Below are 57,671 nucleotides of genomic sequence, written 5' to 3'. Positions count from 1 at the left end.
TATCAAACATTTTTTTAGAAAACACTTCAATTTTTAAAGAAAAATCTTTGATATAGCGTCTGGTTTTTTCCTGATTCAAAAGGACGAAATACAGGAACACCACCATAAATATTCTGGCAATAAGACTGGCTAATGCGGAACCTTTTACTCCCATTGGCGGAAGCCCGAACAAACCTTTAATGAAAACATAATTTAAAACAATATTGATAATATTCGCAATAATTGTGGCTTTTGTAACACCAATCGTATACGATAACCCTTCCGAAACTTCCCGAAGAGTCTGAAAAGCCATAAAAGGCACAATACTGATTGCCATAATGGTAAGGAAATCTACCGTATCCGGAATAATTTTTTCCGGCTGCCCCGAATGGTAAAGCAACGGCATTGCTAAAAGCAGAACTCCCATTAAAATAATTCCGACTGTCATATTGATGATAAAGCCATGACTGAAAACCGAGTTGATGGTTTTATGGTCATGCTTCGAATGAGCCTCCGAAACAAGCGGCGGAATAGCGAAGGAAAATCCTAAAGCAAGCACAAACATGGAGAAAAAAACAGCGTTTCCCAATGAAACAGAGGCAAGTGCATCAGCTCCCAGCAGTTTTCCCACAATAATATTGTCAAAAAGATTTACCGAAACCTGTCCAACCTGTGTAAGCATTACCGGAAGGGCCAGTGTAAGGCATTCTTTTGTATAGTTTTTATTTAAAAAGTTCATAATAGTTTGAGGTTCATATCGTTTTTAATCAAAAAAAATTGCAGTAACATTTGATACTGCAATTTTCATAATTTATTTGAAGTAATACTTACATTATTTCCTTACAAAACTTGCAACGTCGTCGGCAGAAACAGTGTTTCCTCCTAAAATGATCAGCCTTTCCACAACGTTTCTCAGCTCTCTGATATTTCCTGTCCAGGAAAGTGCTTTTAAAGCTTCGATAGCTTTATCATCAAATTTCTTAGGAGCAGTTCCGTGCTCATCAGAGATTATTCCGGCGAAATGTTCAACCAGAGATTTGATGTCTTCTTTTCTTTCATCCAATGGCGGTACATAGATTTCAATAACAGAAAGTCTGTGATAAAGGTCCTCACGGAATCTTCCGGCTTCAATTTCTTTCTGCATGTTTTTATTGGTAGCGGCAAGAACTCTTACATCAACCTTTATTTCCTTATCACTTCCTACAGGAGATACTTTGCTTTCCTGTAATGCTCTTAAAACTTTTGCCTGGGCAATAAGGCTCATATCACCGATCTCATCCAGGAAAATAGTTCCGCCGTTGGCCTGCTCGAATTTTCCCTGTTTATCTTTAATTGCTCCCGTAAAAGATCCTTTCACGTGCCCGAACAACTCAGATTCTATCAATTCGGAAGGAATCGCGGCACAGTTTACTTCTACCATAGGTCCTCTGGCTCTGTCGCTCTGGTTGTGGATAGCGTGAGCTACAAGCTCTTTTCCGGCTCCGTTTGGCCCCGTAATTAAAACCCTTGCATCAGATACGGCTACCTTCTCGATCATATCCTGAATCTTCTTTAAACCTGCAGATTCACCAATCATCTGATATTTTTTGCTTACCTTTCTTTTAAGCGTTTTGTTTTCTGTCTGAAGGTTTTTGTTTTCCTTCTTCAGGCTTTCTTTGGCTAAAGCATTTTTTACACTGGTAATCAGTCTGTTGATATCAATAGGTTTGGAGATGAAATCATATGCGCCGTCTTTAAGGCAGGAAACGGCAGAATCAATGTCTGCGTGTCCTGAAATCATAATGAAAGTGGATTCCGGCTTAAGGGTTAAACTCTGTTTCAAAAGTTCGGTTCCGGAAAGTTTAGGCATTTTAATATCTGAAATCACCAGTGCGAAATCTTCTTTTTCTACCTGTTTATAACCTTCAAGGCCGTCTTCAGCGATTACAAATTCATATTCTGTAAGTTCATCGGAAAGAATACTTTGGAGTACTCCGGAGATTGCTTTTTCGTCTTCTACAATAAGGATTTTTTGCATAGTTGCAAATTTAGATTTTTTTGATTGAATTATTAGCAAAAACTATACCTAATACACTAATTTGAATAATCTCTTCTGCCGAAAATTGCCGATCCCACACGCACCGAATTGGCTCCGCATTCAATGGCAATCGGGAAGTCGTCACTCATTCCCATTGATAATGTTTCTAAAGGCTGTTGTTGATTTAATTCATCAAAAAGCTTTTTAAGGTTTAAAAATTCCTTTTTTATCTGGTTTTCATCTTCAGTAAAAGTAGCCATTCCCATTAAACCGGTGATAAGAATATTTGGAAACTCTCCGCTGAGGTATTTCTGGTACAGAATTTTTGCTTCTTCTGTTTCCAAGCCGAACTTAGTTTCTTCTTCAGCAATTTTTACCTGAAGTAAAACTTTGATGGTACGGTTATGTTTTGCCGCTTCTTTATTGATTTCCCGGATCAGTTTTTCCGAGTCCACACTCTGGATGGTATCAATAAATTCAGCAATAAATTTTACTTTATTGGTTTGGAGATGTCCTATCAGATGCCATTGGATATCTTTTGGAAGAAGAGGATATTTTTCACTCAGCTCCTGTACTTTGTTTTCCCCGAAAATCCGTTGCCCAAGATCATAAACTTCCTGAATCGCAGAAACGGGATGGGTTTTTGAAACTGCCACCAATTCTACATGCTGAGGAAGCCTGCTTTTTACAGTGTTATAATTTTCCTGAATACTCATACCTGCAAATTTCTGAATTTTAAATTAAAATGTAATCAGATTGTCAATTTTAATTTAACCGCAAAAGACACAAAAGATTAGTTTGAAATTATTTAGATAAATAAAGATCACAAAAATAAAAATTAAAGATTTTTAAAAACTTATGAGATCTTATTATATCTTACTAATAAACAACTTTAAATATATTTTTAATCTTTTGGGTCTTTTGTGGTAATTAAAAATCAAATAAAGTTTAAAGAAATATTTCAGTTCAGTATTTCATTAATTCCCGGATATTCCGAGATTTTTCTGAAAACAAAACGGTTACTTTTCTGAAGTTTCTCAATAAAAAGATCAAGCTCGTTAATAGAATCTGCATCTGTTAAATACTGATCATGGGTAAGAAAAACCAGGTGCCTGGAAGTTTTTTCAAGATCGTTAAAAAAGATACTGTCTACTTTTTTCATCATGGCTTCATGATTTCCTTTTAAAGCCATTTTATTGGTTGGTTTCCATTCAAGGTCCCATCCGATGACTTTATAACCCGCTTTTTTCAGACTGTTTGCGGCTTCTGCGGAGCTTTTCAGGTCGGTAACGGTAATATTGTTCAGTCTCCAGATGTTTCTTCCGGGTGTTCTTGCAATTTTATCGTAGAGTTTCAGGCTGTCTTTAGCCGTATCAAAATCATGAACAACCGCTACCGGATTTTTATAAAAATCAGTGTATTTGTTATGAGCATGCGTAAAACTGTGATTGGCAAGTTCTATTAGCTTATCTTTTCTAAGAAGCTGAAGGTCCTGCTCTTGTTTTTTGCTGCCGTAAACATGTTTTCCTACGAGAAAAGCAGTGGCGCAGACATTTCTTTTGTGTAGAATTCTAAGAAGGTTTTCCGTTCCACGGTTGGGCCCGTCATCGAATGTGAGGTAGATTACTCTTTTGTCGGGCGGAACAATTTCATCAATTTTGGGGACAGCTTTTGCGACGGGATGGTCTTTCTGAATCATTTTTTCTGATTCTTTCTTGTCTTTTTTCTGATTACAGCTGTTACACAGAACTGAAGTTGCACTCATCAATGCAAACATCCCAAGAAAAGTCTTTTTTAGAGACTTTTCCGCAAAAGTTTTTGTCATAAAATTAAATGGAATTGAGTTGTTAAAATTTGTTAAAAATCCAAATAATTATTAACAAAAATTATACCTTTTTATAGGCTTATTTTGCTTTTTAATTTTATTTTAATAAATTATTTATGAAGTGTTTTTTTATTCCAGAATACTTTTTAAATATAGTCCGTTTTTGACAGCTGAAGTTCCCCAGGTATTATTGAAAAATATAAAGGTCTGATGTTGAGCTGTGTTAATTTTTTTCGCTAAATCTTCAAGGAATTCTTCACTGTACCCGGACTTGTAGAGCACAGGTTTACCATGAAGCCTGTAATAAAGAATAGCAGGATGATTAATGATGACATCTTCCGGCAGATTTCCGGGAAAACTTACACCTGACACGACAATATTATTTTCTTTAAGTATGTTAAAAACCTCTTCATTCCACCATGAATCATGGCGGAATTCAATAACATTTAAATAATTGAAATCAACATTTTGAAGAATTGTATCTAAATTTTCCGGAGTGTTTTTGAAAGATGGCGGAAACTGATACAGGAAACCGGACAATTTTTCTTTCAGATGAGATTCAATATGTTCACAAAAAGCAATGATTTCCTCTTTGCACTCTTTCATCCTTTTTTCATGAGAAATGGTTTTCGGAATTTTAATGAAAAATCTGAAATCATCAGGAGTTTCGTCCGTCCATTTGATCAATGTTTTTGCAGTCGGCTTTCTGTAAAAGGTGGAATTGATTTCAACACAGTTGAATTTCTGAGAATATAAGGTAAGAAAGTCTTTACTTCTGGCATCTTCCGGATACAGCGATCCCTTCCAGTCATTATTGTAAAAACCCGAACAGCCGATGTATAGATTTTCTTTTTTCATATTTTCCATAGGTGATTTTTAATTAAGATTTTCCCAAGTATCTGGCAAATCCGTGAAATCTCCGGAAGATTAAATTATTTATTCAGATCGACCGAATTTAATCGCAACGAATTTAAAATGACAGAAAGTGAACTTACACTCATAGCTGCCGCTGCGATCATTGGTGACAATAATATTCCGAAAAACGGATACAATAATCCTGCCGCAACCGGAACTCCCAAGACATTATAGATAAAGGCAAAAAACAGATTTTCTTTAATATTTTTCAGAAGTTTTTCACTGAGAATCCTTGATTTTGCCACTCCCGAGATATCACCCTTCAATAAAGTGATTTCGGCGCTTTCCATGGCAACGTCGGTTCCTGTTCCCATTGCAATCCCGATATTGGCCTGGGCAAGGGCAGGAGAGTCGTTGATCCCATCGCCGGTCATGGCAACAATTTTTCCCTGCTGTTGTAGTTTTTTTACTTCATTGAGTTTATCTTCAGGATGGCAATTGGCTTTAAAATGTTTGATTCCGAGTTCATCAGCAACGGCTTTTGCTGTGTGTTCATTATCTCCGGTCAGCATAATCACTTCAATTCCTTCATTTACCAGTTGCTGGATTGATCTTTTAGCATTTTCCTTTATTTTATCGGTAAAACTTATGAATCCCAATACGCTTTCGTTTTCTGCAACATAAGAAACGGTATGGGCCTTCGATTGCACTTCTGCCGCTTTTTGTTTCAGCTTTTCAGGAATGGAAATACGATGAGCAGAAAGAAGACTCTCATTTCCTACATACACTGTTTTTCCGTCAATTATTCCTTTCACTCCTTTACCGGAGATATTTTCAAATTTTTCAGTCTTTTCTGCTTTGATATTTTCTTCTTTTGCCTTTTTTATAACGGCACTGGACAAAGGATGTTCCGAATTTTGATTTAAAGAATAAGCTAATTTCAGGATTAAATTTCTGTCGGTGTTCATCGTCTCGATATGTTCTGCAGAAGGCTTTCCTTCGGTTAAGGTTCCTGTTTTGTCGGTAATTAAAACATTTACTTTATTCATTTGTTCAAGCGCTTCGGCATTTTTTATTAAAATTCCGTTTCTGGCACCTTTACCAATTCCTACCATCAGAGACATCGGTGTGGCAAGGCCCAAAGCACAGGGACAGGCAACAATTAAAACGGCGACAGCATTCACAAACGCAAAAAGACTTCTCTTTTCTTCAGGGCCGAAAAGCTGCCAAAGGATAAATGTGAGAACAGCTGCCAAAATAACTGCCGGAACAAATATTTTTGAAACCTTATCGGTAAGCTTCTGGATAGGAGCTTTGCTTCTGCTGGCTTCGTTAACCATCTTTATGATATGTGACAGCAATGTATCTTCGCCTACTTTTTCAGCTTCCATAATGAAAACCTGATTTCCGTTAATGGTTCCTGATGAAACTTTATCATTAATTTTTTTCTCCACAGGAAGCGGCTCGCCGGTGATCATGCTTTCATCAACATTGGAACTTCCTTCCGTAATTTTTCCGTCAACAGGTATTTTCTCGCCTGGTTTCACTTTAAGAAAGTCACCGATTTTAACCTGTGAAAGCAGTATTTTTTTTTCTTCCCCGTTGATGATAACATTGGCTTCGTCGGGAGAAAGGTTCATTAATTCCCGGATGGCATTTCCTGTTTTCCTGTGAGCTGCCGCTTCCATTAACTGACCTAAAATGACCAGCGTTAAAATTACACATACCGCTTCAAAATATAAAGGCGTTTCATGATGCTCTCCGCGGATTTGGTGAGGAATAATATCAGGGAAGAGCAATGCTATAATACTGAAAATAAAAGCTGCCGCAACACCAAGAGCGATCAGACTGAACATATTTAGGTTCCATGTTTTAAATGAAACCCAGCCTCTTTTCATTAAGAACCACCCCGAATAAAAGAGCACGGGAAGCGTTAGAATCAATTCAATGATTCCCTGAACCTCATGAGAAAACGGAAAGTTAATAAACATTCCTCCCATAGAGAGAATGAAAACAGGAAGCGTAAACACCAGTGAAATAATAAATTTTTTCTTTAAAATTTTGTAGGTTTCATCTTCACTATCGTCTTCTTTTTCCGGCATCCTCACCAGGTCCATTCCGCAAATCGGGCAGTCTCCGGGTTCATCACGGATAATTTCCGGGTGCATGGGACAAGTGTATTTTGCCGTCTTTTTTTCAGGATATTTTACGAGATCCATTCCGCAGACAGGGCAGCCTACATTTGAGTCGTAGACTTTATCGCCTTCACAAAACATGGGACAGTAATATTTTCCCGCCATAGCATCGGTTACTTTTGGCGGCTCGTGATGATGATCATATTGGTGTGAATGATGATGATTTTGGGTTCCTGAATTTTTAACCAACTCTTCAGTAATTTCTTCCAGATGCATATTGCAGACAGGGCAGTCTCCTTGTTCAGGATAAATTTTATCGCCTTCGCAAAACATGGGACAATAATATTCACCAATATGATCTTTGAAATTTTCCGGAAGATTTGAAGAAGAATATGCTGGTTTGTAATTGGGATCTTTTGCTAATTTATCTTCAACAGGAACGAGGTACATATTGCAGACAGGACATCTTTTTCCCTGCTGGAAGTACACTTTTTCGCCTTCACATTCCATTGGGCAATAATATACGGATGAAGGGGAAACACGATCCTGAGGATTTACAAAAACATTATTTTGTTTAGAGGGGATTTCCAAACGGTAATTTCCGGCTTCTTTAAGGGCGTCATTTAAAAAATTCAGATCTGCTTTCTTATCTGAAGTAATGGTTACCGTGCTGTTTTCAAGATTAACATCGGCTTTTATATCTTCCAGACTATTGAGTTTTTCAGAAATCTTTTTCTGACACCCGGAACAGGTCATTCCTAAAACTGTATATTGATATTGCATGATTCTTTATTTATCATACAAATTTCCAAAATTGTACCGGAAGGCTGTTATAGATTTAAGGATAATGTTTACAGAATTTTGTCTGACTTTGAGTGTAGGGTTGGAGAATTATAGAGTAGGAGTTGTAATATTGTAATGTTATATAAGTTTTGATTAAATATTTCACTGTCAGCAAAAGTAAATACTATAAAACTAAAACTCTAAAAACGCTCAAACTTGTTTAAATCTGATCCAGCGGTTTCCGGTTGTGGACTTTCAGTTTTTTAAATTCTGTGGGTGTAAAACCGGTGCTGTTCCGGAACTGAGACGATAGATGCTGAACGCTTTTATAGCCAAGTTTTCCTGCAATTTCTGTTAAGGTAAACTCATTGTAAAGAAGGAGTTCTTTTACTTTTTCAATTTTTTGAAGGATAAAAAACTGCTCCAGGGTAATATTTTCGTTTTGAGAAAAAGTCTTGGAGAGTGTGCTGTACTCTTTATTAAATGTATTGCTCAGAAAATCAGAGAGGAGAAAATCCTCATCAATATCTAGTTCGCTGATTTTTATAATGATGAGGTTTTTAATTTTTTCAATAATCTGGCGGGAAGAATCTTTAATCCTTTCAAAACCTGTTTTTTCCAGTAATTTTTCCAACTGCAAAAGTTTTTCTTCAGGAACATCAGGTGAAGTCTCCACTTCACCGAGACTTATACTTTTAACGTCGATATTTATTTCGTTAAAAATACCCGAAACCGCAGTGATGCATCTTTCACACACCATATTTTTTATATAGATCTTCATTCCGGGATCTGCTTGCTCAGCCTGTCTTTTACAAATTCTACTTTAGTTTTGCCGTGTGGCGCAGGATTTCCGTTTTCATCAAGATTTACCATAACAATTTTATCCACGGTAATAATGGTCTGATGGGTCATTTTATTCCTTACATCACACTTCAGGGTAAGAGAAGTTGATCCGAATCCAGAAACTTCAATTCCGATTTCAATAATGTCTCCCTGTTTGGCAGAACTTACAAAATTAATTTCTGAGATAAATTTGGTAACTACTTTTTTATTTTCAAGCTGAATTACTGCGTATAATGCTGCTTCTTCATCAATCCACTGCAATAATCTTCCACCGAATAAAGACTGGTTAGGATTGAGATCTTCGGGTTTTACCCATTTTCTGGTATGATAATTCATAATTGTTGATTTTTCCCTAGGCAAATTTAGTGTTTAAAACAGGCAAAATCCAACTGATTTACATTTAACATCTGAAAGAAAATTATTTATTTTCTCAATGAACTTCAGTTATGAAGAAAAATTTTATTACAAATTTAGCTTAGAGTCTTATCAAAAATTAATATTTTAATAAATATTCATAAATATTTGATGATGAATTAATACTTTTTAACAAAGGTATATTTTGATTGAAAATTTTATTAATTTTTTTTAAAAAAAGCTTTTGATATGAAATTATAAGTTGTATATTGCACCTGTCTTATATCTGGAATCAATATTTGTTCATTCTTTATGTTGTTTTTCTTTTATAAACCAAATCATTTTTAACATTTTTAATTTTTTAACTCAGATGAACATTTTTGTTTCAAACATCAACTACGCAACGAAAGACTACGAGTTGCAAGATCTATTCTCAGAATTTGGAGAAGTTTCTTCAGTAAAAATCATTACAGACAAAGAAACTGGCCGTTCAAGAGGTTTCGGTTTCATCGAAATGGAAGACGCTGAAGGTCAGCAGGCTGTTGAGGCTCTTAATCAGAAAGAATTCAACGGAAAAACACTTAATGTTTCAGAGGCAAAACCAAGAGAGGAAAAGCCAAGAAGAACTTTCAGTAACAACGCAGGCGGAGGTAACAGAGGCGGCGGAAGTTACGGAGGTGGTAACAGAAGTGGAGGTTACGGAGGTAACAACAGAAGCGGTGGCGGTTACGGCGGTGGAGACCGTGGCGGTAACGGCGGTGGAAAACGTTGGTAAAAAATATAAGCGGCTCTGAAAAGAGCCGCTTTTTTTATGTCGTTATGATATTGTAATTATATTATCAAAAATGTAAGGATATTGTCTTTCTCATATTTTTTCATGATTTTATTTGGTTAACTCACAGAATATTTGTAAGTTAACATAATTAAATTAATGATTATGAGAAGAAAATTACTTTTGGCATTATTCGCAATGCCATTTATTGCCAATGCGCAATTCACCCAGAATTTTGATGCTGGAACAACAATTCCGGCAGGTTGGACAGTCCTAAACGGCGGAGATACCAATACATGGTCTATTGTAGACTATACTGGAGGAAATATTACCGCTTACAGTGGTACAAATACAGCCTCGATAGGTTATGGTTCTTCAGCTCACGATGATTATTTGGTTACTCCTGCTATTACGGTAACTGCCGGTGTGAGTGACTTCCTTTCTTTTTATGCCAGGAGCCGTGATCCTCAGTATCCTGAAACAATCAGTGTAAGAATTTCAACCACAACGCCTACAGCGGCCGCTTTTACAAATACGTTAGCTGCTTCTGTAGCACCTGCAAGCGGGGCTAATTTTTACAGGTATACCTATAATCTTTCCGCATATGTAGGACAGACTATTTATATAGGTTTTCACTCTGCTACAACCGATATGTTCTTTTTTGATCTGGACGACATTTCCGTGGGAGCTATTCCGGCGTGTGATTCTCCTTCAGGTGTTACAGTAAACTCAGTATTATCAAATTCAGCAAATGTAAGCTGGACTGCATCTCCTACCTCAGGTGCTACGTATCAGATTGAATATGGTCCTACAGGATTTACTCAGGGCACAGGTACGGTCATTACTTCGTCAACTACTTCTGCTACTATTCCTAGTCTTACACCTTCAACAGGATATCAGTTTTATGTACGATCCAACTGCGGAGCAAACGGTTTCAGTGCGTGGACTGCTGTAAAATCTTTTACAACAACCTGTACTCCGGTTTCATCATTCCCTTATACGCAAAACTTTGATACAGCAACGATCCCTTCATGCTGGGCGAATGAAGCCGTTTCAGGAGGGGGAACTGCGACATGGAGTTACGTAACAGCAAACGGAAACAGTTCAATAACGCCTAAATCTGCTCCGAGAATGGCAGAATTCAGAACGACAACCGCGGGAAATAAAGCGAAGTTATTAATGCCTGTTTTAAATATTTCCGCACTTGCAACGCCTCAATTAAGATTCAGTCTTGCGAATGTAAACTGGTTTGGCGATGTGGATGAACTGAGAATTTACTATAAAGCAAATCCTTCCGATGCCTGGACACAGATAGGAAGCTCATACACAACGGAAAATGCAGCATGGCTTGATGTAACGATACCGCTTCCGAATAAGTCTGCAAATTATACCATTGCTTTTGAGGGAACTTCAAACTGGGCAAGAGGTATAGATGTAGATAATGTTTCTGTTGTAGATGGATCTTCACTGGCTGTAAATGATGTAACAAGAAATACGGAGGATGTTAAAATCTATCCTAATCCTGTAAAAGATGTGTTGAACATCAATTCTGATAAAAAGCTTAACAGTATTGAAATATTCTCACTTACAGGACAGCTTATCAGAACCATTGACAAAGATGCCAGAAAGGTAAATGTTTCAGACCTGAAAAAAGGTGTTTATTTATTAAGGGTGAAATCCGAAGGAAAAGATCAGTCTTTCAAAATAGTTAAAGACTAGAAAATATACATGGAATTAATAAGGCTGTCTCAGGGTTGAGGCAGCCTTTTTTTATGTTGAAAGTTTTATTCCTTTTCTTTCTTTTTTTTCTTCTTTTTATCCTTGCTTTTCTTTTTATCTTTTTTAGGATTGAGAATTTCATTGGCATATTCAAACGCAGGTTCTTTTTTCAATACGGGATCAATATCAATATTAAAATCTTTCAGATCATCTGCTGAAATCAACTGCTCTTGAACCATAAAGCTTACTATTTCTTTTCCGGAACTGCTGAAAAAATTATCGGAAAGCTGGATAAGTAAGAATTTTCTGTATTCTTCAGCCGGTACAATTGTCTGGTACCTGAATATTCTTCCTTCTTTTTCTGTTGAAAGATATCCTTTTTCCGTCAGTATTTTTAGATAAGTTGAAACTGTATTCTGATGTGGTTTCGGTTCCGGATGCTGTTCCATAATATCTTTCAGATAAAAAGACCCGAGCTTCCACAAAAGTCTCATTAAGTTTTCCTCAGCAGATGTAAGATGATTTATTTTCATATGAAATTCTTAATGTTGAAACTGAATGTTGCAATAAAGATAAATAAAAGATACCACAATGGCAATTCCGGCGCCCATGAATACTTCCCTCGGTGTATGCCTTTTCAAAATAACCCGCGTAACACCTACCAGCGCTGCTATACCCAGCCATATCAGTCCGGCACCTGTATCAATAGCGAAAAACAACGCTGCAACAAAAACGTTGAAAGCAGTGTGCATGGAACTTTTAATATAATAGTTACTGATCTGCATGGCAATAAGCAGAATCAGAATGAAAAGCATGACAAAATCAATATATCCGTTTTTAAAATAATTAAAAGCAAGATAAGAGATTACACAGGCAGCAATGAAAAAATATAAACTTTTGCGCTGATTTCGGTTAGAAACATCCATATTGGTATATCTTCCGGTTTTCACATTCCATACCAGCCAGATAATTACAGGGAGAATGATCATTAATACAATCGGAAGAAAATAGAGGAGGGAATCGTTTAAAGCATAATTTTTAATGCTCATGTAAATAAAAAAAATAATTAAAGATACCAGGGGATTAAAAAAGTCTGATATAATTCTTGAGATTTTATGAATAAATGAAGGCTGTTTTTCTTCCATAATTAAGTTTGACAATGTAAATATAATATTATAAGCAAAAAAACAATGGGCAGGTATACAATAAAAACAAAGTTTTTTTTATAATTTTGCTCAACTATTTCATAATAAATAAGCAAGAGCTCAACACATGAAAGAATTTTCTAAAGAGGTATACCTGAAGTGGTATGAAGATATGACAATGTGGAGAAGGTTTGAAGACAAATGCCGTTCTCTTTATCTAAAGCAAAAAATCAGAGGTTTTTTACATTTGTATAACGGTCAGGAAGCTATTCCCGCAGGATTTACCCATGCAATGGATTTAACCAAAGACAGTATGATCACTGCTTACAGATGCCACATCCATCCGATGGCGATGGGAGTAGATCCTAAAAGAATTATGGCCGAACTTTGCGGTAAAGCTACAGGTACGTCAGGAGGTATGGGTGGATCTATGCACATCTTCAGCAAAGAGCACAGGTTTTACGGAGGCCACGGTATTGTAGGTGGGCAGATTCCTTTAGGTGCCGGGATCGCTTTTGCAGATCAGTATTTTGACAGAAAAGCGGTAAATATCTGCTTCTTTGGAGACGGAGCGGCAAGACAGGGTTCATTACATGAAACGTTTAACATGGCGATGAACTGGAAACTTCCGGTAGTTTTTGTTGTGGAAAACAACCAGTATGCAATGGGAACTTCTGTAAAAAGAACCGCCAACCACGAGGATATTTATAAATTAGGGTTGGGTTACGAAATGCCTTGTCTTGCAGTAGATGCAATGGATCCTGAAAAAGTGGCTGAAGCTGCTTATGAAGCAATCGAGAGAGCAAGAAGAGGAGATGGCCCTACTTTTATCGAAGCAAGAACATACCGTTACAGAGGTCACTCTATGTCTGATGCGGAACCATACAGATCTAAAGAAGAAGTTGCGATTCACAAAAATGATGATCCTATTGAACTGATCAAACAAAGAATCCTGGCAAACAACTGGGCTACCGAAGAAGAATTGGAAGCAATGGATAACAAATCAAGAGATTTCGTGGAAGAGTGTATCGAATTTATGGAAAACTCACCATATCCGGATGCAGAAAAAATCTATGAGTATGTATACGCTCAACAAGATTACCCGTTCTTAGACAAATTAGAAAACTAAAAGATAATAAGTCAATTTGAAAGTTTGAAAATTTGAAAATGATTTATTATCACATCTTTTTTAATTTTCAAATAAACAAATTACCAAATTTTCAAATTAAAATAAATTATGGCAGAAGTAATTACAATGCCACGTCTTTCCGATACAATGACGGAAGGAAAAGTGGCTAAATGGCATAAAAAAGTAGGAGATAAAGTAAAGGAAGGAGATATTTTAGCAGAAATTGAAACTGATAAAGCCGTTCAGGATTTTGAATCTGAAGTAGAAGGAACCCTTTTATACGTTGGAGTAGAAGAAGGAGGCGCTGCTGCTGTAGATTCTGTTTTGGCAATTATCGGTAATGAAGGAGAAGATATTTCAGGATTAACTGGTGGTGAAGCTCCTAAATCCAATGATTCTGAAGAGAAAAAAGTGGACGAAGACCATAAAACAGAAAATAATGCAACCAGTATAGAACAGGCTGATGCTGAAGTTCCTGCAGGTGTGGAAGTGATTACAATGCCAAGACTTTCCGATACAATGACGGAAGGAAAAGTGGCTAAATGGCACAAAAACGTTGGCGATACCGTGAAAGAAGGCGATCTCCTTGCTGAAATCGAAACCGATAAAGCGGTTCAGGATTTTGAATCAGAATTCAACGGAGTATTATTAAAGCAAGGTGTTGAAGAAGGTGGTGCTGCTCCTGTTGATTCAGTTTTAGCGATTATCGGACCAGAAGGAACGGATGTTTCAGGAGTTGGTGCTCCTAAAGCAGCTTCTTCATCGTCAGAAAAGCCTGCTGAACAGAAAACGGAAGTTAAATCAGAAGAAAAAGCGTCTCCTGCTGCAGATTCTTCATCTACAGACAGAGTAGCGATCTCTCCTTTAGCAAAGAAAATGGCTCAGGATAAAGGTGTTGATATTAATAGCATTCAGGGTTCAGGAGAAAACGGAAGAATCGTTAAAAAAGATATTGAAAATTACCAGCCTTCTGCATCTAAACCGGCCGCTTCAGCTCCGGCTGCAAGTCCTGCCGCACAGGTGGCATTAAGCTTCGTTCAGGGTGAAGATACGGAAACCCCGAATTCACAGGTAAGAAACGTTATCGCAAAACGTCTTTCTGAAAGTAAATTCACGGCTCCTCACTATTATCTGATGGTTGAAATCAACATGGATAAGGCAATTGAGGCGAGAAAAGAAATCAACTCTTTACCGGATACCAAAATTTCTTTTAATGATATGATCATCAAAGCAACGGCTGTTGCGTTAAGAAAACATCCGCAGGTAAATTCAAGCTGGGCAGGTGATAAGATCATTCACAGAGGAAACATCAATGTAGGTGTAGCGGTTGCAATTCCGGACGGACTGGTTGTTCCTGTTCTTAAGAATACAGATCAGATGAACTATACCCAGATTTCTGCTGCAGTGAAAGATATGGCTGCAAGAGCGAAAAACAAAGGACTTAAAGCAAATGAAATGGAAGGTTCTACATTCTCTATTTCAAACCTTGGAATGTTCGGTATTGAAACATTTACAAGCATCATCAATCAGCCCAACTCTGCAATCCTTTCAGTAGGAGCAATTATTGAAAAACCGGTTGTGAAAAACGGACAGATCGTAGTTGGAAACATCATGAAGCTTTCATTAGCTTGTGATCACAGAGTGGTGGACGGTGCTACAGGAGCTCAGTTCTTACAGACTTTAAAAACGTATCTTGAAAATCCTTTAACTTTGTTACTGTAATTCAGGAAAAATTTTAAATAAATAGAAAGCTTACCAGTATTTTTGGTAAGCTTTTTTATTTTTAAGCTAATTTTAATGACTATCCGTAAATTTTAGAATGATGATTGCTATATTTGGCTTATGAAGTTGGGCAAAATAACATTAGACAAACAAAATATTTTTCTTTTATTACTGATCATAATGGTCGCAGCAGGAAAGCTATTTCCTTTCAGAGATGATTATAATCAGTATTTCAATTTATCAGGATTCATTGACTGGGGAATAGCAGCTATTTTTTTATTATACGGATTAAAGCTTAATATTAAAGAAATTGTAAAAGATATATCCAATTGGAAACTTCACCTTTTGGTACAGTGCGGGACTTTTATTCTTTTTCCTTTGCTGGTATTTCTGTTCTATGGATTTGCAAAAGATACTGCCTATTATACTACCTGGCTTTCCCTATTTTTTCTTGCGTGTCTTCCGTCCACCGTATCATCATCGGTTGTTATGGTTTCCATTGCTAAAGGAAATGTTACTTCGGCTATATTTAATGCATCAATTTCAGGAATTATAGGAATTGTAATGACGCCTTTGTTAATGAGTTTTTTCATTCAGCCCGGACAGGAAAATATGGATAATTCTGAGATTGTTCAGCAATTATTACTCAAAGTTTTATTACCAATTATTCTGGGTCTGCTTTTAAATCCATTATTGAAAAATTGGGTAACCAGATACAGTAAAATCATTGCAGAATTTGATAAAATGATTATTCTTTTGATTGTTTATGAAAGTTTTTCAGAAGCTTTTTCCCAAAATGTTTTTGCTTCCGTTTCGCCGGTTATTTTTATCATTATTGCGGTAAGCGTCATCACTTTGTTTTTTTCAGTGTATGAAATCCTGAAACTGATTTCTAAAAAACTTCATTTTAAAAGAGAAGATATCATAACGACAACATTCTGCGGATCAAAGAAATCATTGGTTCACGGAAGTCTTTTTGTGATGGTTCTCGGAATTGCCGAAGATGAGAAAGTATTATTCCTTTTACCGGTGATGATTTATCACAGTTTTCAGCTGTTTTATGTGAGCTGGCTAGCCAATAAGATTGAGAAAAAATCTCAGATGACTAAAATATAACATAATAAAATTCCTTCTTTATTGCTTTTCAGGATTCAAATCAAATCACTATTTTTGGATTATGATTAAAGCAAGAAATATCCATAAATCTTATGGGAATTTAGAAGTATTAAAAGGTGTTGATATTCATATCAAAATTGGTGAGGTTGTTTCAATTGTAGGAGAATCGGGAGCAGGAAAATCTACCCTTTTACAGATTTTGGGAACCCTGGATCAGCCTACAGCTTCATCGAAGTTTGATACAGAGATTACCATTGCCGGTGAATCTTTTATCAATATGAACGATAAACAGCTTTCTAAATTCAGAAACCAGAATATCGGTTTTGTATTTCAGTTTCATCAGCTGCTTCCCGAATTTACGGCATTGGAAAATGTACTTTTGCCGACAAAAATTGCCGGAGCCAACGAAAAGGAAGCCATGGAGAAGGCGTATGCTTTATTTGAAGATCTTAAAATAGAGCAGAGGCTGCATCATAAGCCCAATCAGCTTTCGGGAGGAGAAGCCCAGAGAGTGGCTGTTGCCAGAGCTTTGATCAATTCTCCGAAAATCATTTTTGCCGATGAACCTACAGGAAATCTTGATTCTAAAAATGCGGATGACCTTCACCGGTTATTTTTTGATCTGAGGGATAAATATAATCAGACTTTTGTAATTGTTACGCACAACCCGAACCTGGCAGAAATCACCGACAGGAAACTGGTTATGAAGGACGGGATGATTATTGAGTAAAAATTTCCGCAAATGATGAAACACTTTATTCTCTCCCTTTTGTTCCTCATTTCATGCTCAAAATTTGAATTTCAGGATTCAGATTCATCTGCTGTTCTGCCTGTATCAAGAATTTCGGAGATTAAAAAATTCATAAAGGGAAAAGATTACAACCAGGATCTTGCGATTTTTATTAATTTTAAAATTCATTCCGGAAAATACCGGTATTTTGTTTACGACCTTAAAAACAATAAAATTTTACAAAAAGCCATTGTTGCTCACGGGGACGGATCTGTAGTTAAAAATTCCTCTGCCCTGAAATTCAGTAATATTGACGCTTCACACCAGTCGTCTTTGGGAAAATACGAAATCAGGGAAAGTTATTCCGGAAAGTTCGGAAAAGCGTATCGACTGGACGGTCTTGATGATACCAACAGCAATGCAAGATCAAGAGCCATTGTGCTTCATTCTTATTATTGTATTCCCTACCGGGAGTCTTCTGACCCTGCATGCTTAAGCTTCGGCTGTCCCATGCTTTCCAAAAAAGCATTTAACGAAACTTCAAAATTTATTAATCAATCGGAAAAAACGATCATTTTATACGCTTTTTATTAAAACTAAATAATTCATGAAAAACATCTCTATCCTTGCCACATCACTTTTAATGGTGATCTCTTGTCAAAATAAAGAACTTCAAAAAGAAAATCTGTCGCTTAATCTTCCAAAAGGTTTTGAGCAGACCTTAATTTATGCATCTTCTACGGATGGCAATAATAACGGGGGAATGAATGAAGCTACCGAAGTAAAATTCCGGGTAGATTCTGTAGACAAAAACTCCAACTATTATATTACAGGAGAAATTATGAGAATGACTTTTAACCAGAAAATGTTTGGAGAAGAGATTCATTTTGATTCAAGAGAGGCTTCTAACAATGATGATGGAATGGGAGATGAAATTAAGCCGATGATTAACAATCCTTTTACATTTAAAATAGATAAATTCGGTAATATACTTGAAAAACAGAAGTTTACCAGAGAAGCTGCAGATGAAAGCAATTTAACCCAATACAATATTATTCCGTTTGCTTTTCCAAGAGAAACAGTAGAAGAGGGATTCACATGGAAGGTAGATACCTCCAATCCGGTTACAAAATCTATTATGCCGGTTACAAGCAGTTTTACGTATAAAGGCACCAAAGATCATAAGGTTGAATTTGCCATCAATTCAACAATGCAGGGTGTAGAAGGAATGATGAAAGATACTGATATTAAGGGTAAATATGTTTTCGACAGTAAGACAAAAGCTTTGATTTCTGCTGAAAGAAATATGCCGGTTCAGATTGGTGGCGGTAGTGCAACTTTTTCAATTACTCCAAAAATTGAAGGTTTTTAATTTATCTTTATGTCTATTAAATTTTTAGCTGAAGATGACAGGCCCCGGGAAAAATTTTTACTGAAAGGTAAAAGTTCACTTTCCGATTCCGAGTTGCTCGCGATCATCATGGGGAGCGGAAATAAGGATGAAACAGCGGTAGAACTGGCAAGAAGGATTCTGGGCTCGGTAGATAACAACTGGAATCAGCTCAGTCTTCTGTCTGTAAAAGATTTAATGAAATTTAAAGGAGTGGGAGAGGTAAAAGCTATTTCCATTGCTGCCGCTCTGGAAATCGGGAGAAGAAGGGCCGGACAGGAAGTGCCGGAAAAACCTGTAATCTCAAGCAGCAGAACTGCTTACGAAATTTTTAGAAATCACTTGTCGGATCTGAGAACAGAAGAATTCTGGGCCATTTTTCTTAACAGGAGCAATAAGGTCATTCATTTTACCCAATTGACACAGGGAGGAATTAATCAATCCATTGTAGACATCAGGGTTTTATTTAAAACGGCATTAGATCATTTTTCTACGGGAATTATCATTGCGCACAATCATCCTTCAGGAAGTTTGCAGCCAAGCCGTGAAGATATTGAGATCACCCGGAAGATAAAGACCGCAGGAGAAACAATGAATATCCAGCTTCTCGATCATCTTATCATCACACAGAATTCTTATTTTAGCTTTTCAGACGACGGATTATTATGATTAGAAGAGTTAAATATCATGAAATTGATTTTCAGAAATATACAATATGCTTGGAAAACTCTGAGCAGCGAAACTGGTATGCAAAAAAGGAAGTATTGGATGAACTCTCAGGAAATTGGGAGATCTTAGTATATGATGATTATAAAGCTGTTTTGCCGGTGCCGATGAAAAAAAAGTTCGGGATCAATTTTGTGATTATGCCGCTGTTCTGTCAGCAATTAGGGATTTTTTCAGAAAAAGATGATGTAAAAATAAACGACCGGTTTTTACAATTCCTGAAAAAAAATTATAAAGTATTTTTATATTCTTTTAATCATTGTAATTCATTTTCAGAAAATTTGAAAACCAAAAAGAACTATAAGATTCCGGTTTCGGATTATGTACTTTTACGAAGAAAAAAATATTTCAAAGGACGAAAATCAACCGCAAAATGTGCCCAACATCTTATTTATAAAGAGATTGAGTTCAATACAAATCACATTGCATTTATCGAAAAGCATTTTAAAGGTCTTAAAAAACAAACTGATGTTAAAAAATTCAGGGATTACATGAGTTTTCTTCATGATCATCATGCATTGAAGCTTTGTGCAGCCTACCTCGAGGAAAAGCTTATTAACGTTGCCGTTTTGGTAGATGAACATACACAGTTTTCTTTACTGGCTTTAATTAATGACGAAAACCATAAAACCGAAAACGGACCTTCTTTTTTAATTGATAAAATCCTGAATAATTATATTCATGAAAAAGAATTTAATTTTATGGGAAGCAACATTCGCGGGATCGAAATTTTTTTTAAGAGCTTTGGCGGAGAACTCCAAGAATATACATACCTGCAAAGTAAAATTTTAGAAAAACTCTCTTCATAATATTCAGTATATTTATTTCTTATTCAAAGAATTTATGATAACTATACCGATAAAAATTAAAGTCTTTTAAGGGGAATTTAAAAATTAATATGAGTGATTCGTTCTCTAAAAATTTAAGATAGAAAAGAATCGGAATACTTATATGATTTTCACGGTAAATTCAGAAAATATCATTAATTTTGCTACCTCAATTATGGCTAGTTTTTCAGGATATTTACCGTATGCATTTGCATTAATTATTGCAATACCTTTTCTGGTTTTGCTGAGACAATTCGTATTTACCTACATCAGGCTTAAAGAACAGGAAATCAAACTCCTTACCGTAAAGTCGAATACCGGCAACAAAGCACAGTCGTACGAGAGAATGACACTCTTCATGGAAAGACTGAAACCTTCCCATCTTATTCAGCGTTTTGATAAAGGTCTTGCTGTTCATGAGTTTATTTTCCTTACAGAAAAAGCCATTAACGAAGAATTTGACTATAATGCTTCCCAGCAGCTTTATATCACCAAAAACTCCTGGAAGAATATTGTTGATTCTAAAAATGCCATTATAGAACTTCTTCACAAAACCTATAGTGAAATCAGCGGAAATGCAACACTCGATGAGTTCAAGACTATTTTTATCATGAATTTTATAAACGGTGAAGACTATATTTCCGCCACAATAGAAGATCTTAGAAGAGAAATTTTAATAATAACATAATTAAAAATAAATTAAATTAAATAATGATTCCAAATTTTAAAGCACATCCATGGCATGGTATTTCTGCAGGAGAAGATGCGCCGAATGTCGTAAATGTTTTCGTGGAGATCGTTCCTTCTGATACCATTAAATATGAAGTTGATAAAGAAACAGGATTTTTAAAGGTAGACAGGCCACAGAAGTTTTCCAACATTATTCCGGCATTGTACGGTTTTGTTCCGAGAACGTATTGCGATGCTGAAGTAATGAATTTAGCCATCGAAAGAGGTGCGAATGATGTTACAATGGGAGATCACGATCCGCTTGATATCTGTGTTTTAAGTTCACACAATATTCATGCTGGAGGTCTTTTGATGGAAGCTATTCCAATCGGCGGATTTAAAATGATTGACGGAGGAGAGGCTGATGATAAAATCGTTGCTGTAATGATCGGTGACCACGCTTTCGGACATTTCAGAGATATTTCAGAATTGCCTGAAGCAGAAGTGAAACGATTAATGCACTATTTTTTAACGTATAAAAATCTACCGGACGAACCTGCAAAATGCAGAATCCAGGAAGTGTACGGAGCAGAACACGCTAAAAAAGTAATCAAAGCTTCTCAGGAAGATTACGCAAACAAATACGGAGGGTAAAATACTCTTATTGGCTATATAAAAAGCAGATTGGTGACAATCTGCTTTTTTGATATAAAAAATGTTTGCAATTACTTTTTCTGATAAACCGTGATCCCTTCTTTAATGGTTTCCAAAATTTTAATATCACGGATTTTGTCATGCTCAACAGTCAGTGGGTTCTGATCTAATATGACAAAATCTGCTGATTTTCCGGGTTTTATTGAACCTTTTCTTTCTTCCTCATGCAATTGGTAAGCCGCATTAATGGTTATTGCTTTTAAAGCTTCTATGGGTGGAATTCTCTCATCAGGACCAAGAATCATCCCCGAACGTGTTTTTCTGTTTACGGCAGCATAAACTGCAGTAATGAGGTCGGGAGGCGTTACCGGTGCATCGTGATGAATGGTAAACAAGATTCCTGCCTTTAAAGCCGAATTGGCCGGGCTTATAAAGGATGCTCTTTCCGGACCGAAGACACTTGAATAATGCCAGTCTCCCCACAAGTAGGCATGAGTAGAAAAATAAGAAGGAACCAGACCCAGATCTTTTATCTTTATGATATGATCAGGGCGGCTGTTCTGCACATGAATCAGAGTAACCCGTAAATCAGGATGATATATTTTTTCATCCTTTAATTTTTGAATGATCCTTAAAGCCTGATCAATGGCTGCATCTCCGTTTACATGAAGCTGTGCGGTAATATTATTCTGAAATAGGTTTTTAAGATCAGCATAAAGTACGTCATCGGAGAATATTGGAAAACCTTTATAATCGGCATTCTGTCCTTCAGGAGGTACAAGATATGGTTTGGTAAGCCATGCTGTTTTTCCCTGCGGAGATCCGTCATCCGAAAATTTAAAACCACCAAGCTTCAGGCGGTTTTTGTACTGCATATACATCGGTTGAAAAGAATTGAAACTGGATTTAGAATATTCATAGTCAGGAAAATAGACTACATCTACTTTAAACAATCCTTTCGATGCCGCTTCCTCAAGAAGGCTAACATTTTCTCCCATCGTCCTTCCGTCACAAATTGTGGTTTGTCCGTAACTGAGCCATTCTTCCTGTGCTTTCATAAGGTTATCAAGAGCAAGAGTCTTGGCATTAGCTGTGTTACCTATTTTTTGAGTTAAAGCAAGCAAAGATCCAAAGCTGGCATTTTCTTCTAATTTTCCATTAAGCTTTCCTGTATTTTTATCTCTTCCGTAATGACCGCCTTCAGGATCTTGTGAAGCTTCTGTGATACCCAAAAATTTAAGCATTGCACTGTTGGCAACACTGGCATGCCCCGAAGCATGAATAACAATAATAGGATTGGTCTTACTTACCGCATCCAGTTCTTCTTTAGTAGGATGCCTGTGTTCGGTCATTATAGCGTCATCATATCCGTTACCTATAATGGGCTGTTCTTCAGATATCTTATAGTTTTTGATGAAAGCTTTTATTACATTTTGTAAATCTTTAATAGAATTTACGGTACCATAAGGTGTTGGCGAAAGATCAATGTCCTGCATCATTCCTGCTCTGGATGTAAGATGACCATGAGCATCTATAAAGCCCGGCAGTAGCGTTTTGCCCTGTAAATCGACTTTCTTTGTATTTCGGTCTGTATATCGTTTAGCATCAGAATTTGATCCTACAAATTGAATCTTTCCGTTTTTGACGGTTACTGCTTCCGCCTGCGGAAGATCATTTTCCATCGTCACAACTGTACCGTCATAATACAGGATGTCTGCTTTCTGTTTTTGAGGAATGCTCTGGCAGTTATAAAAAAATAGCAGGAGAAGCATTTTATAGAATAAGTCTTTCATGATCATTAATTCATTTTTTGGTGATGTTTAAAATTACGAAATTATCTTTTCGATTAGTTCATAGATCATTAGAAAATTTTGTTATATTTATAAAGCTAATTACAAATTTTTAATATTAAAATAATAAACTATGGATCTGTTCTATTTAATTCCTGTTTTCGGTGTCGTTGCCTTACTGTATACTTTTATTCAAAGTAACTGGGTAAATAAGCAAAACGCAGGGAACGAAAAAATGAAAATAATCAGCGGACACATCGCTGACGGTGCAATGGCTTTTCTCAAGGCTGAGTACAAGATTTTGACTTATTTTGTTGTCATTGTAGGTATTCTACTGGCTGTCATGGGTTCCAGTAATGACAATTCTCACTGGAGCATTGGAGTTGCTTTCGTTGTAGGAGCTGTATTTTCGGCACTTGCAGGATTTATAGGAATGAAGATCGCTACAAAGGCCAATGTACGTACCGCAGAAGCGGCAAAAACTTCCCTTTCAAAAGCATTAAAAGTTTCCTTCACCGGAGGTTCCGTTATGGGAATGGGGGTCGCAGGTCTTGCTGTTCTTGGCTTGGGTGCTTTATTTTTAATCATCAAGCAGATTTTTGCTCCCAATGCACATGTGGATTCTCAGGAAATGGAAAGAACCATTGAGATCCTTACCGGTTTTTCTTTGGGTGCAGAGTCTATTGCTTTATTTGCAAGAGTAGGTGGAGGAATTTATACTAAAGCTGCAGATGTCGGGGCTGACCTTGTGGGAAAAGTGGAAGCTGGTATTCCGGAAGATGATCCTAGAAATCCGGCTACTATTGCCGATAACGTAGGAGATAATGTAGGAGACGTTGCAGGAATGGGCGCCGACCTTTTCGGTTCGTATGTCGCAACAGTTTTGGCAACAATGGTTTTAGGAAGAGAAACCGTTTCGGAGGATTCCTTCGGTGGTTTTGCGCCGATTCTTCTTCCGATGCTTATTGCCGGAACGGGAATTATTTTCTCTATCATAGGAACTTTATTTGTAAGAATAAATGATAATGAAGATTCATCCACATCAAATGTTCAGAATGCTTTAAATTTAGGAAACTGGGGAAGCATTGTTATTACTGCGATATCTTCTTATTTTCTGGTGAATTATATTTTGCCTGATGAAATGGTTTTACGGGGACATGAATTTACTAAAATGGGTGTTTTTGGAGCCATCATGGTAGGATTGGTTGTGGGAACATTAATGAGCATTATTACAGAATATTATACGGCAATGGGAAAAAGGCCTGTCTCCAGTATCGTAAGACAGTCTTCTACCGGTCATGCCACCAACATTATCGGAGGACTTTCCGTGGGCATGGAATCAACACTGTTACCGATTATTGTTCTGGCCGGCGGAATTTACGGTTCTTACCTTTGTGCCGGATTGTACGGAGTGGCTATTGCAGCAGCAGGAATGATGGCTACAACGGCTATGCAGCTTGCCATCGACGCTTTCGGACCGATTGCCGATAATGCAGGAGGGATTGCGGAAATGAGTGAACTGCCTAAAGAAGTCCGTGAAAAAACAGATATTCTGGATGCCGTAGGAAATACAACGGCTGCCACAGGAAAAGGTTTTGCCATCGCTTCAGCGGCTTTAACGGCGCTTGCATTATTTGCAGCATTTGTAGGAATTGCAGGAATCGACGGAATCGATATTTACAGAGCCGATGTTCTTGCCGGGTTATTTGTCGGAGGGATGATTCCGTTTATCTTCTCTTCTCTTGCGATTACCGCTGTAGGACAGGCAGCTATGGCGATGGTGGAAGAAGTAAGAAGGCAGTTCCGGGAAATTCCGGGAATTCTGGAAGGAAAAGCACAGCCTGAATACGAAAAATGCGTTGCTATTTCTACCGATGCATCTATTAAAAAAATGATGCTTCCCGGAGCAATTGCCATCGTTTCACCTTTATTGATAGGCTTTATTTTCGGACCTGAAGTGTTGGGCGGATTTTTAGCCGGGGCAACAGTTTGCGGTGTTTTGATGGGAATGTTTCAGAATAATGCCGGTGGTGCATGGGATAATGCCAAAAAATCCTTCGAAAAAGGAGTAAACATCAACGGACAAATGTATTACAAAGGTTCAGACCCTCATAAAGCTTCCGTAACAGGAGATACGGTAGGAGATCCATTTAAAGATACATCCGGACCTTCGATGAATATTTTAATTAAACTGATGTCCATTGTTTCGTTGGTTATTGCCCCTACATTGGCTGTTCTTCACAAAGATAAAATCGATGCCAACAGAAAGGCAAAAATTGAAAGCTTAACAGGTACAACGGTTGCTAATGCTGTTTCAGGAAATACAGCTGTAGCAGTGGTTCCTGCAGAAATAAAAGGATATCTTAATGAAAATGGTGATTTTGTATATGATACAGGAACATTAAAAGAGCTACAGTTAAAAGGCGGTAAAAAAATATCCATAGGAGAAAGCAGTCAACTTTACAAAATGTATGAGTTGGTAAATAATAAAGATCAGGCTGTTTTGGATCCTAATAAATGGTTTACTATAGAAAATCTTTATTTTGAAACAGGAGCAAGTGAATTAAGACCTGGTTCAGACGCACAGCTTTTAAATCTGGTGGAAATTCTTGATGCATATCCAACCATGAGAATAAAATTAGGTGGTTATACCGATAATTCAGGAAATGAAGAAAGCAATCTTAAACTTTCTAACCTGAGAGCACAAACCGCAAAATTGAAACTTCTGGAGCTGGGAATTGCCGGCGACAGGGTAGAAGCAGAAGGATACGGAGCACAGCATCCTGTTTGTGCAGCAAATGATACAGATGAATGTATGGCGAAAAACAGAAGAATAGATGTAAGGGTTTTAAGTCTTTAAACCGTATAATTTAAGAATATTAAGCACTGCAAAAGCGGTGCTTTTTTGTTATTAATAAATCACAAATCCGGAATTCTTAAGCCGCTTTGATAATATTAAAGGGTTTTTCTCAGATGCTCCAGTGCATTAGTGATAAGCTCATCATTTTTAGCAAAGCTGAAACGTAGATAATCCGAATTATTTTTTGAATTATAAAAAGCGGAAAGCGGAAGACAGGCTACTCCTTTATCCACAGTAAGCCATTTGGAAAACTCTACATCCGTCATTGTTGTGGAAACATTTCTGAAATTAACCACCTGAAAAACAGCGCCTTCAGCTATATGTTCAACAATAAAAGGTGTTTCTTTAATCAATTCATTAAAAATATCACGTTTCTTCTGCATCAGATTTTGATTGTGATAGGGATCAAAAATATCAAGATATTTTGCTATCGCATACTGGCAGGGCGAATTGGCACTGTAAGAAATATATTGCTGATGACATCTGAACTTTGCTGTAAGATTTTCGCATGATAAAAGATAACTTACTTTCCATCCTGTAGAATGAAACATTTTACCAAAAGAAAAAATACAAAAGCATCTTTTCTTAAGCTCGGGATGTAGAAAAGCACTGTAGTGTGAAGTTTCATCATAGCAATAAGTGTCATAGATTTCCTCTGAAATGAGATAAGTTTCTTGGTTTTTTATGAGTTCATACAGTTGATTCCAGTCTTTTTGAGACCATACTTTCCCGGTAGGATTTTGCGGAGAATTTACAATAATTGCTTTGGTTTTTTCGGAAATACAATCACCAAGTTTTTCCCAGTTGATAGTAAAATCATTCTCTAAGTTGTAATAAACAGGCGTTCCGTGATTCAGAACAATAGAAGGACCGTACGTGTAATAGGAAGGCTGTATAACAATCACTTCATCTCCTTGATTGATAATGCATTTCAGTGCTGTATATAAAGTAAAAGTTGCACATGGGGTAATGGTAACTTCATTTTGATTCAGAAAAATACTGTTGTTTCTTCTGGAGTTATAACGAATAATACTGTCAATCAACAGAGGATTTCCCGCAAGAGGCTCATAATGATGTGTAGAGAAGTCAGCTGCTTCTTTCAGAAAAGCTTTCAGCTTTGGATCAATATCAAAATCGGCCAGGCCCAAAGAAAGATCGAAGCTGTTGTTTTTCACAGCCAGTTCAGACATTTCAGAAAAAAAGGAGTAATGGGTAAATCCGTAAACTTTCTCCATATATTTTGCATTTATATCAAATATAAGAAAATTACCCTTTCGCAGGAATGTAAATTAATTTTGTTATTTTTAAGCAAATTATAATAAAAAATGAGAAAACTATTAGTTCCTGTATTTTCAGCAGTTCTACTGGTAAGTTGTGGAACTGCCAAAACCGCTTCCGATGTTTCTTCTTCTCAAAATTCAGCTGTAAAAGGTGATAAAGCTTTTGTATCTGCTTATAAGGAAATTAAAGCTGCAGATCTTAAGAAGAACTTATATGTGATTGCTTCCGATGAAATGGAAGGGCGTGATACAGGAAGTCCCGGACAGAAAAGAGCGGGCGAATATATGGTGAATTATTATAAAAACCTGGGAATTTCATTTCCAAAGGCTCTTGGTTCTTATTACCAGAAAGTTCCTTCTGATTTTATGAAAAAAAGAGGGGGTTCAAATCTTCCGGATTCTGAAAATATTCTTGCTTTTATTGAAGGATCTGAAAAGCCCGAAGAAATAGTTGTTGTTTCCGCGCATTATGATCATGTCGGCACAAAAAATGGCGTTGTGTATAATGGTGCAGATGATGACGGAAGCGGAACGGTAGCCGTTATGGAAATTGCAAAAGCTTTCCAGGCTGCAAAAAAATCAGGGAAAGGACCTAAAAGATCCGTATTATTTCTTCATGTTACCGGAGAAGAGCATGGCCTTTTCGGTTCTGAGTATTATACTGATAATCCGGTATTTCCGCTTGCCAATACGGTGGTTGATCTTAATATTGATATGATCGGCCGCGATGATCCTGAAAACAGAGGAAAACAGTATGTGTATGTGATCGGATCTGAAATGCTGAGTTCTCAGCTGAAGCTAATTAACGAAGAAGCCAATAAAAGAACGAATAACTTGGAACTGAATTATAAATATGATGATCCGAACGATCCCCAAAGATTATATTACCGCTCTGATCATTATAATTTTGCCAAAAATAATGTCCCGGTTGCTTTTTTCTTTGACGGAATTCATGAAGATTACCATAAACCAACCGATGATGTAGAAAAAATTGATTATGATCTGCTTGCAAAAAGAACACAGCTTGTCTTTGCTACTGCATGGGAAATTGCCAACAGACCTGATCGAATTATCGTTGATAAAAAATAAATAAACAAGTAAGGGCAGATTATTTAAATAATTTGCCTTTATTGTATTTAAAATATTAAAATATGAGTCAAAAACTAAAATCCATACGGCCTTTTGTCGGATCCGAAAATTTTGAGATCAGCAGAAAATTTTATAAAAATATTGGTTTCGAAGAAGTTATTTTAGAACCGAAGCTTTCACTTTTCCGATGGAACGAGACCGCATTCTATCTTCAGGACGCCTATGTAAAAGACTGGATTGATAATACCATGATCTTTATTGAAGTAGAGAATACGGATGAGTTTTGGAATTACCTTAGCTCCCTCAACCTTACGGATAAATATCCGGGAGTGAAATTATCTTCGGTGAAGACGATGCCTTGGGGAAAAGAATGCTTTTTAAATGATCCGTCTGGTATTTTGTGGCATTTCGGAGAATTTTTTTAATACTTAAAATTTGTCAGTTCAAACTGATAATGGTTAATTTATAAATGATTTACGCATTTGACACCTATTATTTCGGTGATAAAGCAAAAACGGTGTGTATTGCTTTTGAAAGTTGGGATTCTGAAATTGAAAATAAGATTTTTACAGAGACAACAGCAGTTACCGCCGATTATGAGAGCGGAGCATTCTACAAAAGAGAACTGCCATGTGTCTTAAGTCTTCTGAAAAAAATTACTCTGAAAGAGGGAGACCTGATTATAGTTGACGGATATGTAACACTGGACAATGAAGGAAAAACAGGATTGGGCGGTCATCTTTTTCAAACTCTGAGAGGTAAATTTCCGGTTATCGGAATTGCGAAAAACGGATTTAATTCACCTGATGATCAGAGAAGATCGGTGTACAGGGGAGACAGTAAAACGCCTCTTTTTTTGACAGCCATAGGAGCGGATGTTGATGAAATTAAATGTAAAGTAGAAGAAATGCACGGAAATTTCAGAATTCCCACTTTGCTTAAAAAGCTGGATCAGCTGACAAGAACTGAATAGTGAATAAATATAGTAAAACTGACAAATATCATCACTTTATTATTTTTAATTATTCTAAATAAATATAAATTTGTAAGGTTGACATTTATGAAATACTCATACTATCAATCATATCCATATCAATTTTTGTTTTATAAACCGGCAGTTTTACTGTCGGTTTATTTTATTATAGATTTGTGGTCTCACCAAGAATCGAACTTGGATCTAAAGTTTAGGAAACTTCTATTCTATCCGTTGAACTATGAGACCTTTCATCAAATGTATAAAATATTTTAATTAAATGAAAGAATCCGTTCTTTAGGAACGGATTCAGTAGATAAAACATCTCATTTTTTTAATTAGACAACAATAAAAAAGCATAGCCGACAATGCTATGCTTAAATTTTTATAAATTTAATTGCGATTTCAGAGTTGAAAAAAGCAAAATATGTTTCCACTTCAATTGTATTACATAGTAAATTTAGAAATAAAAATTCTTATAAACAATAATTAAATGTTAAAATTCACAGGTTATCCACAAAAAAATGTGGATAAGTCTGATTTATATTTTAACCAAAATTTTATCGGTAGCTTTTCTGCTTAAAACTTCCTGTTTTCCGTCAACTTCTACAGTGAAAGATTTATCAAAACTTTCAATTTTTAAGATCTTTATTTTTTTATTTAAAAGTAAATTTCTTTCAGTAAGATAGTTAAGAAAAGAATCGTCAGACAACGTCACAGAGGCAAATACAACGGTTTCTCCCACGTTACATGAACTTAATTTCTGAAGATCCTGTGCGATAATATTTCCATCTTTATCAGGAATAGGTTCTCCATGAGGATCAAATTTCGGATGATCCAGAATTTCATCCATTTTATCAAAGAAAAGGGTAGAATGGACATGTTCCAGCTGTTCCGCAATTTCATGCACATTTTCCCAGCCAAAGTTCATTTTTTTTACCAGAAACATTTCTGTAAGCCGGTGTTTTCTTACTACTAAAGCAGCCTCGCGCCATCCTTTTTCAGTAACGACAAGCGGTTTATAAGTTTCATAAATGACCCAGTTTTTTTCGGCAAACTTTTTCATCATATTGTTTACACTCGGCATTTTTACGGATAAAAATTTGCTGAGCTCATTAATCGTTACTTTATTTTCACTGTCGACAAGATGAAATAAAGCTTTCAGATAATTTTCTTCCGTGAGTGTTGTTTTCAAATGTTAGATGATTTTAATTACAAATCTAACAAAATTTTATGAAAATGTACGAGAGTTTCTTTTTAGTTTTTTAATTTTACATTATGAAATTTTCTTTTAAAAACGACTATTCCGAGGGCTGTCATCCCAATATTTTAAAAGCTTTATTATCTTATAATGATGATCAGCAGGCAGGCTACGGAGAGGACCAATATTCTTTGGAAGCAAAAAATCTTATACGTCAGAAAATACAGTCGAATTCAGATATTTATTTTGTATCAGGCGGAACGCAGGCCAACCTTATTGTAATTTCTTCCATTTTAAAACCTTATCATTGTGTTATTTCAGCAGCAACGGGGCACATTTTAAACAACGAAACCGGAGCCATCGAAGCTACCGGTCACAAAATTTTATGTATCGATAAAGAAGACGGAAAACTGACACCGGAAGATATTATCCCTGTATTGCAAAGTCACAAAAATATTCCGCATCAGGTCATGCCAAAGTTGGTTTATCTTTCAAATTCTACAGAATTGGGTACCGTTTACACCTTGGCTGAACTTGAAAAGCTTTCATCATTTTGCAAGGAAAATAATCTTTATATTTTTATGGATGGAGCAAGAATGGGACACGGGCTTACTGCTGAAATTACTGATCTTACCCTCGAAAAAGTGGCAGAATTTACTGATGCTTTTTATATTGGCGGAACCAAAAACGGAGCATTGATAGGAGAGGCCATCGTGATCAATAATAAAGAACTGCAGCAGGATTTTGCATTTAATATCAAACAAAAAGGTGCTTTGCTGGCAAAAGGAAGACTTCTTGGAATTCAGTTTCTGGAATTGATGAAAGATGATCTGTATTTCGAACTTGCGGCACACGCAAACCGGCAGGCGATGAAAATTAAAAATGCGATGAAGGAAAGGGGAGTGCGGTTTCTTTCCGATACCTATACCAACCAGATTTTTCCTATTTTAAGCAATAGCCTGATTGAAAGGCTGTCTGAAAAATTTGAGTTTTATGTCTGGAAAAAAATTGATGATGACTTTTCGGCAATCCGTCTCATTACCTCTTGGAATACCGCGGATGAACCGGTAGAAGAATTTATTGGAATTATTAAAAATGAACTATAAAAAAACAGCCTCGTTGAAGGCTGTTTTTTGTTGAATGTTGTATTTTTGATAGGATTTATCCCATAATTGGATAAGTCGTCCTTTCAGGACTTTTTTTAATGTTGTTTTGTTTGATAGGATTTTATCCTATCCTTGGGTAAGTCGTCCTTTCAGGACTCCCTTGCTGGAGTTTTTACTGTAAAGCTTTTGCTACAAGATTACAGTCTGCAATTTTTAGGACTCTTCCGCCGGCGTATTTGATTTTATTTTCATTAACATATTTTGTTCCTGTTTGAGGATCTCTGTCACCGATTCCTTCGCTCAGTCCGTCTTTGGTCTGGAGAAAAAAGATGTCATTTTTGTTTCCTGATTTGCCTTCTGAAGCAAATTCGTATGTCAGTTTCAGTGTATCTCCGGATTTAAATCCTGATAATTCACCTTTATTGCTGTCTTTTTCGCTGTTTTTAGATGCCATTTTTCCGGTAATTGTTCCCAGGTTGTCATCGATGCTTACAAAAACAGTGTCTTTTCCGGTAACACCCATGTAGCAAAATGATTTTGCCGTAAGTGTATCGATTGTTTTTTCTGCAGTAGCTGCGGTATCAGGCTGTGCTGTTTCGGCAGCGGGAGCTTCTGCTTTTTTGCTGCAGTTTACCAAGAAAACTGAGAATGCTCCTAATAAGATTACTTTTTTCATATCCCTTTTTATTTGAATTAATATTTATGCTAAAATAGCAATACTATTTTGTTTCAAAATTAAATTGGAATAAACAAATCAATTTATGGTCCAATATGGAAAAGAGAATTTTTATAACCACAAATGGCAAAAGAAATTTAAACACATCAGTCACATCAGATGTAAAGAAAAAATTGGGTATATTTTAGAAATCCGTGTAAATCCGCGGGAAATTTTAACCATAAAAATATTGAATTTTATTCTTTTGAGAATCATACTCTAAACTTTAAGGCAACCTCTGAATCCTCTCGCGGCATAATAAGATTCGGCACCGTTGTGATATAGAAAAACAGTATCGTATCTTCTGTCACAGAAAACGGCTCCGCCCATTTGTCTGATTTTTTCCGGAGTTCGGATCCAGCTTGAAGTTTTAAGATCAAATTTACCAAGTTCCTGGAGTTTACGGTATTGTGCTTCAGTTAAAATTTCTATACCCATTTCAGCGGCTTTGTCAAGAGCATTTCCTTCCGGTTTGTTGGCTTTTCGGGCATTCCACGCCTGATAGTCGTAGCAAAGGCTTCTGCGTTTCGGACTTTCGGGGGAACAGTCGAAGAATAAAATTTCACCGTTCGTCTCATCATTAAAGGTTACTACATCAGGTTCACCTTCTGTGATTTCCATTTCGTTCAAAGACCAGAGTTTGTCCGGGTTTTCAAGCAGTTTTTCTTCTATTTGGTTCCATTCCAGGTTTTTATGCCGGTTCATATTTTTTGAAAATCGTGTTCGTAAGGTTTCCAGCAGTGCTTCTTTCTGTTCTTTTGATAGGTTTTTTTTAGTCATAATGTTTTATTTTAGAATTCAAGTTATTGTTTAGTAAGAGATAAGATAACTTCCTCTAATCTATTGTGAGCCATATTGATTCCCTGGGCAAAAGGTAATTTTAGCATCTGATCTCTGATTTCCACCGATTTATAAATGCTCTGAATGGTAATTTTACTTTTATCATCTGAAATTTTTTCAAATGTTAAGAATTCCATCTGTGCTGGGAAAGAAGTATTTTCCATCTGGAATGTTCTGATAATTAAATGGTCCCAAATAATATCGTGGATGCTTCCATGTGCTTTGAAAATGATATCTCCGTTATTATTTCTGGTTTCAAACTGGTAACTGCCGTGTTTTCTGTTCTCTAATGTTAACACATTTGTTCCCATCCATTGACCGACAATTTCCGCATCTGTATATGCTTTAAAAAGAAGATTTAAAGGAATATCAAATTCTCGTGTAATGAAAATTTCCTGTTTGCCGTCTTCGGCAGTGATTTTTGTTTTGAGTTCCATAAATTATTTTGTTGTATAGTTTTTCATAATATTTTCAAGCGTATTGAACCGTTCATCCCACATTTTGCGGAACGGTTCGATAAAATCGGCAATTTCTTTCATTTTTTCAGCATTGAGATGATAAATGATTTCCCGGCCGTTTTGTTCAGGCTTAAGCAGTTCGCATTCCGAAAGGATCTGCAGGTGTTTGGAAACGGTCGGTCTTGCGGTATTGAAATTAGATGCAATAGCGCCGGCTGTCATAGACTGCGAAGCCAGCAGTATTAAGATTGATCGGCGTGTCGGATCTGCAATGGCCTGAAAAACATCACGTCTTAGGTTCATGTGTAGTTATTTGTCTACAAATATATGTGAAGTTATTTAACTACACAAATTATAATAAAAAGGGTATTTATCTTAAATTTTAAAAGTCCTATAATTTATATTATGTTAAATAGAATATATTTCAGATTTTTATAATGTATTCTAAATCATTAATTTGACGCTAAATATCAGTTTTGTTCTCAATTTAAAATTGTTCAGTAATTTTTAATATTAAAGCTATAAATTGTTTCTTAAAATATTTTTATTTATAGAACTGCATCTATTAAATAAGACAGCTATTTATCACAGCTGCCTTTTTATATTAAGAAAGATCTTCAATTACTGCATCTGCTGCATAATTTTTAACAGTGTCTGATGCAGCATCTCTGGCATAAGCCGCTGAATATATTTCACTTCTGGCCAATATTTGATAATTATCAGCAATCTGCGTAAAATACGGTTGATATTTTTTTGCTGTCATTAACATTTTAAAATTTGAATCCTTAAGACTTTCTTTGCTGATCTGTACTCCGTTTAAACAGCCTTCTTTTGAAGTATACGCCTCACTGGTTAATAAATTGTCCCCGTTCGGCGCTATTAAAACCCATCGGTATTTCCCGTCAAAAGATTTGCGGATAATGTACTTTGTCATGTAATAATTTATATAGTATTATTATGATTATCAAAATAAAATTAGACTAGAAAATGTTTATTCAGTATGGTTTATAACATGATATTGTATGTTATTCTACAACACCAATTCTTGCTTTTACAGGAATATTGTAGGTATTCAGGCTCGGTGTCTGTCCGTGAAAATCGAAATTGATATTAACTCCCGGACGGAAAATCAGACAATGTGTGGATCCTCCAAAATGAAATGTTCCGAGTGGATCGCCTTTTTTTACGTAATCTCCGGGTGCAACAGTAATTTCACAGCTGGAAACTTCCGCCATTCCGATGGCTACAAAACACATAAGTCCGATTTTTTCATTATCTGATTTAATGAAAATTAATGCACGGGTAGCCAGTTCAGCAATATATCCCTGAGAATCATTCGGTCCTGCAGGATCATACCCTTCAGCCGGAGCTTCGGAATAATATGTTCCCGGTACATTTTGGATAGCTACAATTGTCCCATCAACCGGGCTGTTCCAGCGATGATATGTTTTAGCACATAAAAACGCCTGGTAAACAGTACTGTTGTCACCGAATTCCTGGGCGAGTTCATGATTATCCATAATATCCAGAAGCGAATACGGCTGGCCTTTCATCCAGAATTTATCTTTCATCATAGCATTGGTAACGCAATTATACGGAGCCGATTCACAGGCATTTACAATTACATCCGAATTTTTATCTTCTTCACTCACTTCCCGAACACCAGGGTTAAATTCTCTTGTGAAAAAATCGTCCCAGCTTTTATACCCGAAATGTGGCTGATCCGGCTGGCATTGATAATTGTAAATAAAATTTTGAAGCGCATCATAAGGATCATTGCCCTGCCCTCTCAACGGGTCCATGCTGGCGATAGCTTCCAGTGCTTCCTGCGAAAACCATCCTACAGGAGCAGTATAATCCGGCTGTGGCTGGTATATAGGGCCGTCTACCAGAACATAGGTAGACTCCGGAGACTCGAGGAAATTTTTCCATTCATTCAGAATCACCTGCAGTTTTTGATTGACCAATGTATTGGTAAATGCGAGATAACCGCCTTCCGTACCCATTGCCCAATCCAGGATAGCATTGATGGGAAATCCTACCAACCCGATTTGGTCTTCAATCTTACTATAGCAAGGCCCTTCCTGAAGAATCTGATTCATGATCTGAAGCATGGTTTCAAAGTTTTTAACCTGATCATTATAACCCTGAGGAATCTGGTCATACATACTTGTAAAGCCCATATAAAGCACTGCGTCATTATAAATGGCATTTCTAAGATCTTCAATAGCGGGATTTAGCGGAAGCGGATATGCATTAACCTGTGCAATTTTCTTTTCAATCCACTTGTTCAGGAAATTCCTGTCGGATGGAAGCCATTTCCCCACCCTGTACTTTACGTGATTCATAATATGGTGTTTTTTAGAACCTTACTCGTATGGCTTTTCAGGATGCGCCCCGTTTAAATGGTTTCTGGTCTCCATGGTATTAGTTTAGGGTAAAATTACAGCGGAAACAGGTATGTGATCAACCGTAATTATACTCAAAATGAAATCTAAGTATTAATACGGAACGTGTATCGTTTATCTGAGGTGCAATACATAATAATAAGTCATTATCTTTGTATCAAATTTTTAAGATGTCTATAACCCATGAGTCTGAATTAATCGGAATGCAAAAAGTAAGTGAAGCCGTTGCTTTTACTTTAAAAGAGATGTGCGGGTTTGCAAAACCGGGTATGACCACGAAAGAGGTTGATGATTTCGGGGCTGCAGTTCTTAAAAGTTTTGGAGCCAGATCTGCTCCTGCCCTCACCTACGGATTTCCCGGCTGCGCCTGTATAAGTGTAGACAATGAATTTTGTCACGGTATTCCTTCTGAGCAGCGAGTGTTGAAAGAAGGAGACCTTATTAATATAGACGTTTCTGCAGAGCTCAACGGATTTTGGGCAGACAATGGAAATTCATTTGTTATCGGAAAAGATCTTAATAAGCATGCAACGCTGGTAAATGCTTCTAAAGAAATTCTGCATAAGGCGATAAACAATATTAAAGGAGGCGTTAAAATTTCTGATATCGGGCTGCTGATGGAAACTGAAGCCAAAAGACGAGGTTTTAAAGTAATTAAAAATCTGGGCGGCCACGGTGTTGGGAAAAGCCTCCACGAAGAACCGGATGAACTGATGAATTATAGAAACCGTTTTGATAACAGAAGGTTCAGAAAAAATACTGTTGTAGCAATTGAAACATTTATTTCAACATCTTCGAATATTGCTGTTGAACTCAAAGACGGCTGGACAATGGTTGGCAACAAAGGCGGTTACATGGCACAGCATGAGCACACTATTATCATTACGGACGGACAGCCGATCATCCTGACGGAAATGAATGAAATCTTTAATTAAAATTAAAACAGGACATTTCAATAAGAAGTGTCCTGTTTTAGTTGAATAATCGTGTATTTATTTATTTTTATATTCACTCATTTTGCTGAACTGGTGGTAAGAATCTTTGATATGTTTTAAATGTTCCGAAACAATATCCAGGCTGTTCTGGGTCAATTTCCCGCTGTCGATGGCATTCTGGTACGCTTCAATCGCTGCTTTTTCCCCGAATATCACATTTTCAATGGTAGATTCTTCTTTATTTCCTAAAGTAAAAGAGTTTTTAATATCAATCCACGTACGGTGCAGGGCTCCTGCCACTGAAGATGAATCGTCTGCCTCTTCCCCATCTTCATGAATAAGATCAATCAGTTCGTTCTTCATTACTTTGGAAAGTGAATGTAACTTGGCATATTCCGGTTTTACATCGGGATAATTTTCCCATACTTTCCCTTCCACTTTTGCAAAACCCTCAATTCTGTCATTGGTAATGTGCAACAGATCATTTAATACTGATGCTTCTTCTTTATTGTTCATAATACTGTAATTTGGTGTATCAGGAGGTGTACAAGAATTATACCTACTGCAAAAATTACAAAGCTTATTTTAATTTTAAACTAAAACCAAAAAATTGTACGTATTTTGTATAAATATCTCACAAAATTCAATATGAGTTCATTAGAAAAACCAAATATAAAAGCCGTATTTCTTGATATTGACGGTACATTGATCAGTTTTAAAACCAATACAATCCCGGAATCTACCCATAAAGCCATACAAGGCCTTCGCGAAAAAGGAATAAAAGTAATTGTTGCTACCGGGCGTTCCATTAACTCATTAGATCACATCAGGCATATTACTTTTGATGGATTTATTACCTTCAACGGAAGCTACTGCATCACTACGGAAGGAAAAGTAATGTATAAAAAATTCATAGATTCTTCTGATATAAAGAATCTTGTTCAGTATGCAGAAGATTTTCCTTTAAGTTATTCATTGATGTATGAAGATAAAGTGGAAATCAATGATGCCACACCGGAAGTTATAGGAATGTATGGCCATGTTAATCTTCCCGTCCCGCCTGTTCATGATAAAGAAAATATTGATACTGATCATGTGCTTCAGGCCAACATTTTCCTTGAAAAAAAGGATGAAAATACGTTTATGGAAAAGGTGATGCCAAATTCTTCAGCATCGAGATGGAGTCCTTTGTTTGCGGATGTAAATCATGGCGGAACCACAAAAAGTACCGGAATCAAACATTTTTGCGATTATTTTGGTATCGCTATCAGCGAAACCATGTCTTTTGGGGATGGCGGAAATGATATCGCGATGCTGAAATTCACGCAAATTGGCGTTGCCATGGGAAATGCCAATGATGATGTCAAGGAAATAGCAGATTATATAACTGAAGATGTTGACAATCATGGAATTGAATCTGCCCTGATTCATTTTGGAGTTCTCTGACCTAAAAATATTTTATAAGTATTTATACAACTTTTTAATTTTGTGGTATATATTTTTAACATATTCTTTATAAAAAGGCACAATATGTGTATATAGTTAACCGAATCACTTAAAATATTTAGTTATGAGAAGTATATTATGGTTAGTCGCAGTTATCTGTATAGTTGTGTGGCTTTTAGGAATGTTAGGTGTCGTACCTGGAATGGATACGGGTTATTTAGTTCACATATTGCTCGTTATTGCAATTATTGTAGTTCTTTACAATCTTATATCAGGAAGAAGACCCCTCGATTAGATTACAAAAAACGAAAAATAAAAAGCTGGAAATGGGAAGGTATAACTTCTTAATTTCCAGCTTTTTTAATTATGATAATCGGATTGTATTATTTGCCCGCAGGCTTTGCAGGGGCTGCACCTAATTTAGACTTCACAACAGGTGTGATATCTTCACCGCCATCCATATACGCAATATTGCTGTTGCCCTGTGAAGCTGCAATATCAAATACATAAGCAAGACCTTTTTCTTTTGCTACGGTAGCAATCATGGTGGCAACTTTCTTTTGAATAGGTGTGAACAGTTCAGTCTGTTTTTTTGAAATATCCTGTGCTGCTTTCACTCTTGCATCTTCTATATTTTTTCCTAAAGCTTCAAGCTCGGTTTGTGTGGCAGAAAGTTCTTTAATTAATACGGCTTTATTCGCTTCTGTCATTGTTTTTTCTTTTTCCTGGCCTGCTTTGAGTTTACTTTCATAGGTGCTGATCAGCTTTTCTATTTCAGTTTGCTTTGTTTTTGTAAAAGTATCGAGTGAAGCTTCTGCTGTTTTTGTTTCAGACAAATTATCAAAGATATCATCGGAATTTACATGCCCGATTTTCTGTTGAGCCTGCACAAAATTGGAGGTCAGGAAAAGTCCTGAAGCTAAGGAAAATGCTATTATTAACTTTTTCATTGTATATATTTAAATTATTTTCAAATGAACAGCAAATATAATTAAATATAACTATTTGATTAGTGATAATAAAAAAGTTTTAAATTTTTAATTAGGCTAAAATATTATTTCGTGATATTTTCAATAAAAAAGCCTCCTTGTAGGAGACTTTATATTTTTATCAACCGGGGACCTGTGCTTTTTCATAAATCAATCCCTCCGACCGCAGTTCCTGCCAAAAATCTGATGGGATATTTTTTTGAAGTGCACTCACATTATCTTCTACCTGCTCGGGTTTGCTTGCTCCGGGAATAATTGAGGCAAATTCGTCAGCGGCCAAAACAAAATGAAGGGCTGCATCTACAATATCGATATCGTACCTTTTGGCGATTGCTGAAATCCGGTCCCGTTTTTCGGTCATTCCTTTGGGAATAACATCCTTGTAATTATATCTTGGTCTTCCGGTAATAAACCCTGAGTTGTAGCCCGCTCCGGAAACAAGCCTTACACCTGCCTTTTTAACTGCCGGCAATAGCCGGTCTACCGCATCTTCATGTTCAAGAATAGAATACTGTGTCGCAGAAAGACAAATATCCGGATCCGCAGAATCAAGGCAGTCGAGAATAGGTTCTATTTTGTTAACACCCATTCCCCAGGCTTTAATAACACCCTCAGACCTCAGTTCAGATAATACTTTAAACGCTCCTTCCCTTGCCTGTTTCAAAAAATAGGGATATCGGTCACCCACCTGATCTTCGGAAAGGTCATGAACGTAGACAATATCAATATAATCAAGGCGCAATCGCTCCAGGCTTTCTTCGATAGACCTTTTGATGGCATCTGCAGTATAATTATGCTCAAAATCATAATTCAAAGGATCCTGCCACATTGTTGGAGGAACTTCATCTTCAGGAACTTCTACGAATAATCTTCCTACTTTGGTAGATAGAACAAATTCTTCCCTGTTCTGACCGTGAAGATAATTCCCGAATCGCCTTTCACTTTTTGTAAGCCCGTACCAGGGTGATGTATCGTAATAGCGTATTCCAAGATCCCATGCTTTTTGCAGTACTTCATAAGACTGCCCGTCCGTAAGGGGTTCAAAGGCAGTTCCTATTGCCACACCACCTAATCCTAACCTGTGTTTTTCCGTTAAAATGTCTGATTTCATATATGATACTATTTAATGATTGGTGAACTAAGAGATACAAACATCGTGCACTTGCTTTTTTAAACATTGTTTTTCTGATATTTTTGAATGATCATTTTGCTCAGATTTCAGCCTGTTAAAAATTTATTCGCATAAACCGGAAAGATGATCCAGATAATTTTCAGAAGTTATCCGGATAAAATTGAAAGGTTCAGCAGGATATTTTAAATAAAATATGTTTAAGTGCATGAAAATCAAATATATAATCGGGTTTTTGAAAGGCGTTTAAAATTAAGGTTAAAATATTCATTAATAGTATACAATAATCCTGTGTAAATGGATACCACAGACTAATTTTTTGGCTTTATTATTGGATTGTTTCAGGCACCATTTCAATATATATTTATGAAAAAACATATCGTTATCGTCGGAGGAGGATTCGCAGGAGTCAACCTTATTAAATCGTTGGTGAATGACAGCCGTTTCAGAATTACATTGGTTGATAAAAACAATTATCATTTCTTTCCGCCATTGATCTATCAGGTGGCAACTTCATTCATCGAAGCTTCCAATATAAGTTATCCTTTCAGAAAATTAATTTCAAATTATAAAAATGTGAATTTCCATATGGGAAGTCTCGTAAAAGTAGATCCTGAACATAATATTCTTGAAACCGACAGCGGTACTTTAAAATATGATTATCTTGTTTTGGCTTTGGGAACAGAATCCAATTTCTTCGGAATGGAAAATGTAAAACGATGTGCCTTACCCATGAAAACCATTGATGAAGCGTTATATCTGAGAAATCACATGCTCCTTACTCTCGAAGAAGCCGCAAGAAATAAGAATGTAAAGGAGGCACAGAAACTTCAGAACATAGTGATTGCAGGTGGCGGCCCAACCGGTGTGGAGCTTGCCGGAATGATCGCGGAAATGGGAACCTATATTGCAGAAAAAGAATATCCGGAAATAAAGCTGGGACTTTCCAATATTTTTCTGATTGATGCTTTACCTACTCTTCTTTCACCGATGAGCAAAATGGCTCAGGAAGCCGCATATGAAAGACTTAAAAAGCTGGGTGTAAAAATTATCCTTAATACGGCGGTTAAAGATTATAAAGATTGCAAAGTAATTCTCGGGGACGGACAGGTTATTGAGACCGAAACACTGATCTGGACTTCCGGGGTGGTTGGAAGAGAGGTTCCCGGTATTCCTGAAGAAAGTATCGGAAAAGGAAGAAGACTGCTGGTAGATGCTTATAATAAAGTGAACGGCACAGCCAATATTTTTGCTTTAGGCGACATAGCGTTGCAGCTTACGGAGGAAAAATATCCGAAAGGGCATCCTCAGCTGGCGCAGGTCGCTATTCAGCATGCTAAAAATTTAGGAAAGAATTTTAAAAGAATTGAAGATGAAAAAGTTTTAATACCTTTTGCCTATAATGATAAAGGAAGCATGGCTATTATTTCAAAATTTGATGCGGTAGTTGATTTGCCTAAATTTTCATTTAAAGGTTTTATAGCGTGGCTTACTTGGTTATTTATCCACATTATTCCATTGGTAAGCTTCAGCAGCAAAGTACGTCTGGCATTCAACTGGATGCGGCTTTTCATTACCAATAATCCTTCAATCCGTTTAATTTTAAGGCCGAAAAGAGACACCACAGGAAGGTCATAATTTTAATATTCATGATATATTTCATAAATTTACAGAGCTGTAAATATTCTTTTACAGTATAAAATCTCAAAAGTGAATATTCATCAGAAGAAAAAGTTTCTGAGCTTTTTAAAGTTCAAAAGAGACTTTCAAAAATACGGGCTTGAAAAAGCGCGCAGCTACGAACTCATTCTTCATTGGCTCAATAACAGATTAAGCAGGAACCAGTTTCTGGTGCTATCCGGAATTTTGGTTGGCTGTACCGCAGGTCTTGCCGGTGTTTTGCTGAAATCGCTGGTTCATGCGATCCACCATTTTATCACTACAAAAGTTCATTTTGAGTACCAGATTCTTTTTTATATAATATTTCCTTTTCTGGGAATTGTTTTAACGACAAGTATTGTTTTGACAATCTTTAAAGGTCAGGACAGAAAAGGAATTGGTGCAATTCTCTATGAAATTGCACAGAATTCAAGTATTGTTTCTTCCGTGAAAATGTATTCGCAGATCGTGCAAAGCGCTGTGACAGTCGGTTTGGGAGGTTCTGCCGGACTGGAGAGTCCTATTGCGGTTACCGGTGCAGCCATCGGATCAAACTTTGCACAGACCTACCGGCTCAGTTATAAAGAACGGACCCTTCTATTGGCAGCAGGTGCCACTGCCGGAATTGCTTCTGCTTTTAATGCTCCGATTGCAGGAATTATGTTTGCATTTGAGATTCTGCTGACAGGAGTTGTCTTTACGGATTTCATTCCGCTTGTAGTGGCTGCGGTTTGCGGCAGTTTGTTATCAAGAATCTTATTGCAGGAAGATGTTCTGTTCAGGTTTTATACACGCGAAGCATTTAATTATAAAAATGTTCCTTATTACCTGATTTTAGGAATTATAACCGGTTTATACGCAAGATATTTTGTGATCATCTCCCAAAAGGTCGAGCATTTTATTAAGAAGTTAAACATGTCGAGACTTCGTAAGGCGATGTTTGGCGGGGCGGTTCTTTCAATGTTATGTGTGCTTTTTCCTCCTTTATTCGGAGAAGGTTATGAAACAGTAAAAGCTTTTACCAACGGAGATATGCACAGGATTATAGAAAACAGCCTTTTCAGATATTTTGATATTGGTAATTTTACCATTATTGTATTTTTAATTCTCGTATTATTGTTAAAAGCATTTGCAACTTCATTTACGATTTTCAGCGGCGGAAACGGAGGGAATTTCGCTCCATCGCTTTTTGCCGGTGGTACTGTAGGCTATTTATTCGCATTAATCTGCCAGCAGATCGGACTTCCGGACGTGCCGGTAACAAATCTGGTTTTGGTGGGAATGGCCGGAGCAATGGCCGGCGTGATGTATGCTCCCCTTACAGCCATTTTTTTGATTGCGGAATCCAGCTTCGGGTATGATCTTTTTATCCCGCTGATGATTGCTTCCATCATTTCATATCTGATAGCAAAATGGTTTTCACCAATTTCCCCGGAACTGAAATCCCTGGCGGATCAGGGGAAAATTTTTACCAACAAACATGATAAAAATATTTTATTTTCATTAAAAACAGAGGATTTTATTGACCGCTATTCTGAGACGGTGAAAGAAAATGCACCGATTACGGAATTGTTTGAAAGGGTAAAAAACAGCAGTAAGAATATTTTCGCTGTCATCAATGATGATCAGACACTTCGCGGAATCCTTACACTGGATGATATTCGTCCCTATCTTTTTGCGAATGATAGCATTTCAGTATCACTCAGTCAGATCATGAAAGCTCCTCCTGCTGTCATTCATCCTGAAAATAAGCCCCTGGAGATTCTTCAGACTTTTGATGATGCCGGTGTCTGGAATTTGCCGGTTGTTGACTCTCAGAATAAGTTTATCGGTTTTATTTCAAAATCCACGATTTTAATGAGCTACAGACAGCTGTTAAAAGAATATTCGGAATAAATAAAATTAATTTAAACAATTAAAAGCCGTACAAAATTATTTCTGAACGGCTTTTCTATAAGTTAATGCTACTGACTTGCTTTATTTAATAGCTCAAGATCATCATTTTCCAGTTGAAGTTTTGGGGCAGCAAATAATGTTTCCAATTGAGATTCGCTGGTTGCACTTACAATCGGAGCGGTAATCAGAGGTTGGGCAAGCAGCCAGGATAGTGCTACCGTTGCCGGTTTTGTATTGTGTTTTGCACTAATTTCATCCAATGCTTTCAAGACTTCCATACCTTTGTTATTCAGATATTTTCTGGCTCCTTCTCCTCTCTTGCTTTTAGACAGATCATCTTCACTCCGGTATTTTCCCGTTAAAAATCCTGAAGCCAGCGACCAGTAAGGAAATACACTCAATCCGAATTCTTCAGCTAAAGGAGCATAATTTTTTTCAAAACCTTCTCTTTCCATTAAATTGTAATGCGGCTGTAGGGCAACATATTTCGGAAGGTTATTCTTCTCCGAAGCTTCAAAGGAGGCTCTTAGTCTCTCAGGTGAAATGTTGGAAGCAGCGATATACCGTACTTTTCCAGCTTTTATAATTTCATCATAAGCCTGAAGTGTTTCTTCTACGGGTGTGATTTTATCATCAAAATGGGTATAATATAAATCAATATGATCGGTTTGCAATCGTTGTAAGGATTCATCAACGGATTTCAAAATATGCTTTTTGCTGATATCAAATCCGTGTTCTTTTGTTTCTGACCCTACTTTTGTGGCAATCACCAGATCATTTCTTTTTCCTCGGCTTTTCATCCACTTTCCGATGATTTCCTCAGATTGTCCTCCTTTCCCATTTACCCACCAGGAATAAGTATCCGCTGTGTCTATGAAGTTAAAACCTTCACCTGTAAATTTGTTCAGAATATCAAAAGACTGTTTTTCATCCAGAGTCCATCCAAAAACATTTCCCCCGAAGTTTATGGGAGCGATCTGTAAATCTGTATTTTTAATTGTCCGTTTTTCCATATTAGTTAATGATTGGTTTACTGCTTTTAACAGAGAATTTCATACCAAAAAGCTGTTGAATTTCACGTTTAAATCAAAAAAAAGACCAGCCAATTGCTGATCTTTCTATATTTTTTTGTTGAAATATTTTTTAAATTTCGCCCATTACATACATGTTTTCCATAGTTGGCACCGCGCTTCCACCCTGTTTCTCGAGCGTAATGGCAAAAGCCTGTGCTTTCGGGATGTTGGCGAGTGCAGTTTTGCTGTCTTTTTCTTCGGTGTACATTCCTGCATTTACCGGTTTTCCGTCTTCAATCGCCCAGAGCTGATACTGCATTCCTTCCGGAGCTTTCGGAAGTTTGTCGGCGTTCAGATAAACAGCTTTTGTTTTCGTATCCCAGAAAACCATTGCTTTGGAATCCGTATGCTTCTCCACTCCTTTCAGCATGACCATCTTCATATCAGGATTGGAAATCATTTCCATTTTCTGATTCATTTTCTGCATAGCCAGTTGCTGGCTTTTCTTTTCAGTGGTCATTCTGGCGATTTCCTGTCTGGTTGCCGCCTGATCGTTCATCCAGAAAATATTACCCGCAACACTTACCAGGAATAAAACGGAAGCCGCAACAGCATATACTTTCCAGTTATTATTTCCCTGGATCCTTATTTCTTCCTGAGGTTTGGCTGCAGGAATATCTGCAGAGACTACAGGTAATGGCTCTTCGGTACTCTGTTCCTGCTGAATTTTGTTCCAGATCTTGGTACGGAGATCATTGGGGGGTGTTACAGCCTGTGCTGTGGCAAGATCTTCCAATGTCTTCTGCGCTTCTTCGAAAGCCGCTTTCACTTCAGCATTATTTTTCATCACACACTCCAAAATACCTGCTTCCTCAGGAGAAGCAAGACCTAGAATATAAGATTCTATAATTCCGGATGATATGTATTCTTTAGTGTTCAATTTATTGATAATCTTTTAACAAATCCTTTAATTTCATCAGGGCGTTCCTCATTTTTGTTTTTACTGTTCCCAGGGGGATTTTCAGTTTTTCGGATATTTCGTTCTGGGTGTATCCCTGATAATATGCCAGATCGATGAGTTCCTTCTTGTCGGTTTCCAACTTATCCAATACATTATTAAATCCGATAAAATCCGATGAATTGTTTGTAGTGGAAAGTTCCGCAGAATTATATACGAAATCCGGCAAGGGTTGGTTTTTGAGTTCGTTCTGAAAGCTTTTTGATTTTAAATAATCAATAGCAGTATTCCTGGCAATATTGATCATCCAGGTATAAAATCTTCCTTTTGATGAGTCGTACTGATGGATAGAATTCCAGATTTTTACAAAAACATCCTGAATGATTTCTTCGGTATAGTCTTTTGACTGAACGATTCGGAGGATAACACCATACAGTGCGCCGGAATAATGGTCATACAAATAATGAAAACCATTTTCGTTTCTGTCTTTTAGCGACACGATCAGCTGTTCTTCCGAATACTGTGTTTTAATAGCGAATATTTTTGTTTTCAAATGTAATAAAATAAAACAGATAATAAGCAATACTCACACCATCTTTTAAATGTATAATAAAATTAATCATATGTTTAATAATGTTTAAATATAATAAGATACTATTTGAAAGTTGATAATAATATTAAGGTATATGATTAATTTCAAAAAATAATATATTGATTGATAGAAACTTATAAATTATTTTACATTTTTTAAATCTAAATTAAAACCAGTCTCGTAAATGGTTTTAGATAAAGATATTTTCAAATACATATTAACTTAAAAATCAAAAAAAATGAACACTAAATCAAAAATCGCAGTTTTCGGAATGATGGTTTTATCATTCGCATTCAGTGGTAACGTTGCAGCACAGAGTATGAAAGAAAAAACCGTAATGGTTGGCGGAGCAGCTATGTACCCTTCTAAAAATATTATTGAGAATGCGGTAAACTCTAAAGACCATAAGACATTGGTGGCAGCCGTAAAAGCAGCAGGTCTTGTGGAGACGCTACAAGGAGAAGGTCCTTTCACTGTATTGGCTCCTACTGATGCAGCTTTCGCAAAACTACCGAAAGGAACAGTTGAAAATCTTGTAAAGCCGGAAAATAAGGCAATGCTTACAAAAATTCTTACCTATCACGTTTTACCAGGCAAATACAATGCTAAAGAAATCTGGGCCGCTGTAAAAGCAGGAAACGGTAAAAGCATGATGAAAACAGTAGAAGGCGAAGAGCTTACTTTCTGGGTTAAAGGGAAAGACCTGTATGTAAGAGATGCTAAAGGAAACGATGCAAAAGTTACGATAGCTGATGTTAATCAGTCAAACGGAGTGATTCACGTAATAGATACGGTTTTGATGCCGTAGTGGTGTTAGTTGTCAAACAGCATATTTGTTATGCTGTTTTTTTATTCTCTTATTTAAACAAACCGATAACACTTAAACCTATAATATTATGAAAAAAACGATTAATGTATCTAATCAGGGAGCGACCCTTGATACAGGCAGAAGAAATTTTTTAAAGCTGAGCGGCATAGGTCTGGCAATGGCTGGACTCACACTGATCGGTTGTGAAGACAACGAGGGTTACGACTTTATGCAGACCGATGTTTTTGACCTTGGAAAAGGCGATGTGGGTGTTCTGAACTATGCGTATGCTCTTGAGCAACTTGAAGCGGACTTTTATACAAAAGTGGTGAATAACTTTTATTCCGGAATTTCAAATGCAGAGAAAGAATTATTTACTGACCTCTATCATCATGAAGTGATACACCGTGATTTTTTTAAAGCGGCAATCAGTGGAGCTACCTCCAACGTTTTACCCACCCTGGAATTCCAGTACCCGAACGTAAATTTTAATGACAGAAACTCTGTATTGGCTACTGCAAAAGCATTGGAAGATACAGGTGTTGCTGCCTATAACGGTGCCGGAAAATATATCACAAATGCAGACTATCTGGTAATTGCCGGGAAAATTGTATCAGTAGAAGCAAGACATGCTTCAGCGATCAGAAATCTTATCAATCCCGGAACGGCAGCATTTTCTGGTGATGACATCATCGATAGCAACGGCCTTGATCTTGCAAAAGAGCCTAAAGATATCGTTATGGTAGCGGGAGGATTTATAAAAACGCCTTTCACATGGAAAGAACAGGGAATCGGTTAATTATTCACTTCAAAAAATTACATTATGAACATTCTTAAATTACTGGATAAACTTTCTGACGATAAATTTTTCAGCAAAGAAGCGTCAAGATTAGAAACTCTTACAAGCATTTCGGCATTCGGGAAAAAGGCTGCGGTTGCCGCTGTTCCGCTGGGATTGGGAACGCTTATGACTACCCCTGCAAAAGCGGCTGGCCTTACAGGAGGAAACACTTATAAAAATACTTTAACAGATGCACTGCAGCTGGCTTTGGTGCTGGAATATCTTGAAAATGAATATTATGCAATCGGGCTTTCTACTGCAGGCTTAATTTCCAATGCGGACAGACCCGTTTTTATGCAAATTTCCAAACATGAGTCTGCGCATGTAACTTTTCTTAAAAACACCTTAACTTCGCTAGGAGTTACGCCGGGTGCAAAGCCTACATTTGATTTTACGGCAGGTGGTGCTTTTGCTCCTTTTACCGATTACAGTCAGTTTTTAATATTAGCCCAGGCTTTTGAAGATACCGGAGTCCGTGCTTATAAAGGACAGGCTGGAAATGTGATGAGTAACAAAACGGTTTTGCAGGCAGCTTTACAAATCCACTCCGTAGAAGCAAGACATGCATCACAGGTAAGAAGAATGAGAGCAAATAAAGGCTGGATAGAATTAGCTGACGGCGGAAATATGCCTGCAGCAACAAATCCGGTGTATGATGGAGAACAGAATACAACCCAGGCCGGATACAATACGGCAACGGCTTTTGGAGCGGCGGCAGGTTCTGCGGCTTACGATGAAATATTAACTGGAAGTGATGCTCAGACAATTGCATCTTTGTTTATTGTTTAAAGCAAATTTCTTACTATTAGGTGTGGTCCCCTTTTCTTTTCGGGAGGGGGATTTTCATGTGAAATCTTTACAGAATATATCATAAAATTAATCAAGAAAAAACTCCTCTGTAGAGAGAAGTTTGTTTGCCTTTTAAAACTTGAAATATGAAGTATATTTCAGATTCAAAAATAATAAGTCACAAATAGCTATTGTATGACGGGGATCATAAATGAATTAATATCACCGATTCTTTGTAAATAGGATATAATTTATTTTGTAACTTTAATCTATGAAAACATTGGCAAATCCTTGTATTCCGAATAACAATATAAATAACGGAGAGGGAATAAAAAAAGCAGCAAAAATTTTTGCTGTGAGTGTTTTGGCACTGCTTGCACTTGGTTTTTGTACTACTTCACAAAGGCTTAATGCAGGATAAATAAGCAATATTCTGATACGGAATTTTTTTAAAATAAGTTGAATTAAGTTTTGACTTAGGTAAAATTTTACTATATTTGTGAATCGAAATAATTTTTTTTCATCATTTGTGTTTTTTTAGGCTCCGTTAGGAGCCTTTTTCTATGTAACACGTTTTCTGTTGCTGGCCGGCACCCATTTGTCCTTTTTACATTTTGGGCAATTTCCGGCGCTTCCTGTATGTTTTTCTTCTGTATATCCACAAAAAATACATGAATAATATCCTTCTTCTTTAATGTATTTTACAGCATCTTTTAGCGAATCCGGCATAATTGAGAGTCCATATTTCACTTTTTCATCTTCAAAATAGAAAACACTGATTTCGCCTGAAACTTCTTCAATAGCCTGATCAATCTGACCAAGCTGTGAAATGCCTTTTAATCTGAGTTCTGCAAAAAACTCGTCGCTTCCTAAATTTTCTTTTTTAAAATTATCAATGGAAAATTCACCATTTTCTATAAGGCATATTGATCTTCCTTCCAGTAAAGTCTCAAACTTTTTGCTCTTCCCGATAAGATAAGTTACCATTGTGTACATTAAAATAATCAGCACAAATACAAGAATTGAAGACACAATACCTACTTCTCTGTAAAACATAGGATCTCCAGCCGCAGAACCCAGACCGATAATCACTACCAGTTCAAAAAGGGAAAGCTGCTTGACTCCCCTCTTCCCGAGCACTCTAAGTCCGATAATTATTGTTATAAACATAATGATCGTCCTGAGAGCAATCTCAAGCAGAAAAGACCATTCCTCTGTTCCCAGAAATAGTTCTTTCCAGTCGAATTGTAATAGAAATATGGATTGCATAATGAATTGATTTGCTCTGAAAATTCAAATAATGCGCCAAGTCTGTATCTGATTTTCTTGTCTGAGTTTAAAATTGATCCAAAACTTCAGTGATTTGATGATAAATAAGCTCCAATTCTTCAGCAGTAATACAATATGGCGGAACCAGATACATTACATTTCCCAAAGGACGCAGGATAATTCCCCTTTTCAGAAATTCTTTATACAATATTTTACCCATATTGTTAAAATAGGAAGTCTGCTGGCCGCTGATGATTTCCCATGCCAGGATTGTTCCTGTCTGCCGTACTTTCTCAACCTTTGAATGTTGTTCCAATGTTTTTACAAACCCGGAATGTTTTTCAGTTATAACAGCAATACGGTGCAATGTTTCTGGTTTCAATAGAAGTTCCATGCTGGCAATAGCCGCTGTACAGGCTAGCGGATTGGCAGTAAAAGAATGTCCGTGAAACAATGTTTTGTATTGATCTTCTGATAAAAAAGCATCAAAAATCTCCTGTGAACAGGTGGTGATACCCATTGGCATCGTACCGCCTGTCAGACCTTTGGAAAAGCACATAATATCAGGCTGTTCAGAAAGATGGTTGGCAGCAAATAATTTTCCCGTTCTTCCGAAACCGGTGAATACCTCATCCTGAATCATCAGAATTTTCTGTTCTCTGCAGAATTTCATTAATTCCGAAAGATCTTCTGCTTTATGCATTAACATTCCTGCAGCACCCTGGACAAGTGGTTCGTAAATGAAACAGGCAACTTCATCTGAAATATTTTTGATGAACGCTTTTAAACTGTCGAGGTTTTGCGAGGTCGGAGCATCTATAAAAACAACTTCAATAAGCATTTCACCGAAAGGCTTTGTCCAGGCACTTCTTCCGCTGACTGACATCGCTCCGAAAGTATCTCCATGGTAAGCATTATTCAGAGCCAGAATCTTTGTTTTTTTATGATTTTGATTATGAGCATATTGAATACACATTTTTAAAGCTACTTCAACCGCCGTAGAACCGTTATCGGAATAAAAAACTTTCTTTTGGTTTTCAGGGAGAAGTTCCAGTAAATTTTCTGACAGCTGTATGGCAGGTTCATGGGTGAAACCCGCAAAAATAACCTGTTCCAAAGTATTCAGCTGTTCCGAAACTCTTTGTGCAATATAAGGATGTGCATGCCCGTGAAGGGTAACCCACCACGAAGAAACCGCATCGATATATTTATTTCCTTTTTCATCAAAAAGATAAATTCCCTCTCCTTTTACAATCGGAATGATATCATTGGCTGTCTTCATCTGTGTATAAGGATGCCAGTTGACGGCATTATCGCGTTCAGATAAATTCATAAATAATATTTAAAATTAACAAATTGACCATTTATATTTCACGTTCTAACACATTGTTTTTTCTTTTGCCATGGGTTTTAATCCTAATGTTTTCAAAAGCTGCAAATCTTCTGAAACTCCCGGATTCGGGGTTACCAAAAGAGTTTCTCTTTCTCCGGTAAAAATGGAATTCGCTCCTGCCATAAAGCACCAACCCTGTTCAAAATCAGTCATTTCAATTCTTCCTGCACTAAGGCGAACCATAGAAGAAGGCATGATAATTCTTGCTGTGGCAATCATCCTTACCATTTCCCAGGTATCGGTTTTTTCGTTATTTTCAAGAGGAGTTCCCTTCACTCTTGCCAGTGCGTTGATGGGAACTGATTCCGGATGTTTTGGCATTGTTGCTAAGGTTAAAAGCATGGAAATCCTGTCGCCATGTGTTTCTCCCAGTCCGATAATTCCACCTGAACATACCGTAATACCAGCCTTTCTCACATTATTGATTGTATTAATTCTGTTGTCAAAAGTTCTGGTTGAGATAATTTCTTCATAATATTGTTCTGATGTGTCCAGATTGTGATTGTAAGCATACAGGCCTGCTTCCTGGAGGCGGACCGCCTGTTCTTCTGTAAGCATTCCCAAAGTACAGCAGACTTCCATTCCGAGTTCATTAACACCTTTCACCATGTCAATAACACGGTCAAAATCACGATTGTTGCGTACTTCTCTCCATGCCGCCGCCATACAGAACCTTGAAGAGCCTCCTTCTTTTGCCTTTTTGGCGTGTTCAATAACAGTTTCTGTCGGTAATAAGGCCTGTATTTTAATATTGGTATGATACCTTGCAGCCTGTCCGCAATAAGAACAGTCTTCAGGGCATCCGCCGGTTTTTATGGAAAGTAAAGTAGACATCTGAACTTCTTCAGGATTATGCCATTCGCGATGTACAGTAGCGGCTTTGTAGATAAGCTCAAGAAGCGGGAGATTATAAATTTGTTCTATTTCTTCCCTGGTCCAGTCATTTCTTAAAATTGTGTGTTCTTTCATGATATTTCTAATTGTTTTGCAGCAGTTTCTATATTTTCAATTGTTATTTCTTCTAAATGAGGAATTTTGATGATGGCTGTTTCCGGATGAATATTTTTAAGAATAATCTTTTCGGTATCTACGGGAAAATTTCCGTTTAGAATAATATATTTTAGCTTAATCTTTCTTTGTTCTAAAGCCATGATCGATAATAAAGTGTGATTAATGCATCCCAGATAATTTTTTACTACCAGCACAGTGGGGATATTCAGCTTTTGAATCAGATCAATGATAAAATGTTCGCCATTTAATGGAACCATGAGACCGCCTGCTCCTTCGACGATTAAATTATTGCTTGTTTCTGGAAGTTTAAAACTGTTCAGATCAATGGTAATTTCTTCTTCTTTTGCCGATTGATGAGGTGAAGCCGCCAACTTCAGACGGTATGTTTCGGGATGGCAAATTGTATCTTCACCGGTCCAGCTCTTTATTTTCATGCTGTCAGAAAAATCAAGATCACCGGATTGTACGGGTTTCCAATATTCTGCATTAAAATATTTTGTTACAATTGCAGAACAGACGGTCTTTCCTACTTCCGTGCCGATTCCGGTGATGAATAATAATTGTTGTTCTGAATTTTCGTTTTTTGGAAGTACTGTTTTATGATCCATAATTTCTTCAGGTAAATTCATTAATAAGTTCTGTAAGCTTTACGATTTCTTCTTCTGTATTAAAGCTATGGAGGCAGATTCTAAGTCTTTCAGCACCTTCTTTTACAGTGGGACTGAAAATGGGATAGGTTAAAAACCCGTTATCGCATAAAGTTTGTGATAATAGTTTTAATTGATTGTTATCAGGTATTATAACGGACTGGATCGGACTGTTTTCATCGGAAGAACTCTTCACATTCCATTTCCGGAAAGTGCTGATGTTTTTTTGCAGCTGAACGGATGCTGCTTTATTTTCATTTAAAAATTCATATCCTTTAGAAATGCTTATCCATAAAAAATCATGAGCAGCCGTCGTGTAAATAAATGGCGAGGCAAAATTGATGAGGTATGATTTTATTATGTCGTTCGTTAATACTGCGGCTCCGTGTGTTCCCAATGCTTTTCCGTACGTCACTACGGTAGCAAGGACTTTTTCCTGAATACTTAAACGGTGAACAAGGCCATATCCAAAAACTCCGAAAGCATGAGCTTCATCCACAATAAGTCCAGCCTGATACTTCTTTGCAAGTTCTGCAATCTCCTGAAGGGGGCAAAAATCTCCGTCCATCGAATACAAACTTTCAACAGCAATATAAATATTACCCTGTTGTCTTTTCAGAATATCTTCAAGATGTCCGCAGTCGTTATGCCTGAATTTTATTTTTTTAGCATTTGACATTTTACAGCCATCATGTACTGAACGGTGAATTTTTTCATCCACAATAATGGTGTCATGGCGGGTTGGAAGTGAAGCAAACAAAGCAAGATTGGCATTGTATCCCGAAGAAAACAGAAGCGCAGCCTCATATTGATGTTCTTTAGCAATAAATTCTTCCGTTTCCGTAACAACATCAGTATTCCCGCTGATCAGTCTTGAACCAGTACTACCTTTTAGTAAATCAGGGTTTTTCTGAACCGTTTTTAAAAGTAGATTCCGGAAATTTTTATTTTTTGCAAATCCCAGATAATCATTGGAATAAAAATCCACACCCTCATTTCTGGCTCGTAATGTTCTTAAGATTCCTGTTTGTTTTCTTTTTTCTAAAGCTTCCTCCAACGGTAAAAAGTGATTAAGCATGTTCTGTTTTCAAAACTTCCTGTGAAATGCTGTTGATCCACTGTTGGTATAGATCATTTTCTATTGTTAAAATATGTTCTGCATGAATTTTCCACTGCTCGCAAAAATGATCCAGCTGAATGATCATTTCTTCCAGATGGCCTTCTTCTTCAAGAATGATAGATTTAACCATAATCTTTGAGCTGTATTTCGTAAGGATTTCCTGATAAACCGGATATAGTTCATCAGCACGAACTTCAATTGCATACGTTACAAAAAGATAGGCGGCATACTTCAACTGTTCCTTAGTCAACGAAAATTCATTCTGTAAATATTTACAAGTTTTTACGTCAAGATTGTTAAGGTATTGCCTGGTAGAAGCAGATGCAAGCAAATATTCTTTTTTGTAATTTTCACAAAATGATGAAGTAATTTTAGTGATCTGTTTTTTTAGATAATACGCATGGCGGTGTTCTTCTGCGGCATGTTTCAGCTGAATAAGATTTACTTCAGAAGGATGTTCGCTGGCAGAAATTTTTCTGGCTCCCGCATTTTCCATATACGATAAGGTGTTGAGCCATTTAGCATGGTATTCATCATTATTAACAATTCTTTCAAGAAGATTATAAAGCGTCATTTTATTGTTTTGCTTCAAAAGTAGTATATTGCCGGATGGTTATATGGTACCAGTTTTAAGATAATGAGTAGTCCGGTTTTAATTCCTTATCAAAGTTTTATAGCAATAAACAGATCATCTGATGTTTCTGTTTATATTCAGATTTCCAATCAGCTGATCAATGCTATTCAGCGGGGATTTCTTCCATACGGAACCAAGCTTCCGGGAACAAGAACGCTAAGTAATCTTCTGGAGGTCCACCGAAATACAATTATTTCCGTTTATGATGAGCTGCTTGCTCAGGGCTGGATAGAAAGCTTCCCCAATAAAGGGACATTTGTGATAGGAAAAGAACAGAATAGTTCGACAATACAACCTGTCAGACAAAATCAACTTGAAAATTATCCTAAACAAACCGGATTCTCTTTTAAAACTTCCAATATTCTGGATAATCCTTTTGAACATTCTGAATGCGACTATATTTTTAATGATGGAATTCCTGATATCCGACTTACGCAGGTAGATCAGTATTCCGGGATTTACAGTTCTATTTTAAAGAGAAAAGCACACAAGATCGGACAATACAATTCTGATGGAAGTGAATTTTTTAAACAACATCTTTCGCAATATTTAAATTTATCAAGAGGGTTGGCAATCTCAAAAAATAATCTCCTTATTACAAGAAGCACCGAAATGAGCATGTATATTGTTTCCGAGATACTATTGTCTCAGGGAGATACGGTTTTGGTGGGGGAATTGAGCTACTTCTCTGTCAATATGATCTTTCAACGGACCGGCGTTAATATCCGGACAGTTTCTATTGATGAAGAGGGGATCAATGTGGAAGAAGTCCGGAAGATTTGTGAAAAACAAAAAATCAGGATGTTGTATCTTACACCTCATCACCATTACCCTACTACGGTTACATTGAGTGCCAAACGAAGGCTTGAGCTTTTAAATCTTTCTCAGGAGTACGGTTTTATAATCCTGGAAGATGATTATGATTATGATTTTCATTATGATAAAAGTCCTATTCTTCCGTTGGCAAGCGCAGATACAGCAGGAATGGTTGTTTACATTGGCTCATTCGGGAAACTTTTGGCTCCGGGATTTCGTACAGGTTTTATTGTAGCTCCGGAAAATGTGATGACCGAAATGAGAAAATATCTCGGTATCATCGACAGGCAGGGCGATATTTTAATGGAACATGTTCTTGGGGAAATGATTGCCGAAGGAGAAATTAACCGTTATCTCAAAAAGTCCCTGAAAATCTATAAAGAACGGAGGGATCATTTTGCTGCTTTGCTTAAACATCATCTGGATGAATATATTGATTTTAAAATACCTTCCGGCGGACTGGCTTTCTGGGCAGAATGGAAAAACCCGCTAAATCTCATGCTGCTATCAAAAAAATGTGCCCAAAATAATCTGTTTATTCCTAAAACCCTGCTTTATCAGAACCGCAATCTCACGGCAATGCGTCTCGGTTTCGGAAATTTCAGTACTAATGAGATGGAAAAAGCGGTTGAAATTCTTTCAGTGAATACAAAAAGTATGTTAATAGAAGATAAAAGTAAGTACATCTGATTTTGGTTGGATTTTTGAATATAGGTTTCTAAATCTTTACACCATTGAAATTAATTACATTTACAAACAAAGGGATTTATTGTCCGCAGGGTAAATTCTATATTGATCCGTGGAGACCTGTTGATCTTGCGGTAATCACACACGGACATGCAGACCACGCAAGATGGGGAATGAAAAAATACCTTTGTCATCACTTCACAAAGCCGATTTTATATAAAAGGATCAGTGAAGATATAGAATGCCAGAGTGTAGAATATGGTGAAGTGATCAATATCAATGGCGTAAAAGTTTCTCTTCATCCTGCCGGTCATATCATCGGTTCCGCACAGATCAGATTGGAATATAAAGGATACGTAAGTGTGATTTCCGGAGATTATAAAGTTCAGGATGACGGATTGAGTACTCCGTTTGAATTGGTACGGTGTAATGAATTTGTTACCGAAAGTACTTTCGGACTTCCCATTTATAATTGGCTGGAGATAGATGATCTGAATAAAAAACTTCAAAGCTGGGTTCTCAGGAATAAAGAAAATCAGAAAACCTCCGTATTTATCGGTTATTCTTTGGGGAAAGCCCAGCGAATTATGAAAGCGGTTGAAGGACTGGGAAAAATACACGTTCATTATTCCATAGGAAAATTGAATGAAGCTTTTGAAACCGTAGGAATTGATCTTCCTGATTATGAAATTCCTGATTTCAGGGAAAGTGTAAAGCATCTTCAGGATGAAATCGTCATTGTACCGCCTGCTTTATTGGATTCGAATGTCATTAAAAAAATTCCGAATGCGGCAACAGCAATCTGTTCCGGATGGATGCAGGTGCGCGGAGCCAGAAGATGGCGAAGTGCGGATGCAGGTTTCGCAATGAGTGATCACGCCGACTGGAAAGGACTTTTGCAGGCTATAAAAGCTACCGAAGCTGAACTT

The 57,671-nt window shown here is 36.9% G+C and carries 59 protein-coding genes and 1 tRNA gene (2 of these 60 only partly in view); 28 read left to right on the top strand and 32 right to left on the bottom strand.

From position 1 onward, the window contains the following. The 8 genes from U9K52_RS10685 to U9K52_RS10650 form a co-directional block, all read right to left on the bottom strand. A protein-coding gene (locus tag U9K52_RS10685; protein WP_322926428.1) for an MATE family efflux transporter crosses the window boundary here: on the bottom strand, window positions 1–718 show its 5' portion. It extends 665 nt beyond the left edge of the window; 718 of the gene's 1,383 nt are visible here — the first part of the coding sequence; its start codon is at window positions 716–718; its stop codon lies beyond the left edge, outside the window. Window positions 719–811: 93 nt separating this feature from the next. Continuing rightward, a complete protein-coding gene (locus U9K52_RS10680) occupies window positions 812–1,996 on the bottom strand; it encodes a sigma-54-dependent transcriptional regulator (protein WP_248393565.1) in 1,185 nt (394 codons plus the stop codon). Window positions 1,997–2,052: 56 nt separating this feature from the next. After that, on the bottom strand, window positions 2,053–2,712 hold the full coding sequence (locus U9K52_RS10675) for a YggS family pyridoxal phosphate-dependent enzyme (RefSeq protein WP_263603023.1): 660 nt from the start codon (window positions 2,710–2,712) through the stop codon (window positions 2,053–2,055). A 245-nt stretch (window positions 2,713–2,957) separates the two neighbouring features. After that, complete coding sequence (locus tag U9K52_RS10670; protein WP_248393563.1) at window positions 2,958–3,821, bottom strand: polysaccharide deacetylase family protein; 864 nt, start codon at window positions 3,819–3,821, stop codon at window positions 2,958–2,960. Between the two features lie 129 nt (window positions 3,822–3,950). Further along, on the bottom strand, window positions 3,951–4,688 hold the full coding sequence (locus tag U9K52_RS10665) for a DUF72 domain-containing protein (RefSeq protein WP_263603024.1): 738 nt from the start codon (window positions 4,686–4,688) through the stop codon (window positions 3,951–3,953). A 65-nt stretch (window positions 4,689–4,753) separates the two neighbouring features. Beyond that, a complete protein-coding gene (locus U9K52_RS10660; RefSeq protein ID WP_322926424.1) occupies window positions 4,754–7,594 on the bottom strand; it encodes a heavy metal translocating P-type ATPase in 2,841 nt (946 codons plus the stop codon). A 220-nt stretch (window positions 7,595–7,814) separates the two neighbouring features. Further along, the gene (locus U9K52_RS10655) at window positions 7,815–8,375 is read right to left on the bottom strand and encodes a helix-turn-helix domain-containing protein (protein ID WP_263603026.1); all 561 of its coding nucleotides are present in this window, start codon (window positions 8,373–8,375) and stop codon (window positions 7,815–7,817) included. Beyond that, window positions 8,372–8,773, bottom strand: a complete 402-nt coding sequence (locus U9K52_RS10650) for an acyl-CoA thioesterase (protein ID WP_248393559.1) — start codon at window positions 8,771–8,773, stop codon at window positions 8,372–8,374. The genes U9K52_RS10655 and U9K52_RS10650 overlap by 4 nt, the downstream gene beginning before the upstream one ends. Before the next feature lie 388 nt (window positions 8,774–9,161). Here U9K52_RS10650 and U9K52_RS10645 point away from each other — a divergent pair, with 388 nt between their 5' ends. Next, window positions 9,162–9,566, top strand: a complete 405-nt coding sequence (locus tag U9K52_RS10645; RefSeq protein ID WP_072882544.1) for an RNA recognition motif domain-containing protein — start codon at window positions 9,162–9,164, stop codon at window positions 9,564–9,566. Window positions 9,567–9,728: 162 nt separating this feature from the next. Then, entirely contained in the window at window positions 9,729–11,282 is a 1,554-nt protein-coding gene (locus tag U9K52_RS10640; RefSeq protein ID WP_312176185.1) for a T9SS-dependent choice-of-anchor J family protein, read from the top strand. A 65-nt stretch (window positions 11,283–11,347) separates the two neighbouring features. On the opposite strand, the gene U9K52_RS10635 is transcribed toward U9K52_RS10640, so the two are convergent. After that, on the bottom strand, window positions 11,348–11,815 hold the full coding sequence (locus U9K52_RS10635) for a BlaI/MecI/CopY family transcriptional regulator (RefSeq protein WP_248393557.1): 468 nt from the start codon (window positions 11,813–11,815) through the stop codon (window positions 11,348–11,350). A 9-nt stretch (window positions 11,816–11,824) separates the two neighbouring features. Beyond that, the gene (locus tag U9K52_RS10630; RefSeq protein WP_248393556.1) at window positions 11,825–12,427 is read right to left on the bottom strand and encodes a phosphatase PAP2 family protein; all 603 of its coding nucleotides are present in this window, start codon (window positions 12,425–12,427) and stop codon (window positions 11,825–11,827) included. Between the two features lie 127 nt (window positions 12,428–12,554). On the opposite strand from U9K52_RS10630, the gene pdhA reads away from it, so the two are divergent. From pdhA to U9K52_RS10580, 10 genes are all read left to right on the top strand, one after another. Next, window positions 12,555–13,556 carry a pyruvate dehydrogenase (acetyl-transferring) E1 component subunit alpha gene (gene pdhA / locus U9K52_RS10625; RefSeq protein ID WP_263603029.1) on the top strand — a complete coding sequence of 334 codons (1,002 nt, stop codon included), beginning with the start codon at window positions 12,555–12,557 and terminating at the stop codon, window positions 13,554–13,556. Between the two features lie 108 nt (window positions 13,557–13,664). Continuing rightward, window positions 13,665–15,278 (top strand): 2-oxo acid dehydrogenase subunit E2, encoded by a 1,614-nt coding sequence (locus U9K52_RS10620; protein ID WP_322926414.1) that lies wholly within the window; start codon window positions 13,665–13,667, stop codon window positions 15,276–15,278. A gap of 120 nt (window positions 15,279–15,398) precedes the next feature. Beyond that, window positions 15,399–16,394, top strand: coding sequence for a bile acid:sodium symporter (locus U9K52_RS10615; RefSeq protein ID WP_263603031.1), 996 nt, complete (start codon window positions 15,399–15,401; stop codon window positions 16,392–16,394). Window positions 16,395–16,455: 61 nt separating this feature from the next. Next, the gene (locus U9K52_RS10610; protein WP_263603032.1) at window positions 16,456–17,124 is read left to right on the top strand and encodes an ABC transporter ATP-binding protein; all 669 of its coding nucleotides are present in this window, start codon (window positions 16,456–16,458) and stop codon (window positions 17,122–17,124) included. Between the two features lie 12 nt (window positions 17,125–17,136). After that, window positions 17,137–17,718, top strand: coding sequence for a murein L,D-transpeptidase catalytic domain-containing protein (locus U9K52_RS10605; protein ID WP_322926412.1), 582 nt, complete (start codon window positions 17,137–17,139; stop codon window positions 17,716–17,718). A 13-nt stretch (window positions 17,719–17,731) separates the two neighbouring features. Next, complete coding sequence (locus U9K52_RS10600) at window positions 17,732–18,496, top strand: DUF6263 family protein (RefSeq protein ID WP_312176202.1); 765 nt, start codon at window positions 17,732–17,734, stop codon at window positions 18,494–18,496. Between the two features lie 9 nt (window positions 18,497–18,505). Then, window positions 18,506–19,183, top strand: coding sequence for a RadC family protein (gene radC / locus U9K52_RS10595; protein ID WP_248393549.1), 678 nt, complete (start codon window positions 18,506–18,508; stop codon window positions 19,181–19,183). Further along, window positions 19,180–20,049 carry a hypothetical protein gene (locus U9K52_RS10590; protein ID WP_322926409.1) on the top strand — a complete coding sequence of 290 codons (870 nt, stop codon included), beginning with the start codon at window positions 19,180–19,182 and terminating at the stop codon, window positions 20,047–20,049. Before radC ends, U9K52_RS10590 begins: the two co-directional genes overlap by 4 nt. A 193-nt stretch (window positions 20,050–20,242) precedes the next feature. Next, entirely contained in the window at window positions 20,243–20,755 is a 513-nt protein-coding gene (locus U9K52_RS10585; RefSeq protein ID WP_312176211.1) for a hypothetical protein, read from the top strand. Window positions 20,756–20,778: 23 nt separating this feature from the next. After that, window positions 20,779–21,390, top strand: coding sequence for an inorganic pyrophosphatase (locus U9K52_RS10580; RefSeq protein ID WP_248393547.1), 612 nt, complete (start codon window positions 20,779–20,781; stop codon window positions 21,388–21,390). Between the two features lie 71 nt (window positions 21,391–21,461). Here the strand turns inward: U9K52_RS10580 and U9K52_RS10575 are convergent, their stop codons facing one another. After that, window positions 21,462–23,183 (bottom strand): amidohydrolase, encoded by a 1,722-nt coding sequence (locus U9K52_RS10575; RefSeq protein ID WP_322926406.1) that lies wholly within the window; start codon window positions 23,181–23,183, stop codon window positions 21,462–21,464. Between the two features lie 130 nt (window positions 23,184–23,313). On the opposite strand from U9K52_RS10575, the gene U9K52_RS10570 reads away from it, so the two are divergent. Next, on the top strand, window positions 23,314–26,040 hold the full coding sequence (locus tag U9K52_RS10570) for a sodium-translocating pyrophosphatase (RefSeq protein ID WP_263603037.1): 2,727 nt from the start codon (window positions 23,314–23,316) through the stop codon (window positions 26,038–26,040). Between the two features lie 95 nt (window positions 26,041–26,135). On the opposite strand, the gene U9K52_RS10565 is transcribed toward U9K52_RS10570, so the two are convergent. Then, window positions 26,136–27,275, bottom strand: a complete 1,140-nt coding sequence (locus tag U9K52_RS10565) for an aminotransferase class I/II-fold pyridoxal phosphate-dependent enzyme (protein WP_322926402.1) — start codon at window positions 27,273–27,275, stop codon at window positions 26,136–26,138. Between the two features lie 90 nt (window positions 27,276–27,365). On the opposite strand from U9K52_RS10565, the gene U9K52_RS10560 reads away from it, so the two are divergent. The 3 genes from U9K52_RS10560 (at window position 27,366) to U9K52_RS10550 (ending at window position 29,382) form a co-directional block, all read left to right on the top strand. Beyond that, window positions 27,366–28,409 (top strand): M28 family metallopeptidase, encoded by a 1,044-nt coding sequence (locus tag U9K52_RS10560; RefSeq protein WP_322926400.1) that lies wholly within the window; start codon window positions 27,366–27,368, stop codon window positions 28,407–28,409. Between the two features lie 62 nt (window positions 28,410–28,471). After that, a complete protein-coding gene (locus U9K52_RS10555; RefSeq protein WP_263603040.1) occupies window positions 28,472–28,834 on the top strand; it encodes a glyoxalase in 363 nt (120 codons plus the stop codon). Window positions 28,835–28,878: 44 nt separating this feature from the next. Further along, the gene (locus U9K52_RS10550; protein ID WP_248393542.1) at window positions 28,879–29,382 is read left to right on the top strand and encodes an endonuclease V; all 504 of its coding nucleotides are present in this window, start codon (window positions 28,879–28,881) and stop codon (window positions 29,380–29,382) included. 177 nt (window positions 29,383–29,559) lie between these two features. On the opposite strand, the gene U9K52_RS10545 is transcribed toward U9K52_RS10550, so the two are convergent. Continuing rightward, window positions 29,560–29,631, bottom strand: a tRNA-Arg gene (locus tag U9K52_RS10545). 292 nt (window positions 29,632–29,923) lie between these two features. Next, on the bottom strand, window positions 29,924–30,577 hold the full coding sequence (locus U9K52_RS10540) for a metal-dependent transcriptional regulator (RefSeq protein WP_248393541.1): 654 nt from the start codon (window positions 30,575–30,577) through the stop codon (window positions 29,924–29,926). An 83-nt stretch (window positions 30,578–30,660) separates the two neighbouring features. On the opposite strand from U9K52_RS10540, the gene U9K52_RS10535 reads away from it, so the two are divergent. Further along, a complete protein-coding gene (locus U9K52_RS10535) occupies window positions 30,661–31,689 on the top strand; it encodes a threonine aldolase family protein (protein WP_322926396.1) in 1,029 nt (342 codons plus the stop codon). 172 nt (window positions 31,690–31,861) lie between these two features. Here the strand turns inward: U9K52_RS10535 and U9K52_RS10530 are convergent, their stop codons facing one another. From U9K52_RS10530 to U9K52_RS10505, 6 genes are all read right to left on the bottom strand, one after another. Further along, on the bottom strand, window positions 31,862–32,365 hold the full coding sequence (locus U9K52_RS10530) for a hypothetical protein (RefSeq protein WP_322926394.1): 504 nt from the start codon (window positions 32,363–32,365) through the stop codon (window positions 31,862–31,864). Window positions 32,366–32,623: 258 nt separating this feature from the next. Continuing rightward, a complete protein-coding gene (locus U9K52_RS10525) occupies window positions 32,624–33,184 on the bottom strand; it encodes a DUF4256 domain-containing protein (RefSeq protein ID WP_322926393.1) in 561 nt (186 codons plus the stop codon). 23 nt (window positions 33,185–33,207) lie between these two features. After that, window positions 33,208–33,681, bottom strand: coding sequence for an SRPBCC domain-containing protein (locus tag U9K52_RS10520; protein WP_322926392.1), 474 nt, complete (start codon window positions 33,679–33,681; stop codon window positions 33,208–33,210). 3 nt (window positions 33,682–33,684) lie between these two features. After that, the gene (locus U9K52_RS10515) at window positions 33,685–34,005 is read right to left on the bottom strand and encodes an ArsR/SmtB family transcription factor (RefSeq protein ID WP_248393536.1); all 321 of its coding nucleotides are present in this window, start codon (window positions 34,003–34,005) and stop codon (window positions 33,685–33,687) included. A gap of 301 nt (window positions 34,006–34,306) precedes the next feature. Continuing rightward, window positions 34,307–34,636 (bottom strand): YegP family protein, encoded by a 330-nt coding sequence (locus U9K52_RS10510; protein WP_263603046.1) that lies wholly within the window; start codon window positions 34,634–34,636, stop codon window positions 34,307–34,309. Window positions 34,637–34,727: 91 nt separating this feature from the next. Beyond that, window positions 34,728–36,050, bottom strand: a complete 1,323-nt coding sequence (locus U9K52_RS10505) for a phosphatidylserine decarboxylase family protein (RefSeq protein WP_322926390.1) — start codon at window positions 36,048–36,050, stop codon at window positions 34,728–34,730. Between the two features lie 230 nt (window positions 36,051–36,280). Here U9K52_RS10505 and map point away from each other — a divergent pair, with 230 nt between their 5' ends. Continuing rightward, window positions 36,281–37,045 carry a type I methionyl aminopeptidase gene (gene map, locus U9K52_RS10500; protein ID WP_263603048.1) on the top strand — a complete coding sequence of 255 codons (765 nt, stop codon included), beginning with the start codon at window positions 36,281–36,283 and terminating at the stop codon, window positions 37,043–37,045. 57 nt (window positions 37,046–37,102) lie between these two features. Here the strand turns inward: map and U9K52_RS10495 are convergent, their stop codons facing one another. Then, window positions 37,103–37,561, bottom strand: coding sequence for a PA2169 family four-helix-bundle protein (locus tag U9K52_RS10495; RefSeq protein WP_248393532.1), 459 nt, complete (start codon window positions 37,559–37,561; stop codon window positions 37,103–37,105). 132 nt (window positions 37,562–37,693) lie between these two features. Here U9K52_RS10495 and U9K52_RS10490 point away from each other — a divergent pair, with 132 nt between their 5' ends. Continuing rightward, complete coding sequence (locus tag U9K52_RS10490; RefSeq protein WP_322926388.1) at window positions 37,694–38,491, top strand: Cof-type HAD-IIB family hydrolase; 798 nt, start codon at window positions 37,694–37,696, stop codon at window positions 38,489–38,491. A gap of 124 nt (window positions 38,492–38,615) precedes the next feature. Beyond that, window positions 38,616–38,786 (top strand): lmo0937 family membrane protein, encoded by a 171-nt coding sequence (locus U9K52_RS21295; protein ID WP_143149831.1) that lies wholly within the window; start codon window positions 38,616–38,618, stop codon window positions 38,784–38,786. 88 nt (window positions 38,787–38,874) lie between these two features. On the opposite strand, the gene U9K52_RS10485 is transcribed toward U9K52_RS21295, so the two are convergent. Further along, window positions 38,875–39,441: an OmpH family outer membrane protein gene (locus U9K52_RS10485; RefSeq protein WP_248393529.1), complete on the bottom strand. Its 567-nt coding sequence runs from the start codon at window positions 39,439–39,441 to the stop codon at window positions 38,875–38,877. 160 nt (window positions 39,442–39,601) lie between these two features. Further along, on the bottom strand, window positions 39,602–40,591 hold the full coding sequence (locus U9K52_RS10480) for an aldo/keto reductase (RefSeq protein ID WP_263603050.1): 990 nt from the start codon (window positions 40,589–40,591) through the stop codon (window positions 39,602–39,604). A 384-nt stretch (window positions 40,592–40,975) separates the two neighbouring features. On the opposite strand from U9K52_RS10480, the gene U9K52_RS10475 reads away from it, so the two are divergent. Further along, window positions 40,976–42,247: an NAD(P)/FAD-dependent oxidoreductase gene (locus U9K52_RS10475; protein ID WP_248393527.1), complete on the top strand. Its 1,272-nt coding sequence runs from the start codon at window positions 40,976–40,978 to the stop codon at window positions 42,245–42,247. A 72-nt stretch (window positions 42,248–42,319) separates the two neighbouring features. Continuing rightward, window positions 42,320–44,164 (top strand): chloride channel protein, encoded by a 1,845-nt coding sequence (locus U9K52_RS10470; RefSeq protein ID WP_322926386.1) that lies wholly within the window; start codon window positions 42,320–42,322, stop codon window positions 44,162–44,164. A 68-nt stretch (window positions 44,165–44,232) separates the two neighbouring features. Here the strand turns inward: U9K52_RS10470 and U9K52_RS10465 are convergent, their stop codons facing one another. From U9K52_RS10465 to U9K52_RS10455, 3 genes are all read right to left on the bottom strand, one after another. After that, window positions 44,233–45,177: an aldo/keto reductase gene (locus tag U9K52_RS10465; RefSeq protein ID WP_322926384.1), complete on the bottom strand. Its 945-nt coding sequence runs from the start codon at window positions 45,175–45,177 to the stop codon at window positions 44,233–44,235. Between the two features lie 130 nt (window positions 45,178–45,307). Continuing rightward, window positions 45,308–46,117, bottom strand: a complete 810-nt coding sequence (locus U9K52_RS10460) for an anti-sigma factor (RefSeq protein ID WP_263603053.1) — start codon at window positions 46,115–46,117, stop codon at window positions 45,308–45,310. A gap of 1 nt (window position 46,118) precedes the next feature. Beyond that, window positions 46,119–46,688, bottom strand: coding sequence for an RNA polymerase sigma factor (locus U9K52_RS10455; RefSeq protein ID WP_263603054.1), 570 nt, complete (start codon window positions 46,686–46,688; stop codon window positions 46,119–46,121). A gap of 277 nt (window positions 46,689–46,965) precedes the next feature. On the opposite strand from U9K52_RS10455, the gene U9K52_RS10450 reads away from it, so the two are divergent. From U9K52_RS10450 to U9K52_RS10435, 4 genes are all read left to right on the top strand, one after another. After that, window positions 46,966–47,535, top strand: coding sequence for a fasciclin domain-containing protein (locus U9K52_RS10450; RefSeq protein WP_248393522.1), 570 nt, complete (start codon window positions 46,966–46,968; stop codon window positions 47,533–47,535). Window positions 47,536–47,623: 88 nt separating this feature from the next. Beyond that, complete coding sequence (locus U9K52_RS10445) at window positions 47,624–48,334, top strand: ferritin-like domain-containing protein (RefSeq protein ID WP_263603055.1); 711 nt, start codon at window positions 47,624–47,626, stop codon at window positions 48,332–48,334. 24 nt (window positions 48,335–48,358) lie between these two features. Next, window positions 48,359–49,165, top strand: a complete 807-nt coding sequence (locus U9K52_RS10440; RefSeq protein WP_263603056.1) for a ferritin-like domain-containing protein — start codon at window positions 48,359–48,361, stop codon at window positions 49,163–49,165. A 271-nt stretch (window positions 49,166–49,436) separates the two neighbouring features. Further along, the gene (locus U9K52_RS10435; protein ID WP_248393519.1) at window positions 49,437–49,586 is read left to right on the top strand and encodes a hypothetical protein; all 150 of its coding nucleotides are present in this window, start codon (window positions 49,437–49,439) and stop codon (window positions 49,584–49,586) included. 140 nt (window positions 49,587–49,726) lie between these two features. Here the strand turns inward: U9K52_RS10435 and U9K52_RS10430 are convergent, their stop codons facing one another. From U9K52_RS10430 to U9K52_RS10405, 6 genes are all read right to left on the bottom strand, one after another. Then, window positions 49,727–50,434, bottom strand: coding sequence for a DUF421 domain-containing protein (locus U9K52_RS10430; RefSeq protein WP_312174378.1), 708 nt, complete (start codon window positions 50,432–50,434; stop codon window positions 49,727–49,729). 67 nt (window positions 50,435–50,501) lie between these two features. Then, entirely contained in the window at window positions 50,502–51,767 is a 1,266-nt protein-coding gene (gene bioA, locus U9K52_RS10425; RefSeq protein ID WP_322926380.1) for an adenosylmethionine--8-amino-7-oxononanoate transaminase, read from the bottom strand. Window positions 51,768–51,812: 45 nt separating this feature from the next. After that, a complete protein-coding gene (bioB, locus tag U9K52_RS10420) occupies window positions 51,813–52,796 on the bottom strand; it encodes a biotin synthase BioB (RefSeq protein ID WP_263603059.1) in 984 nt (327 codons plus the stop codon). Next, on the bottom strand, window positions 52,793–53,446 hold the full coding sequence (gene bioD / locus U9K52_RS10415; RefSeq protein WP_323673791.1) for a dethiobiotin synthase: 654 nt from the start codon (window positions 53,444–53,446) through the stop codon (window positions 52,793–52,795). The genes bioB and bioD overlap by 4 nt, the downstream gene beginning before the upstream one ends. 7 nt (window positions 53,447–53,453) lie before the next feature. Continuing rightward, window positions 53,454–54,563 carry a pyridoxal phosphate-dependent aminotransferase family protein gene (locus U9K52_RS10410; RefSeq protein ID WP_322926377.1) on the bottom strand — a complete coding sequence of 370 codons (1,110 nt, stop codon included), beginning with the start codon at window positions 54,561–54,563 and terminating at the stop codon, window positions 53,454–53,456. After that, a complete protein-coding gene (locus U9K52_RS10405) occupies window positions 54,556–55,179 on the bottom strand; it encodes a hypothetical protein (RefSeq protein ID WP_322926376.1) in 624 nt (207 codons plus the stop codon). The genes U9K52_RS10410 and U9K52_RS10405 overlap by 8 nt, the downstream gene beginning before the upstream one ends. A gap of 63 nt (window positions 55,180–55,242) precedes the next feature. Between U9K52_RS10405 and U9K52_RS10400 the strand changes: the two genes are divergently transcribed. After that, window positions 55,243–56,745 (top strand): PLP-dependent aminotransferase family protein, encoded by a 1,503-nt coding sequence (locus tag U9K52_RS10400; RefSeq protein WP_263603061.1) that lies wholly within the window; start codon window positions 55,243–55,245, stop codon window positions 56,743–56,745. A 44-nt stretch (window positions 56,746–56,789) separates the two neighbouring features. Continuing rightward, window positions 56,790–57,671 carry the 5' portion of a ligase-associated DNA damage response exonuclease gene (locus U9K52_RS10395; protein ID WP_312174388.1) on the top strand. It continues 135 nt past the right edge of the window, so 882 of the gene's 1,017 nt are visible here — the first part of the coding sequence; it begins with the start codon at window positions 56,790–56,792; its stop codon lies beyond the right edge, outside the window.

It is taken from the genome of Chryseobacterium sp. MHB01 (genome assembly GCF_034651565.1).
GTDB lineage: Bacteria > Bacteroidota > Bacteroidia > Flavobacteriales > Weeksellaceae > Chryseobacterium > Chryseobacterium nepalense.
The sequence above is the reverse complement of the archived record's forward strand: the minus strand, read 5'-3'. Positions and strand labels throughout refer to the sequence as shown.

Excerpts from the sequence above, each read along its gene's own strand:
- U9K52_RS10525 (WP_322926393.1), bottom strand. The coding sequence starts at position 33,184 with ATGACTAAAAAAAACCTATCAAAAGAACAGAAAGAAGCACTGCTGGAA.
- U9K52_RS10560 (WP_322926400.1), top strand. The coding sequence starts at position 27,366 with ATGAGAAAACTATTAGTTCCTGTATTTTCAGCAGTTCTACTGGTAAGT.
- map (WP_263603048.1), top strand. The coding sequence starts at position 36,281 with ATGTCTATAACCCATGAGTCTGAATTAATCGGAATGCAAAAAGTAAGT.
- U9K52_RS10600 (WP_312176202.1), top strand. The coding sequence starts at position 17,732 with ATGAAAAACATCTCTATCCTTGCCACATCACTTTTAATGGTGATCTCT.
- U9K52_RS10565 (WP_322926402.1), bottom strand. The coding sequence starts at position 27,275 with ATGGAGAAAGTTTACGGATTTACCCATTACTCCTTTTTTTCTGAAATG.
- U9K52_RS10495 (WP_248393532.1), bottom strand. The coding sequence starts at position 37,561 with ATGAACAATAAAGAAGAAGCATCAGTATTAAATGATCTGTTGCACATT.
- U9K52_RS10570 (WP_263603037.1), top strand. The coding sequence starts at position 23,314 with ATGGATCTGTTCTATTTAATTCCTGTTTTCGGTGTCGTTGCCTTACTG.
- U9K52_RS10660 (WP_322926424.1), bottom strand. The coding sequence starts at position 7,594 with ATGCAATATCAATATACAGTTTTAGGAATGACCTGTTCCGGGTGTCAG.
- U9K52_RS10580 (WP_248393547.1), top strand. The coding sequence starts at position 20,779 with ATGATTCCAAATTTTAAAGCACATCCATGGCATGGTATTTCTGCAGGA.
- U9K52_RS10555 (WP_263603040.1), top strand. The coding sequence starts at position 28,472 with ATGAGTCAAAAACTAAAATCCATACGGCCTTTTGTCGGATCCGAAAAT.
- U9K52_RS10590 (WP_322926409.1), top strand. The coding sequence starts at position 19,180 with ATGATTAGAAGAGTTAAATATCATGAAATTGATTTTCAGAAATATACA.
- bioB (WP_263603059.1), bottom strand. The coding sequence starts at position 52,796 with ATGAAAGAACACACAATTTTAAGAAATGACTGGACCAGGGAAGAAATA.
- U9K52_RS10650 (WP_248393559.1), bottom strand. The coding sequence starts at position 8,773 with ATGAATTATCATACCAGAAAATGGGTAAAACCCGAAGATCTCAATCCT.
- U9K52_RS10435 (WP_248393519.1), top strand. The coding sequence starts at position 49,437 with ATGAAAACATTGGCAAATCCTTGTATTCCGAATAACAATATAAATAAC.
- U9K52_RS10445 (WP_263603055.1), top strand. The coding sequence starts at position 47,624 with ATGAAAAAAACGATTAATGTATCTAATCAGGGAGCGACCCTTGATACA.
- U9K52_RS10680 (WP_248393565.1), bottom strand. The coding sequence starts at position 1,996 with ATGCAAAAAATCCTTATTGTAGAAGACGAAAAAGCAATCTCCGGAGTA.
- U9K52_RS10410 (WP_322926377.1), bottom strand. The coding sequence starts at position 54,563 with ATGCTTAATCACTTTTTACCGTTGGAGGAAGCTTTAGAAAAAAGAAAA.
- U9K52_RS10475 (WP_248393527.1), top strand. The coding sequence starts at position 40,976 with ATGAAAAAACATATCGTTATCGTCGGAGGAGGATTCGCAGGAGTCAAC.
- U9K52_RS10655 (WP_263603026.1), bottom strand. The coding sequence starts at position 8,375 with ATGAAGATCTATATAAAAAATATGGTGTGTGAAAGATGCATCACTGCG.
- U9K52_RS10515 (WP_248393536.1), bottom strand. The coding sequence starts at position 34,005 with ATGAACCTAAGACGTGATGTTTTTCAGGCCATTGCAGATCCGACACGC.
- U9K52_RS10490 (WP_322926388.1), top strand. The coding sequence starts at position 37,694 with ATGAGTTCATTAGAAAAACCAAATATAAAAGCCGTATTTCTTGATATT.
- U9K52_RS10510 (WP_263603046.1), bottom strand. The coding sequence starts at position 34,636 with ATGACAAAGTACATTATCCGCAAATCTTTTGACGGGAAATACCGATGG.
- U9K52_RS10605 (WP_322926412.1), top strand. The coding sequence starts at position 17,137 with ATGATGAAACACTTTATTCTCTCCCTTTTGTTCCTCATTTCATGCTCA.
- U9K52_RS10640 (WP_312176185.1), top strand. The coding sequence starts at position 9,729 with ATGAGAAGAAAATTACTTTTGGCATTATTCGCAATGCCATTTATTGCC.
- U9K52_RS10670 (WP_248393563.1), bottom strand. The coding sequence starts at position 3,821 with ATGACAAAAACTTTTGCGGAAAAGTCTCTAAAAAAGACTTTTCTTGGG.
- U9K52_RS10530 (WP_322926394.1), bottom strand. The coding sequence starts at position 32,365 with ATGAAAAAAGTAATCTTATTAGGAGCATTCTCAGTTTTCTTGGTAAAC.
- U9K52_RS10645 (WP_072882544.1), top strand. The coding sequence starts at position 9,162 with ATGAACATTTTTGTTTCAAACATCAACTACGCAACGAAAGACTACGAG.
- bioD (WP_323673791.1), bottom strand. The coding sequence starts at position 53,446 with ATGGATCATAAAACAGTACTTCCAAAAAACGAAAATTCAGAACAACAA.
- U9K52_RS10520 (WP_322926392.1), bottom strand. The coding sequence starts at position 33,681 with ATGGAACTCAAAACAAAAATCACTGCCGAAGACGGCAAACAGGAAATT.
- U9K52_RS10610 (WP_263603032.1), top strand. The coding sequence starts at position 16,456 with ATGATTAAAGCAAGAAATATCCATAAATCTTATGGGAATTTAGAAGTA.
- U9K52_RS10575 (WP_322926406.1), bottom strand. The coding sequence starts at position 23,183 with ATGAAAGACTTATTCTATAAAATGCTTCTCCTGCTATTTTTTTATAAC.
- bioA (WP_322926380.1), bottom strand. The coding sequence starts at position 51,767 with ATGAATTTATCTGAACGCGATAATGCCGTCAACTGGCATCCTTATACA.
- U9K52_RS10585 (WP_312176211.1), top strand. The coding sequence starts at position 20,243 with ATGGCTAGTTTTTCAGGATATTTACCGTATGCATTTGCATTAATTATT.
- U9K52_RS10550 (WP_248393542.1), top strand. The coding sequence starts at position 28,879 with ATGATTTACGCATTTGACACCTATTATTTCGGTGATAAAGCAAAAACG.
- U9K52_RS10440 (WP_263603056.1), top strand. The coding sequence starts at position 48,359 with ATGAACATTCTTAAATTACTGGATAAACTTTCTGACGATAAATTTTTC.
- U9K52_RS21295 (WP_143149831.1), top strand. The coding sequence starts at position 38,616 with ATGAGAAGTATATTATGGTTAGTCGCAGTTATCTGTATAGTTGTGTGG.
- U9K52_RS10430 (WP_312174378.1), bottom strand. The coding sequence starts at position 50,434 with ATGCAATCCATATTTCTATTACAATTCGACTGGAAAGAACTATTTCTG.
- U9K52_RS10535 (WP_322926396.1), top strand. The coding sequence starts at position 30,661 with ATGAAATTTTCTTTTAAAAACGACTATTCCGAGGGCTGTCATCCCAAT.
- U9K52_RS10665 (WP_263603024.1), bottom strand. The coding sequence starts at position 4,688 with ATGGAAAATATGAAAAAAGAAAATCTATACATCGGCTGTTCGGGTTTT.
- U9K52_RS10485 (WP_248393529.1), bottom strand. The coding sequence starts at position 39,441 with ATGAAAAAGTTAATAATAGCATTTTCCTTAGCTTCAGGACTTTTCCTG.
- pdhA (WP_263603029.1), top strand. The coding sequence starts at position 12,555 with ATGAAAGAATTTTCTAAAGAGGTATACCTGAAGTGGTATGAAGATATG.
- U9K52_RS10635 (WP_248393557.1), bottom strand. The coding sequence starts at position 11,815 with ATGAAAATAAATCATCTTACATCTGCTGAGGAAAACTTAATGAGACTT.
- radC (WP_248393549.1), top strand. The coding sequence starts at position 18,506 with ATGTCTATTAAATTTTTAGCTGAAGATGACAGGCCCCGGGAAAAATTT.
- U9K52_RS10465 (WP_322926384.1), bottom strand. The coding sequence starts at position 45,177 with ATGGAAAAACGGACAATTAAAAATACAGATTTACAGATCGCTCCCATA.
- U9K52_RS10615 (WP_263603031.1), top strand. The coding sequence starts at position 15,399 with ATGAAGTTGGGCAAAATAACATTAGACAAACAAAATATTTTTCTTTTA.
- U9K52_RS10400 (WP_263603061.1), top strand. The coding sequence starts at position 55,243 with ATGAGTAGTCCGGTTTTAATTCCTTATCAAAGTTTTATAGCAATAAAC.
- U9K52_RS10480 (WP_263603050.1), bottom strand. The coding sequence starts at position 40,591 with ATGAAATCAGACATTTTAACGGAAAAACACAGGTTAGGATTAGGTGGT.
- U9K52_RS10630 (WP_248393556.1), bottom strand. The coding sequence starts at position 12,427 with ATGGAAGAAAAACAGCCTTCATTTATTCATAAAATCTCAAGAATTATA.
- U9K52_RS10620 (WP_322926414.1), top strand. The coding sequence starts at position 13,665 with ATGGCAGAAGTAATTACAATGCCACGTCTTTCCGATACAATGACGGAA.
- U9K52_RS10405 (WP_322926376.1), bottom strand. The coding sequence starts at position 55,179 with ATGACGCTTTATAATCTTCTTGAAAGAATTGTTAATAATGATGAATAC.
- U9K52_RS10505 (WP_322926390.1), bottom strand. The coding sequence starts at position 36,050 with ATGAATCACGTAAAGTACAGGGTGGGGAAATGGCTTCCATCCGACAGG.
- U9K52_RS10450 (WP_248393522.1), top strand. The coding sequence starts at position 46,966 with ATGAACACTAAATCAAAAATCGCAGTTTTCGGAATGATGGTTTTATCA.
- U9K52_RS10675 (WP_263603023.1), bottom strand. The coding sequence starts at position 2,712 with ATGAGTATTCAGGAAAATTATAACACTGTAAAAAGCAGGCTTCCTCAG.